Origin of the sequence: Halioglobus maricola (assembly GCF_009388985.1) — a bacterium.
Taxonomy (GTDB): Bacteria; Pseudomonadota; Gammaproteobacteria; order Pseudomonadales; family Halieaceae; genus Halioglobus; species Halioglobus maricola.
Map to the genome: position 1 here is coordinate 3,068,941 of NZ_CP036422.1, position 57,671 is coordinate 3,126,611.

The following is a 57,671-nucleotide window of genomic DNA, read 5'->3' on the forward strand; positions in this document are numbered from 1 at the left end:
GGCAGAAATCGAGGCGCGCCTACTGCCTGCACTTGGCCTGATAGAAGAATTAAACGAAGAGATCCCCAATGAAGACTAACCTGTTGTTCACCATAGCCGCCGCACTGGGCGCCGCCGCCATCTTGTGGATGGGTGTAGATTTTGTAGGCGCAAACGGCCTGGCTCTGATGGTCACCGCAGTCATTGCTTTCGTCTACGCAATGGGATTGATGGAACTGGTGCGATTCCGCAGCGATACCGGTGCTCTTCTCTCAGCGCTCAAGGCGCCACCGGTGGAGAGCGAACTCGCGCCATGGCTCGACACACTGCCCGCCACGCTGCGCAATGCCGTGGGCCTGAGGATCGAAGGTGAACGTGTGGGCCTGCCAGCGCCAGTATTCAGCCCCTATCTCGTGGGTCTGTTGGTCATGCTGGGTCTACTGGGAACCTTTGTCGGGATGGTCGACACGCTGCAGGGCGCCGTCATCGCGCTCGAAGGCAGCACCGAGCTGGCGGCGATTCGCCAGGGGCTTGCAGCTCCCATTGAGGGCCTCAGCCTCGCTTTCGGCACATCCGTGGCCGGTGTGGCCGCTTCCGCCATGCTCGGCCTCAACGCCACTCTCAGCCGCCGTGAACGCATGCTGGTGACCCGTCAGCTAGACACGCTGATTGCCGGTGACCTTCGCCACCATTCACTGACCTGGCACCGCCAGCAGACATACAATGCCATGCAGCAGCAGGCGGACACCCTGCCTCGCGTCGCGGAGCGTCTGGAGGCCATGGCCGGAGAAATTGAGCGCATGGGTGGGTCATTGGGCACACAGCTCCAGGGCAACCAGCAGCAGTTTCTGGATGGCGCTCAACAACAGTACAAGGAGCTGGCGGCTGAAGTAGGCAAGAGCCTGCGTGACAGCCTCGCCGACAGCGGGCGCCTGGCGGGCGAGAGTATCGCACCCGTGGTCGAGGAAACACTTTCACGCCTCGCCGAGCACTCGGAAACACTGCACAGCACACTGCAGAGCGCAAATGAAACGCATCTGCAAAGCGTTCAAGCCGAGCTGGAGCGCAGCTCCGGCGCCATGATTAGCCATCTGGGTGAAACCGGAAAGACCATGGCGGCAGAAGCCAGCAACACGTCCAGTATGCTGGTGACGAAGATCGCCGATCTGCTGGCGGGCACTGAGGCCCTGGTGCAACAGCGCGCTGCCAATGAGGCCCAATGGCTGGAACAGCAAAGCGCCAGCATGACCGAACTCACTGACACCCTGCGCAGCGAACTTAGCAGCTCCCGCGAAGAGGACCGCGCCCGCAGCGCCGCCAGCCTTGAGCAACTCACTGCACTGCAGACCGAAGCCAGCGAGCGTCTAGCGCAATTGCAGCAACAAACGGCGCAGCAGCTGGAACAGTTACACGCCTCCTCCGGCGAGGCACTGCGCCAGCTCGACAACAGCAGCAGCGACAACGCCGCCCGTCTACTGGCAAGCCTGGAAGAATCACTCGGCACAATCGGCACAGCAGCAGCGGACCAACTGACCAAGTTGACAAACGAGACCGCCACCGGCTTGAACACGCTCGAAGCCACCGCGTCCGCCCAGTTAGGCAAACTCACCGATGAAGCGAGCGCGCAATTGGCGACACTCGAAAGCACCGCGGCGGCTCACCTGGCCAGCCTGGGTCAGGCTTTGGAAGAACCGATGACCCAGCTGATCGAAACCGCGTCCGAAACCCCGCGTGCCGCAGCCGAGGTCATCGGCAAATTGCGCGAAGAGGTTGCCAATAACCTCGAACGCGACAACGCCCTGCTTCAGGAACGACAGCAGATCATGGCGGAACTGGCCGAACTCACCAGAACCATGGAGAGTTCTACCACCGCTCAGCAGCAGGCCATCACCGAGCTGGTGACCTCTACGTCCGGCATGCTGGGAGAGATGGGCGAAAATTTCCAGAACAGCCTCTCCCAGGAAGCTACCCGCTTGTCTGATCTCACCGTAGATGTGGCCGGCAGCGCAGCAGAAATGGCCAGCCTGGGCGAAGCGTTTGGCCTGGCAGTCCAGCTCTACAGCGAATCGAACAACCAGTTAGTCGATAACCTCTCCAGGATCGAGGAATCGATGGAAAAGTCCACCGAGCGTTCCGACGAGCAAATGAGCTACTACGTGGCCCAGGCGCGCGAAATCATCGACCAGAGCATGTTGTCCCAGCGCGAAATTATTGAAGAGCTACGCCGCCTCGGGCAGACCGGTGACCTGTTCGCCGAAGAGACCGCGAGCTGATGGAGGAACTGCAACAGGAACTGACTGACGACACCCCGGTATGGGCGGTGTTCGGCGATTTAATGTCGGGGTTGGTGGGTGTATTCGTCTTGCTGCTCGTGTGGGTTGTTGGCTACCAGGTAGAGTTATCGCAATCGCTTAAGCAGGAAGTTGACCTGCGCGAGGCAGAACAGCAGAGGCGCATCGTGCTGGAACAGGCACTCGAAGCACCGCTGGCCAGTGGCCGCATCACCCTGCGCGACGGCCGTATCGGCATCAGTGGCAGCGTGCTTTTCTCACTCAACTCTTCCCAGCTTCAACCAGAGGGCCGGGAGCTGCTGCAGTCACTGGTTGAGCCGTTAAAGCTTTACCTGTCAGAGCAGGACGAGTTGCTAATGGTGTCGGGCTTTACTGACGACCTGCCCATTCACGGTGACAACTTGCACTTCGCTGACAACTGGGAACTGTCGGCACAGCGCTCACTGACCGTTACCCGCGAGCTTATCGCTGCCGGCATGCCCCAGGGCATGGTCTTTGCTGCGGCCTTTGGCGACCAGCATCCAGTAGCCTCCAACGCAGATGGTGAAGGCCGTGCGCGAAACCGCAGAGTAGAAATGGCACCCGTACCGAAAACCTCAGCCGAACCACAGGCAATCAATGAGTGAGTTGAGAGCGGATCTGACGGCGATCAAGAGCTCAGCTCAGGGGCGTTACGACCTGCCCCGGCTGCGCTACATAGAAAGCCTGCTGCGCCGCGCCGAATCCGCGCGCGAACCACTGGCAAAGCGCCTGAACGCTAAAGTTCTCGCCGCTTTATACGACTACCGCATGGCGATGCCCGCGACACCCGACCACAGCCCGGTACCGCCGACCACCGCCAGCCCGCTCCATGATCTCAATCGCCTGCTGGACAGCCTGCAGGGGTCAGACGACCCGGACATCGCGCCGCTGGAACAAACCTTGCGCCAGCAGGAACTCGAGCTGGTCGACGCGGCCTCGCTCCAGGCTGAGCAAACCAGCGCGACTGCGCAACCGCCGCGCCAGGAAGAATTGAGGGCTGCGCGCCGTTTTCACAGCGCGATGGTGCGCCTCAATGCCGATAAGGTGGTGACGGACGCTATCGCCGAAATCCCGGAATCTTGCGGCCCCCTGAACCCTCAGCGCCTGGCAACCCGCTCACTGGAAACCATGCGCGACCTCTCACCCCACTATCTCAGCCGCTTTGTCAGCTATATTGATACCCTGTTCTGGCTGGAAGAAGCAGACAAAAAACACCGCAAATAGGCCTCTGGAGAACCCGATGCGCTCACTGACTTTTCTTATCCTGATCATCTGCAGCTTCCAGGCGCACGCTAACGCCAGCGACGAGCTTGACGCGCTGCTGCAACAACACTGGGATTGGTTTCTCGAGCAATCGCCTGAAACCCGCACTTACCGCGGCGAGACACGTGGTAACGACCGTTGGAACAACAACAGTAGCGAGGCTATAGAACAGCGCTACAAACAACGCGCGGCATTCCTCGATACTCTCGAGGAGATCGACCGCAACTCGCTGAACGCAGAGCAACAGCTGAATTACGATATGTTCCTGCGTCTGCTGAGCTTACGACAGCAGCGCCAGGACCTTGGCCTGCACCTGATGGCAATGAATATGCGTACCGGCCCTCACACACGCTATACCATCAGCGCTTACACACGCTTCGAGACGGCCGAGGACTACCGCATGTGGCTGGCCAGGATGAGTGCTATCCCCAGCTACCTGCAACAACAGCAGGCGCTGCTGGACGAGGGCATCGCACGCAAACGGGTGCAGCCCAAAGTAGTTATCCAGCGTATTCCGCCCCAGCTGGACCAGATGCTGGAGACGGAAACAGAAGCCAACCCTTTCTTTAAGCCATTTCTGACCATGCCGGCCTCTATCGACAAAGAGGAAGCAGATAAACTTCGCGCTGAAGCAATGACCGTCATCGAGACCGTTGTGAATCCGGCCTACCAGAATTTCAGGGACTACGTTGCCAACGTCTATCTTCCTGCCTGTAATCCAGAGCCCGGCATAGGCAGCCTTCCCGACGGTAAGGATATGTATAAGTTCCTGGCAAAACAGTTCACTACCACTGACCTGAGCCCGACAGAGATTCACGAGATCGGCAAATCCGAGGTCGCCCGCATTCTTGGGGAAATGAACCAGGTCATTGATGAGGTTGGCTTCGACGGCGATATCCAGGCGTTCAACGAATTTCTGCGCACTGATCCACAGTTCTACTACGAAACACCAGAGGCTCTGTACGAGGCTTATCTCGCCGTGTCAAAGCGGCTCGACCCTGAGCTGGTCCAGCTGTTCGGCAAACTGCCCCGCATGCCTTACGGTGTCACCCCTATCCCCGAGCAGATCGCCCCAAATACCACCACCGCCTACTACCAGCAGCCGGCGAACAACGGCACTCGCGCGGGCTACTACTACGTCAACTTGCATCGACCTGAAGTGCGGCCAAAGTACGAAATGGAAGTCCTCAGCGTGCACGAGGCCGTTCCCGGCCACCACTTGCAAATCGCGCTAGCTCAAGAGCTGGAGGGTATCCCACCCTTTCGCACCGCCAGCAGGGTAACCGCCTTCACCGAGGGCTGGGGGCTCTACTCGGAACGTCTGGGCTACCAGATGGGCCTGTATCAAGACCCTTACTCGCGCTACGGCCAACTGGTCTACGACATGTGGCGCGCCGTGCGTCTGGTGGTCGATACCGGGATTCACTATTTCGGCTGGAGCCGCGAGCGGGCAATTGCTTATTTCAAGGCACACGCTGCGAAATCCGAGGCCGACATCGTCAACGAAATCGATCGCTATATTGGCTGGCCCGGCCAGGCCCTCGCCTACAAAATCGGCCAGTTGAAAATTCTGGAGCTACGCGCTGAAGCGGAAAAAGCACTGGGCGCTGACTTTGACATCCGCAGTTTCCACGACGAACTGTTAGGTGCTGGCGCCATCCCGCTGGACGCGCTGGAGCGGCGCATGGACCGGTGGCTGGCACGGCAGCTCGCCGCCGCACCATCCGCTGGCTAGGCCTGGCAACGAGCGCCCGAACCCCCTTTCGCCACCACTCCCCGCGCAAAACACTCAGCCCATCGCAAATAACAGGGCGTGGGCAGGGAACTTGGTACTATCGCGCCCATAGCAATGACCCCGGTGAAACAGCGTATTTTCACGTAGAATGAGGTCAGATAAAGAGCAAGGGATAGGGATATAGAGATGGCAGGAAAGCTCGTAAAGATTATTGCACCTATTGCGGTTATCGCCGTAAGCGCAGGCGCGTTCGCCCTGCTGCAGGCCTCACGGCCAGAACCTGAGAAAAACGAGGAGGGCCCACGCCCTACTACCGTCTACACAGCGCCTGTCATTCAGGAAAACACCGCCCTGGAAGTAATAACACAGGGTGAAGTGCGTTCACGTACCGCCATCGACCTGATGTCACAGGTGGGCGGGCGTATCGTGGCCGTATCAGATGAGTTCGTAGAAGGTGGCCGTATCGAGCCCGGCGTCACTCTGGTCCAGATCGATGACACCGACTATCAACTGGCCCTGAGCCAGGCCCAGGCTCGCCTGGCCGAAGCCGAACTCGGCGTGCAGCAGGCCCTGGCAGACCAGGACGTCGCCCGCAAACAACTGCGCAATCAAAAAGATGTTTCCGATCTGGCGCTCAAGAAACCCCAGGTAGCCCAGGCCAATGCTGTGCGCGCCGCCGCCAGAGCGGGTCTTGAGCAGGCAAAAGTTGACCTGCAGCGCACCCGCGTTACGCTGCCCTTCCGCGGCCGTTTCGCCAGCACCAATGTTCATATCGGGCAGTTCATTGCGCCCGGCACGGTGATCGGCAAGGTGTTCGGCACTGACAGTGTCGATGTGCGCCTACCGCTCAACAATGCCCAACTCGCTTCGCTGGGGCTGCCCATCGGCTATGTTGCGGACGAGGGCGCTGGCCTGCCTGTGCGATTTACCGCCCAGGTTGCCGGCCAGCACCACACATGGCATGGCACTCTGGTGCGCCTGGACGCAGCGGTAGATCCCAACACGCGCATGCTCTACGCCCTGGCAGAGATTGAAGAGCCATATGCAAGCGGTGTCTCCGACAAGGGTATGCCGATGGCGGTAGGTCTTTACGTCGAGGCGCATATTGGTGGCCGTGACATGGTGGACGCCACGATTATCCCTGCGAACGCCCTGCGAGCGGGCGACAAGGTGTTTCTGGTTAACGAAGACGGCGTTCTTGAAATTCGGGACGTCGACGTCGCCCATGCCAGTCGCGAACGCGTTGTTGTCAGCGCAGGCCTGAACTCGGGCGAACGCGTGATCGTTTCTGCCATTCGCAACCCCATTCAAGGGATGGCACTCGCCACCAGTGAGGAGGGTTAAGCCATGAGACGCGTCGTAAACTGGTGGGTCAACAACCCCGTCGCTGCCAACCTGCTGATGGTTGGCATTCTACTCTCCGGCTATCTGGGCATGCAGGGGATGGAAAAAGAAGCTTTTCCCCAGTTCAAGATAAATCAGGCACACATCGCTGTAGCCTGGCCTGGCGCGAACCCGCAGGAAATGGAAGAGCAGGTCATCGCCCGGATTGAGCAGGCGCTCGATGACGTCGACCGGGTCTATCACTACTACTCCAGCGCAACCGAGGGTTCAGGAGAAATTCGCGTTTCTACGTATCCCAACGTGGACATCAATGAGTTTATCAACGAGGTGAAGAACGCGGTCGATTCAGTCACCTCTTTACCAAGAGACATGGAACCCCCGCGCGTCCAGCGACTGCAGACACGCGACGAGATGCTCCGCGTCGTTGTCTTCGGCGATGCCACAGAGAGAGAACTGACCCGCCTCGCCGAAGACCTGAAAGACGACATGGCCTCACTGCCCTTCGTATCGACCATCAACCTGTTCGGCACGCGCAACGAAGAGGTGACGATTGAACTCTCCGAATCGGCAATGCGGCGCTACGGGCTGACCTTCGCCCAGGTGGCAGATGCTATTCGCGCGAACTCCATCAACCTCTCCTCTGGCCGTGTTCGAACCGAAACAGGCGATGTACAGCTCCGTGCTCGCAACCTCGCCGACAACCAGTACGATTTTGAGCGCATTGTTATCCGCCAGACGTCTGAGGGCGCGGTGATTCGTGTCGGCGACGTCGCAAAGGTGATTGATGGCTACGAGGACAACGAAATCCTCGCAACCATGAACGGCCAGCCGGCGGTGCTGTTGCAAGCGCAAAGCACCGACAATATGCAGGTTGCCAAAGCGTCTGCTGCGGTCAACGCATGGATGGAAGAAGTTCGCCCGGGCCTGCCACGCGGCATCGAACTCGAGATGTGGTTCGACACCGCGGACATTTACAATTCACGCATGGACCTGATCGGTGAATCGGCCTTTCTCGGTTTGGTTCTGGTATTCATCGTCCTGATTCTCTCGCTGCGCCCCAAGGTAGCACTGTGGGTGACGGCCGGTATTGCAGTCGCGTTTCTAGGTACCTTTTCGCTATTGCCGATGAACGATGTCTCACTGAACATCATGTCGACCTTCGCATTCCTGTTAGTGCTGGGCATCGTGGTGGACGATGCGATCGTCGTGGGTGAAAGCATTCACCATGAAGCACACATTTCCGGCGGGGGCGCAAAATCGGCTGTCGACGGCGCGATGGCTGTGTCCAGACCGGTGATATTTGCCGTATTGACAACAATTATCGCCTTCGCCCCCTGGTTGTTCGTATCCGGTGAAACTGCACAGATCACCCGCCAGATTTCCATCGTCATAACCGTGGCCCTGGTCATTTCCCTGATCGAGGCGTTCTTTATTCTGCCCACTCACCTGAGCCATCTTGAACCGCGCAAGGAACTACGCGGCCTGGCCAAGACCCAGCAGAAAATTGAACACAGTATTATCGATTTCGCTCACAACAAGTTCCGCCCACTGCTGGCGTCGGCGGTCAAGCATCGCTACCTCACTGCAAGTATCTTTGTCGGTGCGTTTGTTATTGCTATTGGTATCTTCTCTAGCGGCTGGGTGCGTTTCTACTTCATGCCTCAGGTCGAATCCGAGACTATTAATATCAATGTGACTCTTCCTACCGGCACCCCTTACTCCAGAGCATTGGAAATCCTCGACCACCTGCAAGCGGCGGAGAGAGAGCTCATCGAGGAAGTGAACAGCGCCGCTGAAGAATCTGGCGAAGGGTCTGGCAAGCTGATCGAGGGCTGGTATACACGTTCACGTCGCGACAGCGTGATCGCAATCGTGAAACTGGCACCCCCGGAAGTTCGAGACATGTCGGCCAAGGAAGCCGCTGAACGATTCCGGGAACTGGTCGGGGAAATTCCCGACGCCGATGAAATCGACGTGAACTACAGCCTCAATGGCGGTGGCGGAGACGTCACCTACCTGCTCAAACACCGGGACGCAGAACAGCTGAGCAACGCCAGCCGTGACTTGCAGGCTCACCTGCGAACTTACGATGGCACATTCTTCGTCCGCGACAGTCAGCGCGGTGAGTCCGATGAAATTCTGCTAAACCTGCGCCCCGGTGCGGAAAAAATGGGGATAACACTCGCAGATGTCTCGCTCCAGGTGCGTCAGGCCTACTATGGCGAAGAAGTACAGCGACTGCCGCGGACCAATGGCGACGTAAAGGTCATGGTCAAGTACCCACAGGAGCAGCGCAGAAATCTCTCCAGCCTGAACAACTTCCGGATTCGCACAGCGGATGGTCGCGAAGTCGCCTTGCTGTCGGTGGTAGAGGTTGGTCTGGCCAGAGGCGCACAGCGTATTCAGCGACGCGATGGTGAACGCTACATCCGCGTGCGCGCTGACATGGATCACGACCTTATGGGCGACATCACCAAGGAAGTGAACGACGATTTCCTGCCAGTGCTCGAGGCGCGCTATCCTGGCCTGGAGCTTCTAAAGGGAGGCCAGCAGGAAGAAGAAGAAGTTTTCTTCAATGAGATCATAGCGCTCTACGCCGTCGCGTTTTTCGTTATGTATGCACTGATCGCTGTGGCGTTCCATTCCTACTGGCTGCCACTGCTGGTGATGACGGCAATCCCCTTTGGATTCATGGGCGCCGTCTTCGGCCACCTGCTGTTCGGCACGCCAATGGCACTGTTTTCATGGTTCGGTATAGGTGCGGCAGCGGGCGTTGTCGTCAACGACAACCTCGTTCTGGTTGACTATATAGGCAGGTTGCGCGCCCAGGGGCGCAGCGTCGTTGACGCCATTATCGAAGCCGGCGTAGGCCGCTTCCGTCCCATCTTGCTGACCACAGTCACCACCTTTGTCGGCCTTATGCCGATTATGGCGGAACGCTCTACCGACGCGCAGTTTCTCAAGCCGGCGGTACTATCGCTGGCATTTGGTGTTCTATTCGCCCTGTTCGTCACCTTGCTGATGGTGCCCGCACTCTACGCCATCGGTGAAGACGCCGCTCGCGGCTGGGCCTGGCTGAAGGCCAAGGTATTTGGACAGCGCACAAGCTCGGTTAAACAGAGTTAGCGATTGCTGGCGGAGGCCAGCCTTGTGAAAAACCAGCGCGGCGGCCGCCGCGCTGGCGTCGTAACGATCAGTTCAGATCTTGCAGATATTTGTCGGTCAGCTTGTCGATAGACCAGGAATCAGGGCGCTGGCTGGGCGGGTACTTGGCGAAAGTCTCAAGATACCGTGTGGTCACCGCACCAGACATATACATCCATGCACCCTTGTCGATAACCCAGTCCCAATAGGTATTGGAATTGTGGTCCGCGCGCTCAAACGGATCCCGGCGCAGGTTGAATATCTTGGGAACTCGCAAGGTTACCGAAGGCTCGGCCCAAAGTGCCATCGTCTGGGCGCGGTTCTCAGCGTAAACAATTTTCCAATCGCCAATGCGCACACATACCGGCATCCCACCATCGTTGTGGTAGATAAATTCGGTGCGTGGACCCGCGTCAACTTCACCTTTCATATAAGGCACGAAATTGTAGCCATCCAGATGCAATTTTGAGTTCTTTTTACCGACCCGCTTACCTTTCAACAGGTCTTGCTTCAGGTCTGCATCGCCCGCCGCCGCTACCAGCGTGGGCATCCAGTCCAGATGGGACATCACCGCGTTTGAGACCTGACCAGGCTTCACCTCTGCAGGCCAGCGCATCACCGCCGGCACACGGTAAGCACCTTCCCAGTTGGAGTTTTTCTCACTGCGGAACGGAGTGATACCGGCATCGGGCCAGGTGTTGTAGTGCACGCCATTATCGGTGGAATAGAATACGATCGTGTTCTCAGCGATCTTCAATTCATCCAGCTGGTCGAGCATTTCGCCCACCAGTTCGTCGTGGGCAACCATGACGTCGTTATAAAAATCCTGTCCGGATTTACCCAGATGCTTGTCCGCAGGATGGGTGCGGAAGTGCATCCCGGTGGTATTTACCCAGACAAAGAATGGCTTGCCGGATTGCACCGACTGGTCGACGAATTTCTTTGCCGCAGCAACAATTTCCTCGTCCACATTTTCCATTCGCTTGCGCGTCAGCGGGCCTGTGTCCTCGATACGACCATCAGCGTAGGAGCGAATAACCCCCCGCGGCCCAAACATCTGCTTGAACCAGGGCGCCTGGGGATAATCGACATCCTCTGGTTCTTCCTCGGCGTTCAGGTGATAAAGATTACCGAAGAATTCGTCGAAGCCGTGGTTGGTCGGGAGATGTTCGTCCTTGTCGCCAAGGTGATTCTTGCCAAACTGACCAGTGACATAGCCGTGATCCTTGAGCACCTCGGCGATCGTCAAATCTCTATCCTTAAGGCCGATCTCTGAGCCAGGCATGCCTACTTTGGACAGGCCTGTGCGCAAAGGCGACTGCCCGGTAATAAAGCTGGAACGGCCCGCCGTGCAACTCTGGTCACCGTAGTAGTCGGTAAATCGAATACCCTCGTCAGCAATCCGGTCGATGTTGGGCGTGCGATAGCCCATGATGCCGTCGCTGTAAGCGCTGATATTGGTGATGCCAATGTCATCGCCCCAGAACACCAGAATATTGGGTTTTTCGGCGGCGAAGACAGGAGTCGCAGCAGCCGCGCAGAGGGTCAAGGTACTAATGATTCTCTTCAACATGATGTTTCCTCGATTAGAATTATTTTTCTGCCGTTCCGCTGGCTAACGCAGCAAGCTGCTCAGCGGTAGCCTCGGTCTGGTGCTTCTCCTTCCATTCCGGATAGGGCATGCCATAAACCCTTTCGCGGGCGGCGTCGTAGTCAACCGCGGTGCCCTGCTCTTCTGCGGCAGCGACATACCACTTGGACAAACAGTTGCGACAAAAGCCGGCGAGGTTCATCAACTCAATATTCTGCACATCCTTACGGCTGTCCAGATGTTCCAGCAGTCGGCGAAAAACGGCCGCTTCAATTTTATCGGTATCGGACATTGCGGTTACCTCTCTACTCTATGCGTCTATTGTTGTTGGTCTGCGCCGGGCGAGGCGTTCAAAATGTCCCACAGGGCTGCGCCCTGCCCTGGAAAACGCCACTCCACATCATTGAATTCGTCCAGTGACAACCAGAAGCCGCGCCGCGCTTCCAGCAGGGCCGGATCAATCGTTCCCGAGCCTGTATGGATTTCGCAGTGATACAAGTGGAAGCCCGTATCGAAAACCGCGATCAGTTCGCCCGGCATCAAGTGCAGCCCGGTTTCTTCGTAGGTCTCGCGAAAAGCAGCGCACTGCGCGGCCTCACCTGGCAATGCTTTGCCGCCAGGAGGCGAAATCTTGCCACCCAGATTTTCTATGACCAGAACCTTTCCGTGCACGACGGCAAGGCATCCGGCTGACGGTGCATAGTCGGCCTTACCTTCAAAAGGGCATGACTGCTCTTGCGCGCCACAAGCCGCCAGCAACAGCGGGAGCAACAGGCACAGCGCGCGGATCACCGGTACTCCAGTGCCACGCTGCCGTGTCCGAGTTGGTCACGCAGCGATTGCAGCAGTTCGTCGGTGGGTGATACCCGCCAGCTCTCCCCGCAGACAAACCGCGCCTTGTTCCGGCCCTGCAGATACATCATGGAAACAGGACAGCTGCCACCTCGAGCGCCCTCTAGTGTCTGCTGTAGCTGGCTGATGAATTCCTCGTCCAGCAGTTCCCCACGCAATTCGATACTGAGTGCAGAGGCATAGCTCTGCCGCGCCTGAGTCAGGTCACGCACGCCGCTGACGCGCATCGCAAGCCCGCCGGAGTAATCGTCATGAGCAACCTTGCCCTCCACGATCACGATCTTGTCTTTGCCCAGCAGTTCCCGCGCCTCATTGAAGGCCTCAGCGTATACGGTCACCTCAAGCCGAGCACTGCGGTCATCCAGCGTCAGAATGGCCATGGTGTCGCCGCGCTTGGTTTTCATGGTGCGCATGGCGACAATCAGACCCGCCAACACCTGGTTACCCTGTTTGTCTGCACGCAGATCGGCAATACGGGTAGGAGCGAATTTTCGCACTTCCTGTTCGTACTCATCGATGGGATGGCCGGTGATATACAGGCCCAGCGTATCTTTCTCGCCGCCGAGACGCTCTTTATCCGGCCAGGGACGCACATGCCGAAATGGCGCGTATACATCATCGTGACCGGTTTCCTGACTGGGCACGACCTCGCCAAACAGATCATCAATACCTGAATCCCGATTGCTGGCACTCTGCTCGGCAGCCTTGAGTGCGTCCTCCATGGACGCCATCATTACCCAACGGGATTCACCCAAAGAGTCCAGCGCACCAGAGCGAATCAATGCTTCAATCGCCTTGCGATTTACCTTGCGTGGGTCAGTGCGGGCGCAAAAGTCGAACAGATCCTTGAATGGGCCGTCCTCCTCCCGCGTTTTAAGAATGATCTCGATCGGGCCTTCACCCAGGCCCTTGATCGCACCCAGGCCATAGATAATGTCGTTTTGCTCGTTCACCGTGAACATATACTGACCCTCGTTCACATCGGGCAGCCGCAATGACAATTTCATCCGCCGGCACTCTTCGACAAAGATCACGATCTTGTCGGTATTGTCGAGTTCCGAGCTCATTACCGCCGCCATAAAGGGCGCGGGGTAGTGGGTCTTGAGCCAGCAGGTCTGGTAGGACACCAGCGCGTAGGCAGCAGAGTGGGATTTGTTAAAACCGTAGCCCGCGAACTTTTCCACCAGGTCAAAGATCTTCATGGCGAGGGTAGCGTCGACACCTCTGCCTTTCGCGCCGTCTTCAAAGATCGCGCGCTGTTTGGCCATTTCCTCGGGCTTCTTTTTACCCATGGCTCGGCGCAGCATGTCTGCACCGCCAAGCGTATACCCAGCCAACTCCTGGGCGATCTGCATCACCTGTTCCTGATACAAGATGATGCCGTAGGTGGGCTGCAGAATCGGTTGCAGCCATTCATGCTGATACTGGGAATCCGGGAAGGAGAGTTCCTCTCGCCCATGCTTCCGGTTGATGAAGTTGTCTACCATGCCGGACTGCAGCGGGCCGGGACGGAACAGCGCCACCAGGGCCACAATATCCTCAAAACAGTCTGGCTGCAGACGTTTGATCAGGTCCTTCATACCACGGGATTCGAGCTGGAACACGGCCGTGGTCTCGGCCGACATCAGCAATTTGAAACTGGGTTGGTCATCCAGCGGAATCTGCATGATGTCGAGGGGTTCCTCGTCATTGCGCGCCCGGACCGGGTTGATCATCTTGACCGCCCAGTCGATGATCGTGAGCGTGCGCAGACCAAGAAAGTCGAACTTCACCAGACCGGCGTCTTCAACATCGCCTTTATCGTACTGGGTGACCAGCCCGGAACCGGTCTCATCGCAGTAGAGCGGTGAAAAGTCAGTTAGTTTGGAGGGTGCGATTACCACGCCACCAGCGTGCTTACCCACACCTCGGGTCACCCCTTCCAGTTGCTCCGCCATGTCCCAGATTTCCTGGGCCTGCTCGTCATCGGCGAGGAATTGCCGCAGGGGCTCCTCCTGCTCCAGCGCTTTCTCCAGAGTCATACCCACTTCAAAAGGAATCATCTTGGACAGCTTGTCGGCGAGGCCGTAGGACTTGCCCTGTACCCGCGCGACATCACGCACCACAGCTTTCGCAGCCATGGTGCCGAAGGTGATGATCTGTGACACCGCCTCGCGGCCGTAGTGATCAGCCACGTAATCGATCACCTGATCGCGCTTCTCCATACAGAAATCAACATCGAAATCCGGCATGGAAACCCGCTCAGGGTTCAGAAATCGCTCGAACAGCAGGTCGTATTCAATCGGGTCGAGATCCGTGATCTCCAGTGCATAAGCCACGAGTGAGCCCGCGCCAGAACCCCGCCCCGGTCCCACCGGAATATCGTGTTCCTTGGCCCAGCGGATAAAGTCCATGACGATCAGGAAATAACCGGGAAAACCCATCTGGACGATCACATTGAGCTCGAAGTCAAGACGATCACGGTAGAGCTTCTGGGTCTCGGCAAAGTCCGGCGCTGCGGTATCGAACAGTACTTCCAGCCGCGCATTCAGGCCGTCATGAGAGAGCTCGCGGAAGAACTCATCCATGGTCATCCCCTCGGGGACGGGGTAATCCGGCAGGTAAGGCTTACCCAACTCCAGGACAACGTTACAGCGCCTGGCAATTGCCACGGTGTTGGCCAGCGCCTCGGGAATATCTGCGAACAGTTCCGCCATTTCCTCAGGCGACCGCAGGTACTGCTGATCCGTATAGGCCCGCACCCGGCGGGGGTCGTCCAACGCCCGGCCCTCGCCGATACAGACCCGAGCCTCATGGGCCTCAAACTCGGAGGCCTCGAGGAAGCGCACATCGTTCGTCGCCACCACCGGGCACTGCAATTCGCCAGCCAGTGCAACAGCGGCATGCAGATGACTCTCGTCACCCTCGCGACCTGTGCGGTGCAGCTCCAGATAGAAACGCCCCGGGTACAGATTCATCCAGTACTCAGCGCGCTCCCGCGCCAGCTCGGGCTTCTCGGCCAGCAGCGCCTTGCCCACTTCCCCCGCAGCACCCGCTGACAGGGCTATCAGGCCTTCGGCACATTCTTCCAGCCAAGCTTTGCTCACATAGGGCTCACCGAGGTACTGGCCGTCGGTGTAGGCCTTCGAAATCAACAGGGTCAGGTTTTTGTAGCCTGCTTCATTCATCGCCAGCAGGCACAGCGGATAAGATTTCTCCGGATCGTCACTCTCCATCACCCGGAGGTCGCTGCCAAAGATAGGCTGTATCCCCGCCCCGAAGGCGGCCTTGTAGGCCTTTACCAGGCCATAAAAATTGGTGAAGTCAGTGACGGCTACCGCTGGCATCCCCAGCTCTTCTACCCGCTTCATCAGGGGCTTCAGGCGCACCAGGCCATCGACGATGGAGTACTCTGAGTGGAGGCGTAAATGTACAAATGAAGTCATTCACGCAGTGTACATTCGTTGCGAATTCTCGGCAGTAGTTTTCTGTTGTGTGAGCGGTCTTCGGAGCGAGCTGCGCCAACCCGGGCTGCAGAATTAAAGAAGGTCCCGTACAGGGCCGAATGAGCGCCGGTGAACGGGAGTGACGCCCAGTTCGCGAAGTGCCTCGAGATGAACGGCCGTTGGATAGCCCTTGTGTTTGGCAAAGCCATAGCCTGGATATTGTTCTTCAAGGGCCTTGAGTTCATTGTCACGCTGTACTTTGGCCAGGATAGAGGCCGCTGCGATGGCGGGAACCCGGTCATCGCCCTTCACGACAGGCTCAGACGCATAATTCCACACCGGCAAACGGTTCCCATCAACCAACACATAGCCCGGCTGAAGCTGGAGGGCCTCCACCGCGCGTTTCATGGCAAGCATGGAGGCGTGCAGGATATTGAGTTCGTCGATTTCTGCGACCGAGGCCCGCGCGACAGCCCAGGCTATGGACTGCTCCTTGATCAGGACAGCGAGCCTTTCACGGCGGGCCTCCGAGAGTTTTTTGGAATCCCTCAAGCCCTCGATCGGCCGTGCCGGGTCGAGGATTACCGCGGCGGCGACGACATCGCCCGCCAGTGGCCCACGACCCACTTCGTCCACCCCAGCAATATCAATGCCCTCGTAACTCACCTGGAAGAGATCATCCACGGGCGAGCTCCAGCAGGGCTTCAGCGGCTCTATGCGCATAGTCGCGGCGCAATTCACTGTGTATCTCGTCGAAGGCACTGATTTGTTCGCGGGCAGCTTCAGCCCCTTCCAACAGGGGCTGGGCTTCGGCTGCCATAGCCTCAGCGGTCGCCGCATCCTGCAGCAGTTCAGGCACAAGGGCCCGGCCCGACAATACATTGGGTAGCGCGGCAAATGGTGTAGTCGCCAGGCGCAGTACCAGCCACCAGGAGAGAGCCGCCATGCGGTAAGCGACCACCATCGGGCGCTTCACCAGAGCCGCCTCCAACGTGGCGGTACCTGAGGCCAGCAAGATAGCATCGGATGCTGCCATCACTTCACGGGATCTCCCGTTAATCAGGGTCACCGGGAGGTCTGGCTGCTCCGCCAACAGTTTTTGTAACTCGAGCTCGCGGGCGGGATTGGCCGCCGGCAGCAGAAACTCGAGCCTGGGATTTCGCTCCCACAACAGTCGCGCAGCCTGCAAAAACACCGGTGCCAACATGCGCACTTCGCCGCCGCGGCTGCCCGGCAGCAAGGCCAGTATCTGACCTTCAGACGCCAGCCCCAGGGAACTGCGTGCAGCTCGTGTATCGGCGCGATTCGGCAACTCATCCGCTAGCGGATGACCGACATAGCGCACCGGCACACCGTGCTCTTCATAAATTCTGGTCTCAAAGGGAAAGAGACACAACATCAGGTCTACCGAACGCTTGATTTTGTGAATGCGGCGCCTACGCCAGGCCCATACCGAGGGGCTAACCAGGTGCCCTACTGGAATGCCCTGCTCTTTCAGCTTGCGCTCCAGGGTCAGGTTGAAGTCGGGAGCGTCGATACCCAGAAACAGGTCAGGTGGATTGTCTCGAAAGTGCTCGAACACCGAGCGGCGGATACGCAGCAGCTCTGGGAGCCGCTTCAGAGGCTCGACAAATCCAATCACCGAGAGCCGGTCCATGGGGAACATGCTGCGCAAGCCCTGAGCTTCCATCAACGGCCCGCCGATGCCCTCAACAATCAACTCGTCACATTGCTCGCGCAACGCAGCCAGTACCCGTGATCCTAGAATATCACCGGAGGCCTCGCCGGCCAGAATACCGATACGCAATGTGCCCGAAGGCATGGAATGCTACCTGACGATGCCGCGCTCGGACGAGCGCACTGAATCGATAAGCACCTGTAATTCAGGTGTCTCGCCCAGCATTGACTCAAGTCGCTGCAGGGCAAGATCCAGGGTCAGGCCCTGGCGGTAAAGGATCTTGAATGCCCGCCGCAACTGCCGGATGGCATCTGCAGAAAACCCCCGGCGCCGCAGGCCTTCAATATTGATGGTCTTGGCCTCGGCAGGTGAGCCGCTCACCGTGACATAGGCCGGCACGTCCTTGCCGATGGCTGTGCCCATACCGCTGAAGCTGTGGGCGCCGATTTTGCAGAACTGATGTACCAGCGTGTAGCCACTGAGAATCGCCCAATCGCCGATATGAACATGTCCGGCCAGCGCGGTGTTGTTCACCAGGATAGTGTTGTTACCCAGCACCGAGTCGTGGCCGATGTGAACGTAGGCCATTATCAGGTTGTCGTTGCCGATAGTGGTCTCAGAACGGTCCTGGACAGTACCGCGGTGGATAGTCACGTTCTCGCGAATGATATTGTTGTCGCCAATGACCAGGCGGGTGGGCTCATTGCGATACTTGAGGTCCGGTGTGGCCTCGCCGATGCTAGAGAACTGGTAGATATGATTGTTGGCACCGATCACCGTGGGACCGCGCACAATCACATGGGGCTCGACAATCGTACCGGGACCTATCTCGACATCGGCGCCAATCATGGACCAGGGACCTACCACAACGTCGTCCGCCAGTTTCGCGGTAGGGTCGACGATGGCCAGCTCGTGAATCATCGATCGGCGCAGAGAATGGTGGCAGATGCGGCCAGTTGGCCGTCGACGTCAGCTTTTACGTCGAACTTCCAGATGCCGCGGCGCTCACCCACGATCGATGCGCGCAACATGACCTGGTCGCCAGGTACGCAAGGGCGTTTGAAACGCAGGTTGTCCGCGCCGACAAAATAGTAGATCGAACCGTCCGCCGGCGTCTTATCCATGGTTTTAAAGCCGAGAATACCCGCCGCCTGGGCCATTGCTTCAACAAGCAATACACCGGGGAACACAGGTTTATCTGGAAAGTGGCCATCGAAAAAAGGCTCATTCACCGTCAAATTCTTGTACGCGACGATAGACTCGCCCAGATTCAACTCCACCACACGGTCCACCAGCAAGAAAGGGTAGCGGTGCGGCAGGTATTTACGTATTTCTACGACATCCATCATGAAATGTTGTTCCTTTGGAGCTATTGCCCTTGCTCGCTTTCAAGAGCGGCAAGCCGCTGGTGTATGCGTTCCAGCTGGCTGAAGCGGACGGCGGCTCTGCGCCAGCCCCGCGAGGGCATCATGGGCGTACCGGAGGAATATGAGCCTGGCGTAGTAATGGACTTGGTCACCATGGTCATGCCCGATACATGGACTCCGTCACAAATCTCCAGATGACCCGCCACCCCGACCATTCCGGCCAGTGTACAGTTAGCGCCTATGATCGAACTTCCGGCCATTCCGGTGCAACCTGCTATCGCGGTATTTTTTCCGATGCGGCAGTTGTGGGCAATATGCACCTGATTGTCCAGAATAACGCCATCTTCAAGCACAGTGTGCTCCAGCGCTCCGCGGTCAATCGTGACACCGGCACCGATTTCAACATCGTCGCCTACCCTCACTCCGCCCAGTTGGTGGATTTTCTGCCAGCCATCGGCCTTTGGCGCAAAACCAAAACCATCAGAACCGATCACCGACTGGCCGTGAATCTTGCAGCGCTCACCGAGATGCACATCGTGGTAAATCACCACACCCGGCATCAGGTGGCTATTCGCCCCTATCACGCTGTGCTCCCCGACATAGACATTAGCCGCCAGTTGACAGCCATCACCTATGATAACGCCTGATTCCACCACGACATTGGGGCCAATGCAGCTCCCCTCACCAATTATCGCGTCGGCGGCGACCAGGGCGCTGGGATGAATACCGCCAGGAACGCGTGGCGTCTGGTCAAAAATGGCCGTCATCCTGGCGAACGCGAGATAAGGGTCGTCTGTTACCAGGGTGTCTACCGGGCAATCGGCCGCGATATCCGCGCGCAAAATAACCGCAGCAGCGCGGGCTTCGCCGAGTAACGACTGGAAACGGGGATTGGAGAGAAAGGTCACTTGCTCGGGCCCGGCATTCGCCAGCGTCCCAAGACCAGACACGGGGCGTTGCGGATCACCTGATAACACCAGGTCAAATCGTTCCGCCAACTCCCCGAGAGTGACCATAGGCCGCGCCTTAGTTGGACTGATTGAGTTTGTCAGTGACCTTGGCGGTAATGCTGTAACCGGGGTCGGCGTGAATCACGGAGGCGCGCGGCATCAGCAGCCCGATGCCTTCTGTTGAGATCAGATCGCGCAGTACTTCCTGCACTTTAGGCGACAGCTCTTGCAGCAGTGCCTGACCGGCGGCCTGCTCGGCCTGCTGTAATTTACCGCTGACGTGCTCCAGATCAGACTGCTTGCTGGCCAATTTCTGGCGTGCGGCCACCTGCTGTTCCTGGCTCATCACTGCGGCGTCTTTTTGGAACGACTTGACCAGCTCATCGAACTCGCTCTTGAGTTTATCGAACTCAGCCTTGTCGGCTTTGTAGTCGTCGCTATTACGCACATCATTGATGCGCTGCTGGGCCACATCGGTCTGCAGTATGGCTTCCTGCAGATTTACAACGGCAATCTTGCCCTGGGCCATGGCGGCGCCAGACAGGGTAAATGCCATTGCGGCCAGGGTTACTTTCAAAAACTTAGACACGGTTATCTCCAATGGTCAGGTAAAAATCAGAAGCCGCGGCCGAGTGTGAACTGGAAGGCTTCTTCCTCGTCCTCGTCGCCCGCATTAATAGGTTTGGCCAGGCTGAATGTCATGGGGCCGAAGCCCGTAATCCAGGTTACGCCCACGCCTACGGAGTAGCGCAGCTCATCGACATCGACATCGAAGCAGTTGATCTGGCTGACACTACAGTTGGTGTTGAATACGTTGCCAACGTCTACAAAGAAAGCAGAACGAAGCTGGCTGCGATCCTTAATAAATGGCAGCGGGAACAGCAGTTCGGCGCTACCCTCTATCAGGACATTACCGCCGAAGGGGTCCGGATCATCGTTGACAGTTTCAACGAGTAGCTTCTCATCCACTGCACCATAGCCGAAGTCACCCAGCGCGGTTGCCTCACCGGTTTCCTCATCCACTTCGGTGACGGCCTGGCGGCCATTGTAAAGTCTGGCGGGCGTGGAACGCGGACCCAGTGTGTTGCTTTCGAAGCCACGCACGCTGCCGAAGCCGCCTGCAAAGAAGTGCTCATAGAAAGGCAACTCGGTCGCATCGCCATAGCCATCGCCATAGCCGAGCTCACCGCGGAAGCGCATGACCCATTGACCCTTGATCGGGAAATAGATCTCACCGCGATAGTTGAGCTTGTAGAACTCAAGGTCAGAACCTGGCACCGCCACTTCGAGTGAGAGCGAGTTCGAAGCGCCACGGGTAGCCATGCGGCCTCGGTTCAAGGTGGACTGGGTCCAGCTCGAGGTGATCGTCCAGTTCAGGAACTCGTCTCCGTTTTCATCGAGGAAGCCCGGGTCCGCCGGCCTGGTCAGGTAAGACGGCGGCAGGGTAGCAATCGGGAACAACTGTTCGGGCCCGGAGAACGTGCCATCGGGTTGCTGAGTGCTGTCAAACCAGTAGTCGACCCCCTCTTCCAGGCGCGGGCTAGCCTTGATCTCCTGTACGGCAAAACGGCCCGCGGTAATTTCTGTATCCGACACACCAAAACTGAAGCCCAGGCGCTGGGTTTCCTTGATCGGGTACCCGAAGTTCAGTGCCGCGCCCATGGTATCGGTGGTGTAGCTCGCCACATTAACCTCAGAGAGGTCAGTGGACCGGAAGAAGACATTAAAGCCGCGGCTGACGCCGTCTTCCGTGTAGTAAGGATTGGTGTAACTGAAGTTGTACATATCCTGATAGCGCGAGGAATTCAGGTTAATACCGACGCGTTTACCGGTACCCATGAAGTTATCCTGTTGCAGGTTCAGGCCAAGAATCAATCCAGCGTCCTGGGCGTAGCCGAAGCTGGCGCCAATGCTGCCGGAGGATTGTTCCTCAACAGCGTACTCAACGTCAATGAGATCGTCGTGGCCGGGAACCTGGGGAGTCTCCACGCTGGCCCTGCTGAAATAGCCCAGCCGTTCGAGACGGATACGCGATTGTTCGATCTTGGCGGAAGACGCCGGTGCGCTTTCCATCTGACGCATCTCGCGACGGAGCACGTCGTCGGCCGTCTTCAGATTGCCTTTAAAGCTGATCCGACGCACATAAGTACGTTTACCCGGGTCGACGAAGAACTTCATATTAACCGTGGTTTCGCCGTCTTCCACCTCGGGAATACCGGTCACCTTGGCGAAGTTATAGCCTTCGTTACCCAAGCGGCGAGTCATGTATTCCTCGGTGCTGGTAACCAACTGCTGGGAGAATGTCTGCCCTTCAGCAACCAGCAGGAAGCGACGCAGGTCTTCCTCGGGTAGAACCAGGTCACCGGAGAGGTCGACGCTGCCCACCGTAAACTTATCGCCCTCGGTCACATTGGCGGTGATATACACCTCTTCCTTGCTTGGAGAGACAGATACCTGGGTGGAGTCTATGCGGAACTGGAGGTAACCGCGGTCCATGTAGTAGGACGTCAGGGATTCTAGGTCGCCGGTGAGCTTCTCCTTGGAATATTTGTCGTCATTAGTAAAGAATGAGAGCCAGCCGGTGGTCTTCAGCTCAAAGACATCACCAAGATCATCGTCGGTATAGACTTCGTTGCCCACCACATTGATGTGCTTGATGGCTGCGACAGTGCCTTCGTTGACATCGATGTTGATGGTTACGCGGTTGCGTGGCTCAGGCACCACCTCGGTTTCAATACCGGCGTCATAACGCCCTTGCTGGACATACTGGCGCTGTAGCTCAAGCTGCATACCTTCCAGGGTAGAACGCTGGAAAACCTGCCCAACTGAAAGGCCCGCGCCTTTGAGGCCTTCAAGCAGGGCCTCGGTTTCAATTGCCTTGTTGCCGTCGATGTTGATCTCGCTGATGCTCGGGCGCTCAGCCACCACCACTACCAGGACATTGCCATCGCGGCCGATGCGAATGTCATCAAAGTTGCCAGTGGTGAACAGGCTACGGGCCGAGGCGCGAATAGAACGCTCGTCCACCATATCGCCAACAGCCACCGGGAGGGAGGCGAATACGCTGCCCGCAGAAATACGCTGCAGACCCTCCACCCGGATATCGGAGATGATGAATGTCTCGGCGTAAGCCGGTGGCACCAACAAAAGCAGGACCACGGCCAGGAGTTTGCTAAATCGCTTAATCAAAATTCACTCAATTGACGGATTCAGCCTGTAGCTGACTTCTTGTTAATGTTCGCTACAGGCGCGAAAAATCGTTGTATAAGGCCAGACCCATCATCCCGAGGACGAGGAACAGGCCCAGTTGGTATCCCAGAGCCTGTATTTTCTCAGGTACAGGCCTTCCCGCCAATAGCTCGACGGTGTAAAACAACAGGTGGCCACCATCCAGTACCGGCACCGGTAGCAGGTTCAAAACCCCCAGGCTCACACTCAGCAGCGCAAGGAAGCCAATATAGGACTCCAGGCCCGACTTGGCGGAAGCGCTGGCCACTTTAGCAATGGTGATGGGGCCGCTCAAGTTTTTCGGCGATATGAGCCCCATGATCATTTTTTTGATCGAATTCAGCGTGAATCCCATCAATTCCCAGGTCTGAACGACAGCGGCGCCGGCGGACTCAATGGGCCCCCGCTGAAAGCTGCGCACCAGCTCTGGGGGCATCTCGGGCAGGGCCACGCTCACCCCAACCCTACCGAAGGGCTCAGCGGCTCCCTCGACGACCCGCTCCGGAGTAATGACCGCCTGCTGAACCTGACCGTCGCGCTCAATATCCAGAGTAATCGCCTCACCTGGCCGAGCGCGCACATATTCGACCCAGTCCATCCACTTTTCCATAGGCACAGCATCGGCTCTCAGCACCCGATCGCCCTGCTGCAGGCCTGCTACTGCTGCCGGGCTGCCATCGCTCACCGTGTCCACTACAGGGGGAACTTCCGGCGTATACATGGCAATACCCAGCCCCCCAAACAGGTCTGGCTCTTCCTGTTCGGACAGCCAGCGATCGATAACCGCTTCAGATTCGTAAATCATGTCTGAACCGGGGTAACTCACGGCGAACTCGATAGTGCCGGAGTCGCCAATGCGATCCAGAAGCGCAAAGCTCAGGGCCCGCCAGGTAGGCGTGTCAGCGCCATCGACGGCCACTATTTCTTGCCCCGCCTCCAGGCCAGCCACCTCGGCGATCGACCCGACCTCAACCTCGCCGATCACAGGGGCGTAGCCTTTCTCACCGGCCATAAACAGGAACCAGTAAGCCACGACGGCGAGAATCAGGTTGGCCAGGGGCCCGGCGGCCACCACTGCGATTCGCTGGAGCACGGGCTTGCGATTGAAGGTCTTGTCCAGATCCTCCTCGGGGACATCACCTTCGCGCTCGTCCAGCATTTTGACGTAACCGCCCAGCGGGATTGCCGCGACCGAATACTCGGTGCCCTGGCTGTCGCGCCAGCTGCCCAGGGATTTACCGAAACCGATCGAAAAGCGAATCACGTGGACACCGCACTTTCGGGCTACCCAGAAGTGACCATATTCGTGCACCGCCACCAGTACCGCGAGGGTGAACAGGGTAATCAGAATTGTGTACAGCATATCCATCAGTGGGAAAGAGCCCCTATCGCTTCACGGGCGGCCTCACGGGCCTCCCCATCAGCAGTTTCGACAACACTGAGATCGGTGGGTTCAACTACCTTCACCTGGCCCAGTGCGGTCTCGATAACACGGGGAATGTCGGTAAAACGAATACCCCCTCCAAGAAACGAATCTACAGCCACTTCATTGGCGGCGTTACATACCGCCATGGCCGTGCCGCCGGTCGCTACGGACTCGCGAGCCAGGCGCAGGCAGGGAAAGCGTCCCTCATCCGGCGCCTCGAAATCCAGCCTGGCAGTCGCTATCAGGTCCAGCGGAGCCACGCCTGCGGCCACCCGCTCGGGCCATCCGAGGCCGAAAGCAATCGGTGTGCGCATATCCGGGTTGCCCAATTGCGCCAACACGGAACCATCCACGTATTGCACCATCGAGTGAATAATACTCTGGGGGTGCACTACCACATCCACCTGCTTCGGGCCCACATCGAAAATCCAGCACGCCTCGATAAATTCCAGCCCCTTATTCATAAGGCTCGCGGAATCTACCGAAATTTTTCGCCCCATCGACCAATTGGGATGGGCGCAGGCCTGGTCTGGAGTTGCGTCGCTCATATCAGCGCGGCTCCAGTTGCGAAACGGCCCCCCCGAGGCAGTCAGCAGTATTTTACTGACGCCTTTTAACTTGGGGCGGGCCTGGCCGTCAGCGGGCATACATTGAAATATGGCATTGTGCTCGCTGTCGATAGGCATCAGGCGTGCACCGGATTCGCGCACGGCCTGCATCAGCAGATGCCCGCCCATAACCAGCGATTCCTTGTTGGCCAACAACAGAGTCTTACCTGCACGTGCCGCAGCCAGGGTTGAGGGTAATCCCGCCGCACCGACAATCGCGGCCATCACACTGTCTACCTCTGGCGCAGTCACAATCCGCTCGAGACCCTGCTCCCCCGACAATACTTCCGTATCCGCCACCTGCGCCATACGCGCACGCAATTGCTCCGCGGCATCTTCATCCGCCATGACAGCATAACGAGGCTTGAATTGTTCACACTGGGCCAGCAGGGCGTCGACCGAGCGGTTTGCCGCCAACGCGAAGACGCTGAAGTCGCCGGGATGCCGGGCGATCACATCGAGGGTACTCACACCAATAGATCCAGTAGACCCGAGCACGGAGACCTGACGTATGCCTGAACTCACAACTACCAGGCCGCCAAAACCAGACCGAGGGTGAATACCGGTGCCGCACCACACAGGCTATCCAGCCGGTCGAGAAAGCCGCCGTGACCTGGCAGCAAGCTGCCGCTGTCTTTGGTGCCACTCTCGCGCTTGACCATGCTGACTGTAAGGTCGCCGACAACGGAGGCAACGCTGGTGGCCAGAACGACGGCAAGCACCGCAAGCAATGAAATGTGCGCCCCCTGGGCCGGCATGAAAAACCAGAGCCCCACGCCTACAAGAGCGGCGCAGATTTCACCCCCCCAGAAACCCTCCCAGGTCTTGGCAGGGCTCACAGCTGGAGCCATTTTGTGCTTGCCCAGCGACTTGCCCGAAAAATACGCGCCAACATCAGCGGCTACGACCACTACAACCATGGCTATTAACAAGAGGCCGCCCCGGGGGAAGCTCAACAAATAGATCGCTGCTGCCCAGGCTGGCGCCAACACCAGCAAGCCGATGAGGGAACGCATGACGCGATTACTCCACAGCGCTGCGCTACCGGGATAACCCTTGACCCACAACAGTGCGAACGACCACCACAATGTGCCGAGGCCCAGCACCGGCTGTATCTGTTCCCTGCTGGGCGCGCCGCCAAGACCACAGAGGGTATACAAGCCTGCCAGCACAGCTGCGAGCACGATAACAAAGGCCAGCCTCGCGCCGACATGCTCCCACCCTGCCAGCCGGGACCACTCCCAGCCACCGGCGAGGACAATAAGCCCCAGCAGGGCCGCCAGCGCCTGATACGGCAGGAAAAAAATGGCCGCCAGGAACAGGGCCGCCATTATGACGGCGGTGATTATGCGCTGCTTAAGCATCGATCTCTGCTCCCGCTACCAGACCGTCAGGGTCACGCAGGCCAAAGCGCCGCTCACGGCGGCTGTAATCCGCGAGCGCACGGGCGAACTCGAGCTCGCCAAAATCGGGCCATAAAGTGTTGGTGAAGTAGAGCTCGCTATAGGCGAAATGCCAGAGCATAAAATTGCTAATGCGCGCGTCCCCGCCAGTACGAATACACAGGTCCGGACGAGGTAGATCGGCAATAGAGATGTTGCGGTCAATCATATCTGCGTCAATAGTCTCAGGGTCCAGCTCACCGCGCTGTGCCTGCCGCGCGAGTTTGCGTGCGACCTCCGCGATGTCCCACTGGCCGCCGTAGTCCACGGCGATGACAACAGTCGCCCCGGAATTGCGCGCTGTCAGGTGTTCTGATTGCTGCATCAGCCGTTGCAGACGAGCGCTGAATCGCGAACGCTCACCAATAAACCGCAGGCGGATACCATCCTTGTGGAGTTCCCGCACCTCACTGCGCAGATAACGTGACAGCAGCGCAAGGAGTGCACGCACTTCCGGCAGGGGGCGTCCCCAGTTTTCACTGCTGAAGGCAAAGAGGGTAAGAACTTCGACGCCGTGATTGCGACAGGCTCGCAGAATATTGCGCACAGCCTCCACACCCGCACGGTGGCCCGCAGGGCCAGAAACACCGTTGCGTTTGGCCCACCGATTGTTGCCGTCCATGATAATGGCGACATGATGGGGCACTACTGTCTCGCGATTTTCTGAGTCGCCCCGCGACTGGGAATCGGACATGGCTTCAGGCCAGGGGATGGACCCCTAGATCTCCATCAGGTCGGCTTCTTTCTCAGCCAACATTTTCTCGACTTTAGCGACAAAACCATCTGTCAGTTTCTGGACCTCATCCTGGCCCCTGCGCTCGTCGTCTTCTGAAATCTCTTTCTCTTTGACCAGATCCTTGAGCATGCCGTTGGCATCGCGTCGGGCATTGCGAATCGATACGCGCGCAGACTCCGCTTCGTGGCGCGCCTGGCGAATATAGCCTTTACGCGTTTCCTCGGTCAGCATCGGCATAGGGATACGAATCACCTCTCCGGCGGTCGCCGGGTTGAGGCCGAGATCAGATTTCATGATCGCTTTCTCAATGGCAGGAATCATGGTCTTGTCCCACGCCGTCAGGGACAGCGTGCGCGCGTCTTCTACGTTGACGTTCGCCACCTGGTTCAGGGGCGTCTCGGAGCCGTAGTATTCAACCCGCAGGCCGTCGAGCAAGCTCGGATGTGCGCGCCCGGTACGAATTTTATTGAAGTTATGATTCAGCGCATCAAGGCTCTTCGCCATGCGCTCGTCAGCTTCTGATTTTATGTCGTCGATCACGTTACTGTTTCCTCCTGTGGCACCAACTACTCGATCAGGGTGCCGTCATCGCCACCGCGGACGATATTGAGCAGTGCGCCCTTTTTCTCCATTTCAAATACCCGCACCGGCATATTGTGATCCCGGCAGAGGCAAATGGCTGTGAGGTCCATAACCTCCAGCTTTTTATCCAGTACTTCATCGTAGGTGAGGCGTTCATACCTGATCGCGTCCGCTACCTTCATCGGGTCGGCGGAGTACACGCCGTCGACCTTGGTGGCCTTGAGCACAAGCTCCGCATCCACCTCAATTCCCCTGAGACAGGCGGAGGAATCAGTCGTGAAAAACGGATTGCCGGTACCGGCCGCAAAAACCACCACATCGCCATTGTTCAATGCACGGATTGCCTTGCGACGATCGTAATGGTCCACAACACCGCTCATGGGAATCGCTGACATTACCTGGGTGGAAATATTGGAGCGCTCAAGTGCATCGCGCAGTGCCAGTGCATTCATGACAGTCGCAAGCATACCCATGTGGTCGCCCGTGACCCGATCGAGCCCGGCTTCCTGGAGTGAGGCCCCGCGGAACAAATTGCCGCCGCCAACAACCAGCCCGACCTGAACGCCGATACCGACCAACTGGCCAATTTCCAATGCCATCTGGTCGAGCACTTTTGGGTCGATGCCAAAAGCTTCACTACCGGTCAGCGCCTCGCCGCTCAACTTGAGCAGGATGCGTTTGTACTTCTTTTCACCACTCATCTGGGGCATAACTGGCCTCTCCTGAACTGGGGCGCTATCTTACAGGAACAAGCCCCTCCACCCCAGCGGGAATTTAGCCAAATTGATAACGATAATGGCGCCGTAAAGGCGCCATTTGAGATGCTAATGAGTACCGGGAGCGCGAGCGAAGTCACCCCCGCGGCACAGCTAGCTCAGACGAACGCCAACAGCGCCCAGATGACAGCCGTAAGCGCCAGGCTACAGTGAATCACACCCTTAACACTGGTCATCGGACCGGTCTTGCCGAACAAGGCATTGGCCTCAAGTGCCAGAATCAGTGCGATGCAGGCATAGAAGCCCACGGCGCTCACATCGGCAATGTACAGGTGCTTCGAGCCCAGCATTGCGAACAGCATTGGACCAGAGAGCAGCGTATTGGTGCGCGATGCCAGGCCGGCCTTCGCCGCGGCTACCGGGCCTTCACCCTCTTTCAAGCCGATAACGATTTGCTGGTTTGGCCAGATAATCAGCCAGACGTTGAGGAACATGAGAGTCCCGGCCAGAGCGCCAACCCAGATCACCGGCATACCAAGAATATTGGTGGACGCGCCAACCTGGTGCAGCAGAGTCAGGCCCGTGAGGAACGTAAACATGGCGCCCCAACGGAACCACCAAAGAGCGCGCGGAGCGAGCTTCTTCACGGCATCAGCTTTTGCGTCTGCCTCGGCTTCCTTGAAATACTCGGTCTGAACAAAATTGAAATAATACAGCATGCCAATCCAGACGATACCGAACAGCACGTGCGCAAAGCGGAAAATGAATTCAAGAATCATGCGACAACCCCCTTTTATATTGTTGTATTCGCGGGTTGATTATACACTTCCATGACCGGCGCGAAAGCTGCCTTTCCATAGCCCGCACACACCGTGAGGGCTTTCCTGTAATACATCCACCACCACACCAAGGAACCTGCACATGGCCTTTGAACTGCCTGCTCTTCCCTATGCCCAGGACGCACTCGAACCTCACATCTCCGCTGAGACCCTGGAATTCCATTATGGCAAACACCACCAGACCTACGTCGACAAGCTAAACGGCCTGACGGAAGCCAACGGCCTCGAAGGAAAATCACTCGAAGACGTGGTCAAAACATCAGAGGGTGGCGTCTTCAATAATGCCGCACAAATCTGGAATCACAGTTTCTACTGGAACTGCCTGAGCCCCAACGGCGGTGGCGCAGCCACGGGCGCAATCGCAGAAGCCATTGACGCTGCGTTTGGCTCCTTCGATGCGTTCAAGGAAGCCTTCACTACCAGCGCAATAAACAACTTCGGGTCATCGTGGACCTGGCTGGTAAAGAACGCCGACGGCTCCGTTGCCATAGTCAATACTTCCAATGCCGCTACGCCGCTGACCGATTCAGGCGTCACCCCCCTGCTCACCGTCGACCTGTGGGAACACGCCTATTACATCGACTACCGCAACGCTCGACCGAAGTATATGGAAGCGTTCTGGGCGCTGGTGAACTGGGAATTCGCCAACGCCAATTTCGCCTGATAGAACGGTGATACAAAAAAAGGCCCTGCACTTCCCGGTGCAGGGCCTTTTTTAACACCGGCAAACCCTAGCTCATTAATTCAGCCAGGCTCTCGGCATCCAGTTTTTCGGCTTCAGCGAGTGCCGCATACAAAGGTGCGCGGACGCGATCCTTACTGCCCTTGTGAGCGTTCATATTGATACCTGAGAGCTGTTCTGCAACCGCGATTGCGCGATTCATCAGCTGATCCACATCCACCGCCTCATCGACATAGCCAGCGTCCACTGCGCCATCGGCATCGTACAGAACACCGCAATTTACGGCGCGATCGAAATGGGAAGGGGTCAATTTTGCGCGGGCAATTTCCACACCGAAATACGGCAGAGTCATACCAATGGCCACCTCATTGAGGCCGATCTTGTAAGGGCCTGCAGTTCCGATTCGGTAGTCTGCCGACATCAGCATAATGGCGCCCATAGCCAGCGCATGGCCAGTAACCGCCAATACCACAGGCGTGGGGAACCTCAACATACGGCGCGCGAGATCGCCGCCGCCTGCTACCAGTTTGACCATGGCGTCGCCGCCCTGCCCCATCACGGACAGATCGAAACCAGCAGAAAATTTTCCCGGACGCCCGGCGATGACAACAACTTTGCCGGCGATCTCAGCTTTATCCAGCGCAGCGCCCAATTGCGCCAGCATGTCGAATGACACGGCGTTGGCCTTGCCGTCGTCCATCTGGATCAGGCTGTATTTCTCTTGTTCTGTATAAGTGACGATCTCGGACACGCGGGACTCCTGAATATTCATTACTGCGGACGACAACGGTAGTCGAAAGCCCGTCAAAAAAAAAGGGCCCGGTATGCGAATACCGGGCCCTTTCGGTTCAGTCTGGAGGACTGGGCTTACATCATGCCGCCCATGCCGCCCATGCCGCCCATGTCAGGCATTGCTGGTGCAGCCGCGCCGCCTTCAGCAGGTGCATCGGCAACCATGACTTCTGTGGTGATCATCAGACCAGCAACAGAACCAGCGGCTTGCAGTGCGGTACGAGTCACTTTAGCTGGATCCAGGATACCCATCTCGATCATATCGCCGTACTCACCGGTCGCGGCGTTGTAACCGAAGTTACCTTCACCCTGACGGATCTTGTCCAGCACAACAGAGGCCTCATCACCGGCGTTGCCGACGATCTGGCGCAGAGGACCTTCCATGGCGCGCAGGGCTGCTGCGATACCGTGGTTCTGGTCTTCGTTGTCGCCTTTCAGTTCAGCGATAGCAGCGATTGCGCGAACCAGGGCAACACCACCACCGGCAACAACACCTTCTTCAACCGCAGCGCGAGTAGCATGCAGAGCATCTTCAACGCGAGCTTTCTTCTCTTTCATCTCGATTTCGGTGGCAGCGCCAACCTTGATCACTGCAACACCGCCAGCCAGCTTGGCCACGCGCTCCTGCAGCTTCTCGCGATCGTAATCGGAAGAAGTATTTTCGATCTGAGTGCGAACCTCATTAACGCGCGCAGTGATTGCGCCGTGGTCGCCAGCGCCATCGATGATGGTGCTGTTGTCCTTATCCATGGTCACGCGCTTGGCGCTGCCCAGGTGCTCAAGAGTGGCAGATTCAAGATCCATACCCACTTCTTCGGAGATCACAGTACCGCCGGTCAGAATGGCGATATCCTGCAGCATGGCCTTGCGACGATCGCCGAAGCCAGGTGCTTTACAGGCTGCTACTTTCACGATGCCACGCATGTTGTTCACTACCAGGGTAGCCAGCGCTTCGCCTTCAACATCTTCAGCGATGATAACCAGCGGCTTGGAGGCCTTGGCTACCTGCTCCAGCAGAGGCAGCAGTTCGCGAATGTTGGAGATTTTCTTGTCGACCAGCAGGATGAAGGGCGCTTCAGCTTCAACGCTCATGCTGTCCTGATTGTTGATGAAGTAAGGGGACAGGTAGCCGCGGTCAAACTGCATACCTTCAACCACGTCCAGCTCATTTTCGAGACCGGAACCTTCTTCAACAGTAATAACGCCTTCCTTGCCAACTTTTTCCATGGCTTCGGCGATAATGTCGCCAACCTGGACGTCGGAGTTGGCAGAGATGGTGCCAACCTGGGCAATAGCTTTGGTGTCTGCACAAGGGATAGAGGCAGTAGATACCTGCTCAACCGCTGCGGCAACCGCCTTGTCGATACCGCGTTTCAGGTCCATGGGATTCATGCCAGCGGCAACAGATTTCAGGCCTTCGTTAACGATGGACTGGGCCAATACGGTAGCAGTGGTAGTACCGTCACCTGCGGCGTCGGAAGCCTGGGAAGCAACTTCCTTGACCATCTGCGCGCCCATGTTTTCGAACTTGTCAGCCAGTTCGATTTCTTTTGCTACGGACACACCGTCCTTGGTTACGGTGGGTGCACCGAATGCCTTGTCCAGAATTACGTTGCGGCCCTTGGGCCCCAGAGTTGCTTTAACTGCGTCGGCGAGGACATTCACGCCGTTCAGCATACGAGAGCGAGCGTCGTCGCCAAAAAATACGTCTTTAGACATTGTTCGAAATCCTTAAATTCTCAATCGGGTTCAGTGGAGTGAAATACCTTGCTTAGCTGTTACTCAACAACCGCGAAGATTTCGCTCTCACCCATGATGACTAATTCTTCACCATCGATTTCGATAGTGTTGCTGCCGGCGTACTGACCGAATACCACGGTGTCACCGACCTTAACGGCCAGAGGGCGAACTTCGCCGCTGTCCAGAGCCTTGCCTTCACCTACCGCGACAATTTCGCCCTGATTGGGCTTTTCCTTCGCGGAACCGGGCAGCAAAATTCCGCCTGCGGTAGTTTCTTCCTCTGCGTTGCGACGAATGACCACACGGTCATACAGGGGGCGAATACTCATCTGTCTAAATCTCCTAGTGACAATATTATGAGGGCCCTCAACGGGGCGCTGCTAGTTTCATGGGGTCGCCCCAAGGCTTTTCAAGGGGCGATTAGCACTCTTTTTAAGAGAGTGCTAATTTTAGTGTGAGCTGTGGATGCGTCAAGTGCCGGATCGGGTTTGAACGAAAACCCAGAAAATCAGATATAGTTCAATAAAATCAGAAGCTTAGGGGGTTCTCTCGTCATCGACCCGGGTGTACTGTCCCTCGATAGCCGAATCGGCAGATTGGTCGTACTGGGGGCGATACGGCTCCGGCTCAGGTGCGCCAAACAGCCGCGCCAGGCGTCTGCGCAGAGGGCCTATCAGCACACACAGGGCGACGAAGTCAGTGATCATACCAGGGAAAGCCAGCAGCACGCCGGCCAAGCCAACGGCCATGTCATCAACCAGCAATTGGCGCCCCAGCACGCCACCCTGCTGCGCATTGCGCATCTGATTGAACATCTCTACGCCCTGCCGGCGCAGTACCGCCAGCCCGAGCACAAAAGTGGCCAGGACATAGAAAATTGCCGTCAGCGCACTGGTCTCAACGCCCAGTTGAATCAGGGTAAATAACTCCAGCCATGGCAGGAGTAGAAAAAATAGTCGCATCATAATCTCTCGTTGTCTGGGAAATTATGGGGGCAATGGGCCCATTTACAAGGCCAGTCGACGGGGCATCTAGAAGGCGTAGTTCACTCCTACCGACCACTTCCGGTCTACCTTATCGATGGCCTCTTCAGCGGGCAGGTTGTCGTAATTGTATTCCAACTGCACCACCGAGCTGAGCTGTCCGCTAATGGGATATTTGAAGCCGGTGGTGGTATTGAGTTCGTAATCAGTGCCCTGCTCAAAGGACTGCAATATCGCATGACGATGGAACAGCTCCATACCATCGCCGTCTATGCGCCATGCGAAGTCGAGGTTCCACAGAAACGCCGGTCGGCTGCGCGATTCGCCGGTTGTAAAATCTTCATTGACGTAGTTGAGCGTGCCCTTGCCAAGCAGATCAAAATAGGCCGTCTCCAGGAACTGGTAACCCATTCCCACACCCATTGAATATCGCTCATCCAAATCACGAAATTCGTCCGTCTCATAGAATGCGTTCCCCGTGGCGAACCACTGGTCGGTAAAAAATTGGTCATACTGGTAACTGCCGAGCCAGGATTCACGGGTTTTTTCGCCGTCGGCACTCTCGTCCTGATAGCGAAGGGCCAGCGTATGCCGTGTGTCGAGCAAGCGTATCTCGCTGCGGGCATTCAAATCGTACTTGGCAATATCGCTATTGCCGGAAGAGTCCTCCAGCGCCAGAATGACGGAGCCCTTTTGCTGCAGAACCGGCGGGGCGTCTATCAGGCTTTCACCCGCAGCTACCACCAGTTTCCAGTCTGCCAGTGGCCGCACGCCCTCATCGCAGTGCAGGTGCTGCTTCTCGCGCTGAATAAACATCCAGCAGTTGTGCAACTCCGTGCCGGTGAGTCTTAAATCGAAATGATCTCCGCTCTCGATATAGTCGACATGACGCAGTTCGATATTGAGATCACCCAGCATCGCCGAAGTCCAGAGCACCTTGCCCTCTTCTATTCCGACCATGGTGCCGGTGATAGACTCACCGTCAGTAAAATAAATGCGATCAGCGAGTGCGTACTGGGGCAGGAGAATGAATGCAAACAACAGCAGGATTGGGTGCGCCGGCCGAATAGCGGCGCCGAGCCAGGTTATTGTGTGGAGCATGGACAGTCTTTTTTCTCGTTGTATGGGTGACAAGCTTGAACACTGATATCAACGAACGTATCTGGCAGGTTGTCTCACTCATCCCCGAGGGGAAGGTGTCGACCTATGGCGATATAGCCCACAAGGCTGGACTGCCGGGCGCTGCACGCAGAGTCGGCCGGGCGCTTCAGGGGTTACCCGAAGACACCCGTATTCCATGGCACCGCGTGATCAATGCCCAGGGCCGCATTTCCCTGCCAGAAGGTTCCGCATCGCAGTATACCCAAAGGGACAGGCTGGAGGCAGAGGGCATCAGCTTTCGGCCCAACAAATCTATTGATCTTCGTCGTTATCGCTGGGACTGAGTTCTTCCAGGCGAGCTCTCAACTCGACCCCCTCCTCTTGCAGGCGCTTCACCTCGCGCCCCAGATGGCGCCGATCTGCTTTTTCGCGTTCGAGTAGTTGCAGCAAGCCATTCGCAATGTCGGCAACGTAAGCTGGGGGAAGTTTGTCTGGGTCAGGTAGATGCGATTTACCCGCACTTGCCTCGACAGGTGCAAACCTGGCTGCCTCGCTGAGAAAACGGTTCACGAAAGTAATTTCACGATTGATCGCGGCCGCCTCGTCGGCGCTGAACTTCACATCCAGCACCAGGGTCTCGTCCGCAGTCTCGCGCATCAATCGATAGAGCACTTCCAGATTCGAAGCCATACCTCGGTCGGCGTTGTATTTTCCGTCGCGGTACTGTGGATACTGCCCATTGAACTGGATCAGGAAGGCCGTGCCGTTATGGCCAATCGAGGTATTGCTGGCCGCTTCCACTTCCCCCGTGAGGGTGAGGCTTTCCAGACCAATGCTATGAAGAAAATCCTCGACAAGGTCGCCGCCCTGAAAGTGCTGCGGGTCGAAGGGGCGGACCACCAGGTTCCCCTCACCCACCGCTTTACTCCAGCGCCTCACAGCACCGAACCGGGTGCGCCGCTTGCATTCCTGCAGCAGATCTTCGCCACTGCGGGGTTCATCCAGCTGCTTGACCGCCTGTTCCCACCGACTTTTGATTGAGGTAAGCGGGTGGCGGACGTAGATCACAGCCATACAACGATCAAAGCTGGGCCGCGCAAACTCCAGCAGCGCTTCCACGTCCTCGGCAAAAAACTGCTCGAGGCCCTCTGCCGAAATAATGGCCGTTCCTTCCGTAAACGAATCGAAGAATGCACGCCACTGCAGGCGCAGACGCTCGCGCTCAGCCTCCCATTCCTCGTCGGTTTCAGCGCCAAACTGGCGATAGTAATACCCCGCCTTGCTGTCGCCACGGAATAGCGCCGCCAGTTCATAGGAGTGGTTATAGGGCCGCCAATCAGGGTAGTAGACCGCGTCCGACTTCAGCGCCTCACAGGCTTTCCCGAGGCTATCCTGTATCGTGGTTGTGCCGGTCTTGGCCATACCGGCATGAATGACCAGGCGCTTCACGCCCCCGCCGCCTCGTTCCTGTGCCAGGGAGCAACCCAGAACAGGAGCAACATACCGGGCAGAGCCAGCACCGCACACAGGAAGAAAAACTCCACCCAGCCGATCTGTTCCACGATCCAACCGGTGCTGGCATTGGCAAACGTTCGCGGCAGCGCCGCCAGCGCTGTAAACAGGGCAAATTGCGTGGCGGCATACATTCTCGACGTTTCGCGCGCTATGAATGCGGTAAAGGCAGCGGTGCCCAGCCCAACGCCGAGATACTCAAAGCCGATCACCAGGGCCAGCAGCCAGAGTTTCGCACCGCTGGCTGCGAGCACGGCAAAGCCCAGAATACTGACCACCTGCACCACGCCAAACAACCACAGGGCACGATTAATGCCCAGGCGAATCATCAAACCACCGCCTAGTAGGCCGCCAAAAATAGCCGGCCACAGAGCCGCATTTTTCGCCACCAGACCAATCTCGGTCATACTGAAACCCAGATCGAGATAAAATGGCGTGGCTAGCGCGGTGGCCATATTGTCACCGAGCTTATACAGGAACATAAAGCTGAGAATGAGCACCAGCGCCGACCAGCCTTTACGCTGCAAGTACTCCTTGAACGGCGCCACTACCGAGCCATAGATCCCCATGGGCGGGGGTCGCTCGGTATTCGGCTCCGACACAGCCAGCGTCATGCCAATGCCGATAACCATGAACGCAGCTGTAATCCAGAACACCGAGTCCCAGGGCAGAATATCCGCCAGAATCAGAGACAGGGAACCGGGAACAAGTCCCGCCAGTCGGTAGGCCTGAACATGGATTGAATTGCCAAGCCCGAGCTCTTCATCGGGGAGGATTTCACGCCGATAAGCATCGATCACCACATCCTGGCTGGCGCCAAACAGCGCTACCAGTACTGCCGCCCAGGCGATCGTGGCCGTTTGTGAGCCGGGCTGGAACCAACCCAGCACGCCAATCGAAAACAGCAGGCCTAACTGGAACAGCAAGAGCCAACCGCGCCGACGCCCCAGCAAAGGCAGCTCCCAGCGATCGAGGAAAGGGGCCCAAAGGAACTTCCAGTTATAGGGCATGAGGACCAGCGCGAAAAAGCCGATCTCTGTCAGCGAGACTCCGCCCTCACGCAGCCACGCTGGGATAAGCTGAATCAGGACGTAGAGCGGCAAGCCGGATGAAAAACCGGTGAAGATACAGATTGCCATGCGGCGATTGAATACCGTTGCGCGCCAGCCGCCTACTGCTTCGCTCAAACCCTCTCCTTCTCACGCCATGCGGGCGATGAATCAGTCAACATCAAAACCCATGTGTCGCACAAAGTCGACATCGGCGGGATCAAACCGGGACAGGTCTTCACTGCGGAAGCGCCCAGCCGTTGCAGGCGCTCGGACAGAGTCCGCAATCTCCGACAGTTCCTTCTTGCTGATCTGAATGGCGGCGAACTCGCGCAGCGCTTCGAGCTCTCCCTCGGGATCAGCACACAGGCGGTCAAAGCTCAAAAAGTGCAGGCGATGGCCCATCCGCTTGCGGAAGCCCTGCATCCGTTTGTGGCTGGCCACCCAGTAGCGCAGGGCGGCTTCAGGGCCTGGCTCAAACGGCTGATCCAACATGAGTTCGCCCCAGAAGTACTTCAACTGGTTTTGATTGTCACTGAACGCCATATCCAAACCGTTGCGCACGACATACACGTATTTCATCTCGGGAAAGCAGCGATCCAGGTGCGGCAACAGGATATGGGAGTTGGGCTCCTTCCAACCCCAGTGCTCGTGCCTGCGGTCGTGGGTCGGGCTGCGCAACAGGGTATCGCGAGCGCGCTGCAGATGCTCGAAAGGCACCACCGGACCTCTGTCCAGCGCACTGGCCTCATCCAGCAGCGACCTGAGCTCATCCGAGAGCTCGACGCCATGGCGCATACCGTTGGCAAACAACCAGCAGAGCTTTTCCACCTCGTCATCGGACTTCAGCAATAGAGAGCGTCGCAGGAACAACAGCGTGAACCAGAGATTATCCAGCGACTCATTGAGTTCTCCACCGAAGTGCACACCCATTTTTCGCAACAGGGTTACCACCAGGCGCGTACCGCTGCCCCCGAGGCCGCCAATCACGATAGGCGAAGCGTCCTCGCGTGCAATGCGATACACCGGGACCGCCTGTGCAGCAGATAGAACACTGTGGGAGAGGAACCTGGCCGAGTGCCTAATCTGGTAGGCCAGGTCGTCCTTGTGCGCCGTGATCTTACTCGCCAGGTGACGCATCAGCTTGGCGTCCTGCCCCTTGATATAAGCGGTAATTTCCTCCGCATCTTCGCGAGACAGATCGATTCCGGGCCAGGATTCATCACCGCTGGGCTCGTCCTCATAAAACAGGCGCCCGTCAGGTCGGCCAAAGTACTCTTTGGCGATCACTTCATTGGCGTGCCGACTGGCATCAAGCACCTCCCTGCGCTGGGCCGGGGAGAGCAACGACTGGCTGGAAAAATAGCTGGTGGATGACTGGTCCTTCTCTGCTGAGAACTGCATCAGCAACTGATTGAAGCGGTCATTTTTCTTTGGTTCGGTGACCAGAGTATTCACCATCCGCTTGTATTCGCCAGCGGCGAGCGAAAGGCGCGGATTGGAATTACCTTTCTTGAGGCTGAAAGATTCCTCCTCGATCTCCTGGCGAAACACGTGATACATAAAATCACGGCGAATATCGCCCTTGTGGAACTGCTCGCGCTCATAGGGGCGCACGATGAGCCTGCCGGGTTCCAGGGAGTCGGCCCAGGGCGCGAGCACCTTGAGGTAATCAAAGCGCTCCGACTGCTTGCGATAAATGAGATCGATACGGCGCTTCTGTGGCCCCGCCTTGATCTGCTGGTTGTAGCTAGCCATGATGATATTGTCCTGCCGCCGCAGGTACACCACGACGTGCACATCAAACCATGCTGAAACCTGAGCACAGAAGCGTCGGGCCTTGGATTCCTCGGCCCAGGCCATGAGCTCGGAAGACAGTAGAACACTCCCTTCAGTGCAGTCGGCAAGCTTCGGCGCCCAGTCCTCTACTTTCTGGAAATCCCACTCGTCTTCGAGAAAACGTGGAATATGTGGCGACAGTAGATGGTGCGCGTTGGACATAGTGCCGAGGCGCGGGTAACAGATATCGAGGCTGGAAAGCGCCTTGCGATTATCCCAGAAGAAATTCTGCAATGCCGTGGTACCGGTCTTACCCATGCCGATATGCACGTACAACTTCTTCTTCATCATTCCTCTCTATTCCCAGTCACATTCGCCGGGTTCAGTATTCAGGCGGTGTCCCGCGGGCCCGGTTCCTGCAGCGCAAGGCGATAAGCCTCATCGTGCTTGCGAGCAAGCACCGCTGGATCAAATTTACTGGCGGCTGCCGCTACAGCAGCCCGCAGTTCAGCATAGTATGTCGGCTCGCTCGACAGGCGCGCCATCTCCGCTGCCAGGGCCGCTATATCGATGTCATCACCCTGCAGGGGTACAACGCTTCCGGCCGGGCCGGCCTGGCTCGACAGCATTCGGGAAATTTCTCCCAGATCCGAGGCCAGAAACGGAACACCTGTTTGCAGGCACTCAATAATCACCAGCGGAAAGCTCTCGCCGCGAAAGCGAGAGGGTAGAAATCCGACATCTGCCAGCGCGAAATAGCCACGCACATTGCGCTGGAAGCCCTGCAAGTGAACATGGCCCGGAAGCTCAACGTTGAGCAGACGGTCATATTCGGGGCCGTCCCCCACCAACAGCAAGTGAATATCGGCATCACTCTGGCTTCGGGCGATCTCAACGGCATCGATTGCCTCCTGCCAGCCTTTTTCAGCCATCGCCCTGCTCACCAGAGTGAACACAAATGCATCGTCTGGCACGCCAATGTTTTGACGAGTGATGACCTCGAAAGTTTCATGCTCCAGGGCGTTGTCGATACAGCTGGTGCGGGCGTACTGCAACAAGCCGTGCCTGTCGATCGCCTCCAGGTTTTTCTCCGCCACGTAGATCAGGCGCGCACTGCGCTTGACCAGGCGCGGAAGTATCGGCCGCAGGTCGTATTCATTGATCGTTTCGTACATACCATGAAGTGTCACCACGGTTTTGCAAGCAACATCCTCGGGCAAAATATCGAGGATGGTGCTATCCATCCAGGCGTGATGTGAATGCACAAGGTCGATCTCGAAATCATCGATGATTCGTTCGAGCTGCCCGAAGTCGGATACGATCGGTATGTCCTTGCGCAATTTCTGATAGACGCCTTCAATACGAGGCTCACGCGCGCAGTCGAGGTAAGTGACGTTGTAACCGTGCTGCTTCATTATATTGGCGAGGCTTACCGGAAATGTTTCGCCGCCACCTGAACAGAAGGCATAGGAAGCCATCAGCAGGTTAGGCGCGCGCTCCTTAGCTTCCGCTTCTATGCGCGCAAGGCTGTAGCAACTCTCCAGCGCCTCGTGGGTATATTCTCCACGAGTTTCACGCCAGTGAATTTCCAGGTTGTCCCGCAGATTTGAGAAGACTTCTGCCGGCACAGAAAAATAGCGCTGCACCGTTTTCGCAACGAGTTCGTGTTCACGATAGAACTCGTCCTCTGAATGCGACTTTACGGATGTATTCTGACCGTGCTGGCGGTAGTAATTACAGGCCTCCGGCGAGTAAGCCAACATGCCGCCACGCAGCAAGTGCAGATAAAGCACCCAGTCGCCACATGTGCGCATTTTGCGCCACTGCGGATCCTTCAATATCTCGAGTTGCCGCGGCGTGCGGAACAGGGCCGAGCTTACATTAGGCACGATGTTTTTGACCGCGAATGCCTGCCGCACCATGGCCGGCCCGGTCTCGACTATAGGCGCATTCCAGCGCTGCGGATCGATATCGTGGAGGTATTCATTGATCGACCAGATCTGTTTCTCACCCTCACCATCCATGAACACAGTGCGCGCATAGGCAAGCGTAATGGCCTCGTTTTCGAAATACGGCACCAGGGTCTCGAGGAAATTTTCCGTGCACCAGTCATCGCTTTCCGCGATCCAGACGATATCCCCAGCGGCAAGATTCAGGCCGCGTTCCCACTGGTGAAAGACACCCCCTGAATTCTCCTCGTTAATCACCAACGTCGACTTCGATGGGTAGCGCTCGTGGAATTCACGCAGGACCTCGGCACTGTCGTCACTGGAGGCATCGTCCAGCAAGATCACTTCATAGTTCTCGTAAGTCTGAGAGAAGATCGATTCCAGGCGGAGCCGCAGGTATGGCGCATGGTTGTAATTGGGAACGATCACCGAAACTAGCGGGTCAAAATCCTCGGCCTCTTCTTCTTGCTGATAACGCATCGGTGTCAGCAACCCTGCACTTGCAGGCGTGTGCATATCCCTGGCTTCAACATTCAGCAGCCTATTAGTGAGGCGGAAGAAGGGTCGCACCAGCCGACGGATTGTCCAGGCCACCGCGGGTTGACGCAAACTCATGCGGTGATAGAGCAAAATCGCTTTTAGCCGAAGCTGTACCCACTGACCCGAAGACCAGGCTCTCAGGCGCTGGAGGCGAAAGCTAAGGCTTCGCAGTGGGCGTGTCAGACGCCATGAGCTTGACTGCTCCATCTCATGGATACGTTCGTCGAGAAAATCACGCTGCTCACCCAGCGAGATAATTTCATTCCCCAATTCATCTTCGAGACGAGTCCATTCTGCTCGGCCTTCTTCCAGAGTTGTTTCAAGCTCACCAATAGTCTCCCAATGTTCCTCGGCCACCTGGCTGACTCGGGCAATCTCAGTGCCTTGTTCGGCCAATTGTGTTTGCAACTGGCCGGTACCGGCTTGTAACGATTTAACCTCGGCTTCCAGCGGTTCCACCACTGCCTGATGCTCTTGCTGCATTCTCCGGGCGTTCTCTGCCAGCTCACTTGCTTGCGCCTGCAGGTCAGTGATGACATCTTCACCGCGCCTGCGCTCAAGGCGATCATCACGACAACTATCACTCAGGCGGGACAGCGCCGGGCTCACTGCGTCCATCATGGCACAGCGCGTTTCGGTCGCATTCGCGATGGCGAGACAAGCCTCAAGTACGGCGTCGATATGCCGCCCCCCATCTAGAACGGGCGCCAACGCTGCGTCGAACGCCAACACTTGGGGTATTTTCCGCTGCAGCAGCTCACGTGAATCTATGTCCGCACTACTGCGATAAAGCTCACTATCAACAAAGCTCTCGCAAAAAGCCCGAGCCCTGGCCGGCTCAGCTTGCAGCCCGGTAAAGTCCATTAGTTGCTCGAGAAGGTTCTCTGCAGCTGTCATTAGCCCCGCGTAAGAGACGTAATACACAGATTCTCGCTGGGTAGCCGACAAGGCCTGAGCCGTCAGCGAGAGCCACAGGGCTGCGCCCTCAGGCAGCTCCCGACCAAACTCATAAAAATCTTCATTCGCCAGGGCACGACTGCGCTGGGACAGCGCGACTTCAACCGGGTCGCGTAGGGTGTGGACGTAATAAACATCAGCAGACTCGTATCCGGCAGCAACAAATACGGGTTTCCAGAAATCGAGCAGCTGGCACACCCGGGGATCCTTGAGAACCGCCACGGATGCCTTGCCGTAAATGCCCTGTAACAGATTGGAACCCGCCTCAGACCACCCTGCCAGATCTGCGGAGGCAATAGCTGCAGCGCCATCAAACAGGGGATTGTCCCAACTACCGCCCAGGTGGCTCAACAACCGGTCGTTGAAATCAACGATATCCGGGTGCTCAAAAAAGCCTTTGCTGTTCTCAGCATTAGCATAGTGTTCACCCAGGCAGGCGTCTGCTCCCAGGGCTTCAATAGCGGCTGCGCACAGGGATGTACCAGAACGATGCGCGCCGAGTACCACAATCAGCTTTTTGGGCTTGGACATAAATTCAGAAACTAAGGCAGCGGAGAAAGGTTCGGCTTATGTATGCGTATATAGGCGCATTATACGTGAAATACCTAGATTTTCTTTAACAAAGTGGCAGCAAGGAGGCCCAAATTTCCGGTTGTTGTTTGCGCATAGAACCCGCCATGACGAAGAGCCTTTAGTCGCCGCAACAATCCACCGCTGCGCAGTTCCTCAAACCTCGCCAGTACATCCCGATTTTCAGGGGTAAAAAACTCAGCAGCGGAGTTGAGGGCAATTAAATTTCGCGCGTTCCACTCCCTGTTTCGCCCAGACAGAAAACCCAGGTAGCGCTGACTTCGGTTGCGCAGCCCCGTGTTGGCTCCGATGGAGTTTCCCGCATGCTGGCGATATGACAGAGAGGGCTGGGGGTCGTAAATAACGCTGCCGCCTGCACCGCTGACCAGCATATAGGTCCACCAGTCATGACTGACCACATCCACCTCGCCCGCTCGCTGCAGCAACTCGCGTGCCGCACGGTTGAATACCATGGTGTTGCCGCCAGCAATATTCTGAATCACGGCATTGGCAAAAGAAGGGGCACGGGCGAAGAGCGGGCTTTTACCCTCGTTTACGCCGTGTGCGGAAACAGTACGTGTGCGGCTGCAGTACAGCGCTGGTAGCGCCGGATCGACGACTTGCAAGCGACCAATTGCCCGATCCAGCTTGTCTTCATCCCAAAAGTCATCCTGATCAGCGTAGGCAAAGTAGTCCGCACTGATATCCCCTGCGGTTACCAGAGACATGAAGTTGGCGGCATGCCCTTTCGATGGACCTCGACGGACCTCTACCGGGAGCATCGATTCTGCAGCGAAAGCTGCGAGTACATCCGGGGTATTGTCGCAGGAGCCATCGTCCGACACAAAAATAGCGCCAGCTACGGAATCAGAAACAACTATTGAATTTAACTGCTCAGCAAGATACCGCCCTCCATTATAGGTACAAAGAAGGACGGCAAGTCGAGACTTGACCAAGCTCACTACTGAGGGTTATAGGGAGCCAAAACACGGGAAACGACTTCGTCATCGATCACAACATTGTCGTCAAAATTGTACTTGGTCACGTAGTCTTTCATCGAGAGTTTGATATATTCATTCTGCAGGTCTGTCACGATTTGACCAGCCACCTCTTCGAAAGGCTTATAGCTTTTCTCCTTGATGCCATCGAGCCTGATGATGTGTAATCCAAACTGAGACTGCACAATCTCGGAGTAATCACCAACGCTTTCAAGAGTGAACAGCCCCTCTGTGTAGGGCGGAGTCACAGAAGTATCACCAAACTTAACCCAACGATCGAACTTTCCATTTCGCTCTACGGCCCCTGGCTCATCGGAGTGCAGCGTCACCATTTCATTGAAGTCTGCGCCAGCGCGCAATTGATCAAGCACTTCCTGCGCCTCTGCCATAATCTTAGCCCGACTCTCGGCATCCAGACCCGGCTTCCTTTCAAAGAGAATATGTGACGACAGCCTTGTCTCTGGAACGAGCGCATACTTGTCTCGCTTAACCGCATATTGCTCTCTTGCCAAATCGGAGAAATCTGGAATCTCGAGGTTTTTCCGGTAATTCCTTAATACGAAGTCTCGCTTGAAACCCTCCAGCGCATGCAAGTACTCGTAATATAGTGCGGAGTCCTCGTCGGCGACTACATCGGCCTCAGCCGCGATACGCTTATTGGCCATCATCAGGTTGAGCAATTCAAGGCGATCGCCTTCATCTTCGGTAGCTACAGTGCGCATCTGCGGGGTCCAGGTCGACACCAGGTAAGCTAGCTCCTGTTCCGTGATAACCGTATCACCGTCTTGCAGCGCTATCGGGTTATCTTGCTGGGCGTAGGCGGTAAAACCAGAGGTCGCTAGGACCAGAAGGGAGAGAAATAGAGTTTTCAGTGAATTCATCGCTTAACCAATACTTTTGTTAAATAGTGAAAACAAAAAAAAGCCGACACCCTGAGGTGTCGGCTTTCTATGCAAACAACCTACAGCTTAGCTGGAGGATTGTACGCGGCTGTGCTCTACGATACGACCGTAGTTTGCAGCAGGCAGAGAAGCGAAAGCACGCTGCCAAGCTACGAAACCAACGACTGCAGCAGAACCTTCAGCTGCGGCACAAGAGTAGCCAACAGCAGGAGCTGCGGACAGATCCCAGTCACATACCATCAGGTAGTCATCAGCTGGAGTAGTCTCAAGGTTCGCCCAACCAAACTTAGAACCTTCAGGAGTAGTCAGACCAGTGATCGCTACAGGAGCGTTCAGGACTGGAGCTTCGCCCCACTGGATAACGTTAACTTCGTGCGGCAGTTCCAGAGTAGGTGTGAGGACTGGAGGCTGAGGAGATACAACCAGCTCGCCGTCTTCAACTACGATGCCTTGCTCTTCACGATCGTAAACAGTGATAGAAGCAGTCATTGGAATGTCACGGAAGTCACAAGGAGCTTCAGACGCCAGACCAGCAGGTACAGTACGCAGACAGTCAGCAGCGCCGATCAGGCTCTGCAGGTAAGTCGGCAGAACCAGCATGGCGTACTGGCCGGGGTATGTGATAACCCAGTCAGTGTCGACAGTGAAGTCGCCAGCAGAGTTAGCGGACCAATCGTTGATCAGTGCTTCAGCGCCCAGAATGCCACGCAGCTCGTTGTACTTGCCACGGCTAGCGGGGTCAGTCGGAACACCACCGTTCAGGTCTGGATAGTCAAAACCGGTAAGGTCGGCAGAGAAAATACCCTTTTCCTGGTTGGTCATTGCGGGGCCATCGAGGAAGCCAGCAACGTGTACAGCGTTGTCGCCGAATTCTACACCGGTCTCGTCAGACTTGATGAAGTAAGAAACCTTCAGTGAGTCAGGAGAAGCTACATACGTTGTAGTCTCGCCGTCAGAGTCAATGGTCTCAGCGAAGTTCACGTTACCGTAAGATTCACCTTCCATGTCGAAGAAGTTATCACGAACCAGGTCGCAATCTTCGGGCATGCCGTCTGCATCGTGCAGAGCGTTTACAGCCAGTGCCATAGCCTCATCTTCGGGAGAACCCATGGAGATGATTTCGATGTAACCAGTGTCAGCGTCGGCGCGGTAGATGCCAGGCATGGTGAACTTGTTGCCAGTCATCGCCGGAGCAGTACAGCTGTTGTCGTTAGACGTCCAGGTGATGTCGTCGCCAGCTGCAGACAGGAAGCCTGTGTACATATCGTAAGGTGACAGAACAACGTTAAAGTCCAGCGCGTCCATGGAATCAGTTGCGCGACGGAAGCGGAACTTGATGACCTGGGTCTGGGCTGAAGTGTTGATGATGTTTACGCCGGTGGCATACCCTTCCAATACTGTGTAGTAAGGAACGATAGCCAGGTCGCCAAGCTCAGTCGAACTTGCGTAGGACTGTGCATTCGCAACACCCGCGTAGCCAGCGGTTGCAGTTGCAACTGCAGCGGCGAGGCCAAGAGGCTTGAAATTTGCGTTCATAGGAGACTCCTAATATTTAGTCTTGTTTACAACCTAAAAGTAAAGTTGCTAGCGCTATTATTGCTAGCTGCAGCCAGCTGTCAACTTACATATACAGCTAATAGTTGGCACTAAACCACCACTCACTGTCGACAAGGATCCACCTCTCGTGCAGTTCGCGTGGCATCGCACCAATCGCCTTAGCCGCTGCAGAGGTTTGTTTGGTGGGTTTGGACATGACCCGAACCACCACACTCGCTACAGCTGCAGACGGATCATAATTGGTGACTTCCAAACCTGTCAACTCCCAGTTAGCCGTATATGAAAACTTTTTTACATACAGGTGCTTAGGGAACACTTCTCGATAAGCGGGCGAAGTGAATTCCCAGGCCTTTTCCCAGTCGTGCGCAATGCGTGCGCGCCACCGTTCTTCCACCCGTATTTCGAGGGCCTCGCGCTGACTATCAGTCAGCTCAGCAGACTCCTGAACGGGCTTATCACAGGCAACTAAAAGCAGGGGAAAGAGAAGTAAAAGGGGGCGCAATAACTTAGCTAACATACTGTTTTTCTTGATCATTTGGTTTCGAAGGGGCGCGATTATACGCGATGGCAACTAAAATTGATATGCGCTCCGAGGCTTCACCTCGCAACGCTAAATTCAGACCTGTTTTCCGCACAGCCCAAGGTCGGGCACGCGTTCAAGCCGAACAATAACGAGAGCGCAGTATGTTGACAGTGAACCAAGGGTGGCTCGTCATCGCTGCCCGAGGCCGGCCGTTTGTGAAAAGTACCATTTTGGTGCAGCTGGCGCTCAAGTGGCCCGCGAGGGTCACTGGAGCACGGGCTCCTGGACGTCAATTAGCTCAAGATTGCGCAGCCGGGAACGCATTTCCTTACTCACTTCGCGCAGCTCGCTCTCGTTATACATCACTCGGGGGGTAATAATCACAAGTAACTCAGTCCGATCCGTCGTCTCAGTATCGGTTCCGAACAAACTGCCCATCACCGGGATATTGTGCAGCCAGGGCACCCCCTGTGAGGCTTCAGTAGCATTTTCCCGGATCAGGCCACCCAACACCACTGGCTGTCCAGAACGGACCGCCACGCGGCTCTGGATATTGCGTTCAAGAAAACGACGCTGCCCAGAGGCGTCGTCTATCGGGCCCACATCTGTCACAGACTGCATCACATCCATGGTCACCAGGCCGCCCGCGTTGACCGAGGGCTTAACCTCCAGCTTCACACCCGTATCCCGATAGGAAATTGACTGAGTCACCCGATCGCTATCGCTGGCGAGAGACTCTGTTTGCGAATCGACCACAGGTACCTGCTGACCGACGTGGATATACGCCTCGTGATTATCGAGGACCATCACTGAGGGCGTGGAGATGATATTGAGCAGGCTTTCCTGTGCCAGTGCATTCAGAACCGCGCTCACCTGGGCAGCAGAGTTGGTAATGGTGTATGAGAAACCAGGGACGATCGACGCTGGACTACTGACGCCCTCAAGCGATGACAGGAAGCCGGTGCCGTCGTAATCGCTGCCCAAACTGTTATTAAAGGTCCACTCTAGGCCGTAACTGAGTTCATCAGTGAGGCTGACCTCCATAATACTGGCCTCTATGATCACCTGGGTCGCGACAATATCGAGCTGCTCCAGCGCCGACTCGATAATCCGGTACTGCATCGCGGTAGCGTATATCATCAGCGCATTGTTTTCATCGTCGGCCACCACACGCACGTCGGACACAGCTTCCATATCACCCACGACGCCGCCACCAACGCTCACCGAGGTGCTACTACTGCCGCCACCTCGGGAACCGGAGTTACCGGTGGAGAAACTACTATTGGAAAGGCTGCCACTGCGCGTGCTGCTGCCGAGGCTCTCTGAAGTCAGGCCGGGCGCTACACCACCTGCATCCCTGCTTGAGCCATTGTTGCGATCATTGCGGTTGCGGCTCTGGCCCGAATAAATTTCGTTGATCAGGTCCGCGAGACGGCTCGCCGTGGTGTTCTGCACCGGGTAGACATACAAGCGCTGGTCATATTCCGAGTAGTGGGCCTCGTCCAGGCGCTCCACCCATTTCTGCATGGTCGCCAGATAATGGGCTCGTGGGGTGACCAGTAAAATACTATTGAGGCGCTCGACCGGAATCACTCGCACAAGGTCCTTCAGATTGGCACCTTCTCCGCCTGCATTCATCATCGCATCCAGCGCGGTGGTGACTTCATCGACACTGGAGTTCTCGAGCGGAAACAGGGCCACGGACATTCCCTGCAACTGGTCCACGTCAAAGGTGGCGACCATATCCAACCAACCATCGAGCTGAGTCCGGGTTCCCGCCAACATCAGAAGATTACGGCTGCTGTCAACGCGCACAAATGCGGATTCCTCCGCCACCGGGCGCAAAACCTCCGCCATATTCTTGGCGCTGATGTACTGCAAGGGCACGATGATTGTGGAATAACCAGCAGCAGAGTCGCCCGCGTTCGACAGTGTTGGATTGAGGCGAGTACCTCGGCCAACGTTAGTCACCAGATAGCGGCCGTCACTGCCACGAACCATAATCGTGTCATTCGCCTTCAGCAGTGACTCAAGCACGGTCAGCAGCTGATCGCGCGGGATCGGCGTACGAGTGCGCAGGGTCACCTGCCCCTGGATCTGGTGATCCACGGCGTAGTCCAGCTTCAGAATGTCGCCCATAATCGCATGAGTGACCTCGGCTAGCGGGGCCTGTTCAAAATTCAGGCTGACGTCTTCGCCAAGAAAACTTACGGGCTCGCGTTTGGCCGGCAGGGCGACTGTTCTGTCGGTCCCCTTGTAGACTATCGCCTCGCGTGCTTTTGCCTCTTCATCCTGTTCAGCAACGACAGTGTCCGCCAACTCCGAAGCAGAGGTGGCCAACTGAGGCTCTGGGGTCGGCGCAGTAGCCTCGTCCTCCGGAGTATCCTCCAGAGTCGCGCAACCAGCCAGTGCAAGCAGCACCAGTGTCGACATCGAATTTCTAAGCGTTTTCATCCCATTAGACCTTTTAATTCTTGTCTGTTTCACTTTTTGTCGCCGCCTCTGTTACGGTCCCCACCGCCCAGGCCCAAGCCCGAACCACCTGAGCTACCCGCTGCCGGAACCACTGGTGCCGCACGATGTCGAGCACTCGCAGGCAAAGGCTCTGCAGGTACCGGTTCTGGTTCGGCGCGCTCGGGGGCTGTTGAGGCTGCAGCGCTGCCATCCGACCGCTTGGCTGACTTCGACAGCTTACCCCGGTTCAATTGCAGCACCGCCTCATTGGCGCCGTCCACGAACCGGACTTCCGTAGGCTGCACCGAATCAAGCGTCCAGCCATTAAGGCTATCACCTACCAGCAGGCGCCGCTTTCGATCCTTACTGAGTACGATCACGCCTGCATCCTCTCCAGCGCCAAATACACCCTTAAGCGTGACACCCTTTAGCGGTTTTGCCGCGGTAGGTTCATTGACCGCGGTGAGAGGTTCCTCAGCAGCGGGTTCAAGAGGTCTGCGGGAAGGCCAGAATAATGGCCGCGACTGAATCTCCACTCGCTGCTCCTGAGCCAATTCTCCAGGGCCACCGGCTACGGTGACACCGAGCGAATCCAGCGATGGAGGAATCGGCGCGGACAACGATGGGGACACAACCCGGAAGGCACCGAAAGCAACGAGCAACAGCAATAATATGACTGCCGCCAGCAAAACTAACTCGGCCCGGCGCTCACTTCGCAGAGGCTCTTCGGCGCTCGAATACCTACTCCCTAGAGAGGTCATAACAGAGACCTCAAGGCTACGAGCTCAATCGTCGCTGTCACCTGCTGCGTTGGCTCAGCCCCCTTGCTTCGGCGCTGCCGGGTGGGCCAGACATCAAAAGTCGCAACTGTGACTCGCGGAGAAAAGTCATTGAGAGATGCCAGCGCCCGATCAAGTGCGGGCAATTCACCCGCTACCGTCAACTTCAGACTGACGCGATCGAACTTTTCCTCTTCCCGGACTGGCAGCAATTGGCTATTGCTAACCGCAAGACCAGCGCTGCCCATCAACTGGCGAACTTCCTTCTGCAGTGAGGTGCCCGCGGAGGCTGCGTCGATACTTGGCGGATAGACCAGATCGGCTACCTGACGGCGAACGGTCCCTGCAGAAGCGCCCAACTCTTTCTCGAACGCCTGAATGCCCTGCATACGCGCGATACGGGGCTGCAAGCGCTCGATGTCTTCCTGGTAAGACGCACGTAGCCCCCATGCGTCCACGACCAGGCTAAGATAAACCAGCAGCGGCACTAACAACGTGAGGCCACAAATTGTCGCACTGCGCCTATGCATTTTGGCCCAGGCGATCATCAACCCGGCTCTCCCATGGTGATTTTCAAATGGAACTGTTCCTTGTCCTGCCCTGGCACACGTCGAATCGGACTGGCAGCCGATACCCGACCATAATCAGCCTGCTCAGTTAGTACTTGCATCAGGCTCGAGGCGTCAGTCGCACGGCCACGCAAATCGATTTCAGTACCGGACATGGAGAAACGCTCAATAAAGGCATCGTCACTCAATAGACTGGTTAGACGAGCCAACTCCAGATGGGGGCTCGGATGATCCTGCTGCAGCGTGTTGATCTCAGCGATCGCCTCGTTGGCCTGGCTCAACTCTGCCCGCATCCGCGAGGCCTCAGCCGTCTCCATTTGGGTTCTTTGAGCTATCTCTTCAACGTTGCCAAGTTCCACTTTTTTCAAGCCGGCAGAGGCTGCAATCGCGACCAACACTACCAGCGCCGCACCGCCCAACATTGAAGCAACGCGCACCAATCGTCTTTTGTATCTTTCTCTGCGCTGACCTTCACCGAACCCCTCTACGACGACCTTGGCACCTTCGCTATCGACCCAAAGCTCCTGGGCTAGAGGATCATGACTGCCATATTCTTGCGCCACGTAGGTCATCGCAGCACTGCGCGATACGATAACCAGCACGACCTTGAGTTGTTGTTCGCCGCGTTCTATTACGCGCCAACCATAGCCCGTATCGTCAGCAGAGAAAGGGCTGTTGGCGTTAACCTCTAGCGCCACCACCGCGGGCAGATCGCTTTCCACGGCCAGCGGCAGTCGCAGCAGGCGGCTCAGAACCAGGTCTTCTGGCAGTAAAACAGCCGCGCAATCAGCGCCGGTCCCAGTGCACAATTCACCCGCCTGGTAGCACGCCACGCCGTCCATTGACTGCAGCCTCACAGGTTCGTCCAGGCGCGCGCGCACTGGCGAATCATATGCCCAGAGAAAATCGCGCCAGGCAGCGGTGAAGTGCCGCCCCAGATCGCGCATATCGTAGCCGAACAACTCCCAGTTCTGCTGCGATTCAAACATTGCTTCGTCCCATTTATTCTGATTCCCGCATCCCTTGCGCTACCACGCGCGGGGCTTCGGTACGCACCACCCGCCACGGCAGGCTCGAATTTGCACCTGACACCACGCTCACCCAACGTCGCCGCAGCCAGGTCCTGCCACCGTATTCAACAAGCGCATCTGCCCTGAACGCCGTCGGTCCGCGGTTCCTACCAGAACTCTGACCCCTTTTCAGGCCACTAGTTCGCGACTGAGCGTCCCGTCGTTGCCGCACCGTATTGGCGCGCTCCGGATTCACTTGCTCCAATAGCCCCATCACTGCTTCTGGGGAAGCATTCCAATCGATGCCACCAGATGCCCATGGTCCAACCACAACATAGTCCCGAATAGAGTCCAGCAGACTGCGTGTCATACCATCCACCCGGAGCACGTCTTCCGGCGCATAGAAGCGATTTATGCTGCTCCCACGGCCCATGCGTGCGCCCGTTTTCGGCTGGCGCCACTGTACCACATTGTCTGCTACGATTTGCGCCTGCCCTACATCCACAGCGCCTCCCAGGACAAAAAGTCCCATTAGAATTTCTTTGGGGGCCGTATTCAAATCGACGAGGCCATTCGCGGGCATCAGCTGCACGCGCACCCCGATGCTGCCCAACATGTGAGCGCTCTGTGAAGCAGCCGACTGCGACGCTGCGCTGGAACCCTCGTTCAATCGCTCGAGCATGGCCAGAGCAATGGCACCGTCGCCAGCAGCAATGGTTTTCGCTCTGGCGAGATGCAATTGGGTCATACCCGCATCGACCCGCGCATGAGAAACAATTCCTGCAACCAAAAGCGACATACCCGCGATAAACCAAACCACCAACGCCAGCGCCACCCCACTCTGATGTCGTCTCATCGCTGCACCTGCATAATCAGCACAGGCCAGAAACGCCCGGATGACTTGATTTGCATCCGGGTCAGCGCGGGCGCTATATTTTCTTGTTCCCAGCGGTCCACCCAGTCGTCAGTGAACTCGGGGCGGAACTCGACATAAAATTCCTCTACTTCGGCAAGTAACACCCTGTAGGGGCCATCGTTCCAAAGGTCTGGCGAGTCACCCGACTCCGTGGGCTCTGCCCAGCGCAATACCAGCGCATCACCTTCCTTGGCAAGCCGGACGATGTGCGACCCACCATAGGCCTCGCCGAACAGGATGGTCGACTTCCACTCAACTCCGCCGTCGCGAAGACGAAAATACGTAGTATCCTTCCCGCCAGTACCGAGCGTGAGCCCGCCGGACGACTCCCCCACCACGGCGGCTTCCATCAAGTCACGCAAGAACCCACTGAGAGTGCGAATTTCATCGACGCGCTCCGTCTTCCGCTCCAACGCCACCTGGGTATTACCGAGCGTGCGCAAACCCGTCACCAGCGCCAACATCACCAGCGACAAAATACTGATAGCAACCATCACTTCGACAAGAGTAAAACCGCTGGAGGCGCGCTTGCGAGGCTTCATCGATAGGCCTCGACCACAGAATCGAGCACTATTTGCCGGGTTTTACTACCATCGTCCCAGCTCACGACAACCCGCAAATCATGCAACTCGGCGCGCACCCGGCTGCTGCGATTCTGCTCGCGTGCATTGCTGCTGACCTCCCAGCGATAACCGCTTTCAGTTTCACCCGCATCTCCAACGCCCTTAGCCGGCACCTGGGCATTCTGCGCAAGCAAAGATCGCGCAAGCTCCACACCGTAGGCGTAGCGTTCCGCTGTACGCACATTGCGTGTTGCCCCGGTGGCTGCCTGATAGAGCGCTCCGAGCGAGAGTGAGAGAATCGCAATAGCTACCAGCATTTCCAGCAGCGAGAAGCCGCGGGATTTACGGTACATCGAAAGGCTCCTGGCTGAGACCACCCATCAGCCAGTCAACGGAGATCACGACACCGCGCCCGGTGGGGGATTCCAGCACCACGTCTCCACCGCTGGAGCTGCCCTCAGGGTAGAACCGAATAATGCCGAGCCCGTCGCGGTTAACCTCTGCCGCGGTGGTCACCGCGAGGTTGAAGTCATCAGGCAATTGCTGCTGATCGTCTCCCAGCGCGATGACGTTGCGCTCAAGGTCAAAAGAAACATCCAGGGTACGGCCGGTGTCGAGAGAGCGCTGGCGCGCAGTGCCCAGAGTGGTAATCACCTCGCGAACCGCCTGGCGATACTGAATTGATTCGTAAAAATTTAGAGCGCCGGGCACCGTCACTGCCATCAACAGGCCGACGATGGCGATTGCTACCAACAGCTCCACCATAGTGAAGCCTGCGCTCCTACCACCGCCTCGCTGGCAGCTCATTGCCCCGACCAGGTGCCAGGCATTTACTGTTTCCAGTTACCCACGTCGCGATCCTCACCCTCACCTCCGGGTGTGCCATTGGCGCCGTAGGTGAAGATGTCCACTTCTGACTTCTCGCCGGGGTATTTGTAGCTGTAGGCCCGATTCCACGGATCCATGGGGACATCGGACTTGAGGTAGGGGCCGTTCCAACCGGTGATGTTGCCGGGCTTGTTCACAAGCGCTCCCAGGCCTTCCTGGGTTGATGGGTAACGACCCACGTCCAGCTTATACATCTCCAAAGCCTGCTCCAGATCCTTGATCTGAATGCCCGCTGTCTTGGTTTTGGCTCCGCCCAGCTGATTGAGAACATTGGGGCCAACAAGCGCCATCAAGAGGCCGAGAATAGCCAGCACTACCAGCAGTTCCATCAGGGTGAAGCCGCGTTGACGGCGCTGCCCGAAGCGAGCTCTGTTGTTCAGTTCCATCTCTTTTTCCTCTAAATAGCCAGATTATTCACTGACATGATACCCATCAGGATGGCGATAATAATAATTGCGATGACAAAACCCATGGTCAAGATAAGTAGCGGCTCCAGTAAGGCGAGACCGCGTTTGACGCCGGACTGCACATGGTCATCAAAAACCTTGGCCAGCTCCAGCAGCATTTTATCCAGGCTGCCGGACTCCTCGCCCACGCGAACCATCTGGATAACCATGGGGGTAAATTTTCCGGACTCTTCCAGCGCGATCGACATGCGCTGACCGCCTTTCACTGCCGGCGGCAACACCTGCAACGAATCCCGCATCACCCGGTTGTCCACGGTGTCGATCGCAATCGATATCGCCTTCAGCAGCGACACGCCGTTGCCCACGAGGGTTCCGACGGTGCGAGCAAATTTCGACATCTCGAATTCGAATATGATCCCACCCGCGAGTGGTAATTTTAACAATCGCTCGTCAAACGCCACTTTGCCTGCATCAGATGCCATCCAGTTCCGCAGAGCGATACCGCCAGCAACGGTCACCAACGCAAGCAACCAGCCCCAGGACTTGATAAAGTCCGCACCCGCCAGCACCCACTGGGTGAGCAATGGCAGGGCATCACCCATATCCTCGAATAATGCCTCAAACTGGGGGACCACAAAACCGAGCATCAAAACTACGGACAATACGGCCACCACCAGCAATATGGTTGGGTAAATAAGCGCGGAAACTACGCTGTCGCGATTAGCCTTTGCGTTCTCCAGGTACTCCACCAGCCGGTCGAGCACGCTCGAGAGTTGACCACTGGCCTCGCCTGCCCGAACCATGCTGATATAAAAAGAGCCGAACACGTGTTCATGAGGCTCAAGGGCCGCGCTGAGAGGCTTGCCGCCTTTGACGTTCTTGAGCAGGTCTTGCAGCAGCATTTCCACTTGCGGGAGGGACGCCATGTCGATCAATACCTTCAGGGCGCGATCCAGTGGCAGGCCAGCGCGCAGCAGCACTGCAAGCTCGGTCGTCATTGACAACACTTCCTGCCGTCCCGGCGGCTTCGCCACCACTTTCTTGCCACCCGAGGCAAGTTTGTCACCCGGCTCCAGCTTCAACAGGGTGAGACCCTGGGCCCGCAGTTGCCGCGAGGCCAGCTCCATACCGTCTGCCTCTACGCTGCCATTGTGTGGCTTACCGTCACGGCCTACCGCTTTGTAGCTGAATGTGGCCACCGTTTAGACCGTGGCCTGCGTTTCGACGTCTGCTGCCACATCCACCAGTTCTTCCAGTGCACCGTCGTCGCTCTGATCCTGGGTGACCCGCAACACCTCTTCCATAGAGGTGAGGCCCGCAGCAACTTTACGCAGGCCATCCTCGTACAGGGTATACATTCCCTGGCGACGCGCCGCGGCGTGCAATGTCGTGGCATCCGCACCGGTCATGATGACCCTGTGCATTTCGTCATCAAGCGGGAACAGTTCATGGATCGATGTTCGGCCCGAGTAGCCAGTGTGCATGCAGTGTTCACAGCCCGTCGCCTGATAAATCGAACGCTGGCCCGGCTCGAGGAAAGGTGTAATGCCTGACGCGGCCGCAGCCTCCGAACTCAGCGGAGCTTCTTCTTTGCAGTGCCGGCACAGCCTGCGCACCAGACGCTGAGCCAATACACCATTGACGGAGGAAGTAATGAGGTAACGCTCCACGCCCATGTCTTCCAGCCGGGTAATCGCGCCAGCAGCAGTATTGGTGTGTAGCGTCGATAACACCAGGTGCCCGGTGAGCGCCGACTGAACACCGATCTGGGCGGTTTCGGTATCGCGCATCTCACCGATCATGATGATGTCCGGGTCCTGGCGCAGAATCGCGCGCAACGCACGGGCAAAGGTGAGCTCTATCTGGGCCTGCACCTGAATCTGGTTGACGCCCTGCAACTGATATTCAACCGGGTCTTCCACCGTAATAATTTTAAGTTGCTCGGAATCCAGGGACGCCAGCGAGGCGTAGAGAGTGGTTGTCTTACCCGAACCGGTAGGCCCGGTCACCAACAGCACACCGTGTGGGCGCGCCAGCAAGTTCTGGTATTTTTCGAGCGTATCCTGGGAAAACCCCATGTCCGGCAGGCTGAGTTGAATACTCTCCCGGTCTAACACGCGCATCACAATGCTTTCGCCGTGCACGGTAGGAATGGTCGACACACGTAAATCGAGCTCGTGGCCTTTGACCCGGGTCATGATGCGCCCATCCTGGGGCAGGCGCTGCTCGGCTATATTCATCTGCGACAACAGCTTGATCCGTGAGGCGATCGCGGCGGAGAGATTTGCTGCCGGGGGGTCCGGATGATCCTGCAAAACGCCGTCAACCCGATAGCGCAGGTGGAGGCCATCTTCGAAGGGCTCGATGTGAATATCTGATGCTGAATTGTCTACCGCGCGATGAATGATCTGATTGACCAGACGAATCACTGGCGCTTCGCTCGCCAGATCCCTCAGGTGTTCGATAAATTCGTCGTCGCTCTGACCGCCAAACTGATCAAAACCTTCTTCTTCGTCGTCTTCACCCTGCTGAATATAGAGCTGTAGCGCGCGGTTAACGTCAGATTCAAGTCCCAGAGATATCTCTACCGGGCAATCCAGCGCCATCTGCAGGGCCTTGGCAAGAAATGGATCCTGCGGCACCGCTGCAGCAAAACGGATGCCGGCATCACTTTTCGCGAAGGGTACCACCAGGTGGCTGAACATGAAATCCTGCGCAAGGGCTTCCAGTATGACAGGTTCCTCCGGGTAGTCGGCGGCAGCCAGCAGTGGAATATCGAGTTGCGCAGAGAGGACCGTTGCGAAATCGAATTCAGACACCAAGCCCAGCTTGATCAGGACTTGTCCGAACATATCGCCCATTTCGCCCTGGGCAAGCAGCGCGCGCTCCACATCTCGCTCGGAGAGCTTCCCCTGCTCGACCAGCATTTCGCCGATTTTTTTCATTATGCTCCAGTTCAAGCAGCTGTTTAAAAATTCATCAGCGCGACCTGGAAGGGCCACTCCGAATGGAATGGCCGACATTGTAGCAGTAGATGCAATGACAAGGGAGAGACAAGCGGAGCAGGATCACTCCGCCGCAGGATACAGATCAGGCGACCTCGAAGAGACCCGCTGCGCCCATGCCACCGCCGATACACATGGTAACAACCACGTATTTCGCGCCGCGACGCTTACCCTCGATCAAAGCGTGCCCCACCATCCGCGCACCGCTCATCCCGAAAGGATGGCCGAT

52 protein-coding genes (2 of these 52 only partly in view) are annotated in these 57,671 nt (G+C 57.1%); 9 read left to right on the forward strand and 43 right to left on the reverse strand.

Annotated elements, in window-relative coordinates; translation table 11 throughout:
- From EY643_RS13965 to EY643_RS13995, 7 genes are all read left to right on the forward strand, one after another.
- A protein-coding gene (locus EY643_RS13965) for a DUF3348 family protein (RefSeq protein WP_153239808.1) crosses the window boundary here: on the forward strand, nucleotides 1-79 show its 3' portion. It extends 668 nt beyond the left edge of the window; 79 of the gene's 747 nt are visible here — the last part of the coding sequence; its start codon lies off the left edge, out of view; its stop codon occupies nucleotides 77-79.
- The gene (locus tag EY643_RS13970) at nucleotides 69-2,252 is read left to right on the forward strand and encodes a coiled-coil domain-containing protein (protein WP_153239809.1); all 2,184 of its coding nucleotides are present in this window, start codon (nucleotides 69-71) and stop codon (nucleotides 2,250-2,252) included. Before EY643_RS13965 ends, EY643_RS13970 begins: the two co-directional genes overlap by 11 nt.
- Nucleotides 2,252-2,896, forward strand: a complete 645-nt coding sequence (locus EY643_RS13975) for an OmpA family protein (RefSeq protein ID WP_153239810.1) — start codon at nucleotides 2,252-2,254, stop codon at nucleotides 2,894-2,896. Before EY643_RS13970 ends, EY643_RS13975 begins: the two co-directional genes overlap by 1 nt.
- Nucleotides 2,889-3,515, forward strand: coding sequence for a DUF2894 domain-containing protein (locus tag EY643_RS13980; RefSeq protein WP_153239811.1), 627 nt, complete (start codon nucleotides 2,889-2,891; stop codon nucleotides 3,513-3,515). Before EY643_RS13975 ends, EY643_RS13980 begins: the two co-directional genes overlap by 8 nt.
- 16 nt (nucleotides 3,516-3,531) lie before the next feature.
- On the forward strand, nucleotides 3,532-5,289 hold the full coding sequence (locus tag EY643_RS13985; RefSeq protein WP_153239812.1) for a DUF885 domain-containing protein: 1,758 nt from the start codon (nucleotides 3,532-3,534) through the stop codon (nucleotides 5,287-5,289).
- Between the two features lie 186 nt (nucleotides 5,290-5,475).
- Entirely contained in the window at nucleotides 5,476-6,633 is a 1,158-nt protein-coding gene (locus EY643_RS13990; RefSeq protein ID WP_153239813.1) for an efflux RND transporter periplasmic adaptor subunit, read from the forward strand.
- A 3-nt stretch (nucleotides 6,634-6,636) separates the two neighbouring features.
- On the forward strand, nucleotides 6,637-9,759 hold the full coding sequence (locus EY643_RS13995) for an efflux RND transporter permease subunit (RefSeq protein WP_153239814.1): 3,123 nt from the start codon (nucleotides 6,637-6,639) through the stop codon (nucleotides 9,757-9,759).
- A 67-nt stretch (nucleotides 9,760-9,826) separates the two neighbouring features.
- Here the strand turns inward: EY643_RS13995 and EY643_RS14000 are convergent, their stop codons facing one another.
- The 18 genes from EY643_RS14000 to EY643_RS14085 all read right to left on the reverse strand — a co-directional run bounded on the left by EY643_RS14000 (nucleotide 9,827) and on the right by EY643_RS14085 (nucleotide 29,157).
- Nucleotides 9,827-11,350 (reverse strand): arylsulfatase, encoded by a 1,524-nt coding sequence (locus tag EY643_RS14000; protein ID WP_153239815.1) that lies wholly within the window; start codon nucleotides 11,348-11,350, stop codon nucleotides 9,827-9,829.
- Nucleotides 11,351-11,369: 19 nt separating this feature from the next.
- Complete coding sequence (locus tag EY643_RS14005) at nucleotides 11,370-11,660, reverse strand: DUF1244 domain-containing protein (protein WP_153239816.1); 291 nt, start codon at nucleotides 11,658-11,660, stop codon at nucleotides 11,370-11,372.
- Between the two features lie 26 nt (nucleotides 11,661-11,686).
- Entirely contained in the window at nucleotides 11,687-12,160 is a 474-nt protein-coding gene (locus tag EY643_RS14010; protein WP_153239817.1) for an NUDIX hydrolase, read from the reverse strand.
- The gene (gene dnaE, locus EY643_RS14015; RefSeq protein WP_153239818.1) at nucleotides 12,157-15,645 is read right to left on the reverse strand and encodes a DNA polymerase III subunit alpha; all 3,489 of its coding nucleotides are present in this window, start codon (nucleotides 15,643-15,645) and stop codon (nucleotides 12,157-12,159) included. The genes EY643_RS14010 and dnaE overlap by 4 nt, the downstream gene beginning before the upstream one ends.
- Before the next feature lie 93 nt (nucleotides 15,646-15,738).
- Nucleotides 15,739-16,296 carry a ribonuclease HII gene (rnhB, locus tag EY643_RS14020; RefSeq protein ID WP_240732907.1) on the reverse strand — a complete coding sequence of 186 codons (558 nt, stop codon included), beginning with the start codon at nucleotides 16,294-16,296 and terminating at the stop codon, nucleotides 15,739-15,741.
- 25 nt (nucleotides 16,297-16,321) lie between these two features.
- Nucleotides 16,322-17,467: a lipid-A-disaccharide synthase gene (lpxB, locus tag EY643_RS14025; RefSeq protein ID WP_153239820.1), complete on the reverse strand. Its 1,146-nt coding sequence runs from the start codon at nucleotides 17,465-17,467 to the stop codon at nucleotides 16,322-16,324.
- 6 nt (nucleotides 17,468-17,473) lie between these two features.
- A complete protein-coding gene (gene lpxA, locus EY643_RS14030; protein ID WP_153239821.1) occupies nucleotides 17,474-18,244 on the reverse strand; it encodes an acyl-ACP--UDP-N-acetylglucosamine O-acyltransferase in 771 nt (256 codons plus the stop codon).
- A complete protein-coding gene (fabZ, locus tag EY643_RS14035; protein ID WP_153239822.1) occupies nucleotides 18,241-18,672 on the reverse strand; it encodes a 3-hydroxyacyl-ACP dehydratase FabZ in 432 nt (143 codons plus the stop codon). Before fabZ ends, lpxA begins: the two co-directional genes overlap by 4 nt.
- Nucleotides 18,673-18,692: 20 nt before the next feature.
- Entirely contained in the window at nucleotides 18,693-19,706 is a 1,014-nt protein-coding gene (gene lpxD / locus EY643_RS14040; protein ID WP_153239823.1) for a UDP-3-O-(3-hydroxymyristoyl)glucosamine N-acyltransferase, read from the reverse strand.
- Nucleotides 19,707-19,716: 10 nt separating this feature from the next.
- Nucleotides 19,717-20,229 carry an OmpH/Skp family outer membrane protein gene (locus tag EY643_RS14045; RefSeq protein ID WP_240732711.1) on the reverse strand — a complete coding sequence of 171 codons (513 nt, stop codon included), beginning with the start codon at nucleotides 20,227-20,229 and terminating at the stop codon, nucleotides 19,717-19,719.
- A 26-nt stretch (nucleotides 20,230-20,255) separates the two neighbouring features.
- Nucleotides 20,256-22,826 (reverse strand): outer membrane protein assembly factor BamA, encoded by a 2,571-nt coding sequence (bamA, locus tag EY643_RS14050; protein ID WP_420841655.1) that lies wholly within the window; start codon nucleotides 22,824-22,826, stop codon nucleotides 20,256-20,258.
- A gap of 55 nt (nucleotides 22,827-22,881) precedes the next feature.
- Complete coding sequence (gene rseP, locus EY643_RS14055) at nucleotides 22,882-24,237, reverse strand: RIP metalloprotease RseP (RefSeq protein WP_153239825.1); 1,356 nt, start codon at nucleotides 24,235-24,237, stop codon at nucleotides 22,882-22,884.
- Complete coding sequence (gene ispC, locus EY643_RS14060) at nucleotides 24,237-25,427, reverse strand: 1-deoxy-D-xylulose-5-phosphate reductoisomerase (RefSeq protein ID WP_153239826.1); 1,191 nt, start codon at nucleotides 25,425-25,427, stop codon at nucleotides 24,237-24,239. The genes rseP and ispC overlap by 1 nt, the downstream gene beginning before the upstream one ends.
- A 2-nt stretch (nucleotides 25,428-25,429) precedes the next feature.
- A complete protein-coding gene (locus EY643_RS14065; protein ID WP_153239827.1) occupies nucleotides 25,430-26,266 on the reverse strand; it encodes a phosphatidate cytidylyltransferase in 837 nt (278 codons plus the stop codon).
- Entirely contained in the window at nucleotides 26,259-26,966 is a 708-nt protein-coding gene (uppS, locus tag EY643_RS14070) for a polyprenyl diphosphate synthase (RefSeq protein ID WP_240732908.1), read from the reverse strand. The genes EY643_RS14065 and uppS overlap by 8 nt, the downstream gene beginning before the upstream one ends.
- Before the next feature lie 96 nt (nucleotides 26,967-27,062).
- Nucleotides 27,063-27,620: a ribosome recycling factor gene (gene frr / locus EY643_RS14075; protein WP_153239829.1), complete on the reverse strand. Its 558-nt coding sequence runs from the start codon at nucleotides 27,618-27,620 to the stop codon at nucleotides 27,063-27,065.
- A gap of 26 nt (nucleotides 27,621-27,646) precedes the next feature.
- Nucleotides 27,647-28,372: a UMP kinase gene (gene pyrH, locus EY643_RS14080; RefSeq protein ID WP_153239830.1), complete on the reverse strand. Its 726-nt coding sequence runs from the start codon at nucleotides 28,370-28,372 to the stop codon at nucleotides 27,647-27,649.
- A gap of 164 nt (nucleotides 28,373-28,536) precedes the next feature.
- Nucleotides 28,537-29,157 carry a urate hydroxylase PuuD gene (locus EY643_RS14085; protein WP_153239831.1) on the reverse strand — a complete coding sequence of 207 codons (621 nt, stop codon included), beginning with the start codon at nucleotides 29,155-29,157 and terminating at the stop codon, nucleotides 28,537-28,539.
- Nucleotides 29,158-29,299: 142 nt separating this feature from the next.
- Here EY643_RS14085 and EY643_RS14090 point away from each other — a divergent pair, with 142 nt between their 5' ends.
- Nucleotides 29,300-29,881: a Fe-Mn family superoxide dismutase gene (locus tag EY643_RS14090; protein WP_153239832.1), complete on the forward strand. Its 582-nt coding sequence runs from the start codon at nucleotides 29,300-29,302 to the stop codon at nucleotides 29,879-29,881.
- Between the two features lie 67 nt (nucleotides 29,882-29,948).
- Here EY643_RS14090 and EY643_RS14095 read toward each other — a convergent pair whose 3' ends face one another.
- The 5 genes from EY643_RS14095 to EY643_RS14115 form a co-directional block, all read right to left on the reverse strand.
- On the reverse strand, nucleotides 29,949-30,650 hold the full coding sequence (locus EY643_RS14095; RefSeq protein ID WP_153239833.1) for a crotonase/enoyl-CoA hydratase family protein: 702 nt from the start codon (nucleotides 30,648-30,650) through the stop codon (nucleotides 29,949-29,951).
- Between the two features lie 116 nt (nucleotides 30,651-30,766).
- Nucleotides 30,767-32,410 (reverse strand): chaperonin GroEL, encoded by a 1,644-nt coding sequence (groL, locus tag EY643_RS14100; RefSeq protein ID WP_153239834.1) that lies wholly within the window; start codon nucleotides 32,408-32,410, stop codon nucleotides 30,767-30,769.
- Nucleotides 32,411-32,469: 59 nt separating this feature from the next.
- Complete coding sequence (locus EY643_RS14105) at nucleotides 32,470-32,760, reverse strand: co-chaperone GroES (RefSeq protein WP_153239835.1); 291 nt, start codon at nucleotides 32,758-32,760, stop codon at nucleotides 32,470-32,472.
- A 207-nt stretch (nucleotides 32,761-32,967) separates the two neighbouring features.
- Nucleotides 32,968-33,393 carry an FxsA family protein gene (locus tag EY643_RS14110; RefSeq protein WP_153241054.1) on the reverse strand — a complete coding sequence of 142 codons (426 nt, stop codon included), beginning with the start codon at nucleotides 33,391-33,393 and terminating at the stop codon, nucleotides 32,968-32,970.
- Nucleotides 33,394-33,462: 69 nt separating this feature from the next.
- A complete protein-coding gene (locus EY643_RS14115; protein ID WP_153239836.1) occupies nucleotides 33,463-34,515 on the reverse strand; it encodes a DUF481 domain-containing protein in 1,053 nt (350 codons plus the stop codon).
- Nucleotides 34,516-34,541: 26 nt separating this feature from the next.
- On the opposite strand from EY643_RS14115, the gene EY643_RS14120 reads away from it, so the two are divergent.
- Nucleotides 34,542-34,859, forward strand: coding sequence for an MGMT family protein (locus EY643_RS14120; RefSeq protein ID WP_338035546.1), 318 nt, complete (start codon nucleotides 34,542-34,544; stop codon nucleotides 34,857-34,859).
- On the opposite strand, the gene EY643_RS14125 is transcribed toward EY643_RS14120, so the two are convergent.
- From EY643_RS14125 to EY643_RS14220, 20 genes are all read right to left on the reverse strand, one after another.
- Nucleotides 34,828-35,964, reverse strand: coding sequence for a hypothetical protein (locus tag EY643_RS14125; protein ID WP_153239838.1), 1,137 nt, complete (start codon nucleotides 35,962-35,964; stop codon nucleotides 34,828-34,830). The two genes, EY643_RS14120 and EY643_RS14125, sit on opposite strands and share 32 nt — an antisense overlap.
- Nucleotides 35,961-37,214 carry an AmpG family muropeptide MFS transporter gene (locus tag EY643_RS14130; RefSeq protein WP_420841622.1) on the reverse strand — a complete coding sequence of 418 codons (1,254 nt, stop codon included), beginning with the start codon at nucleotides 37,212-37,214 and terminating at the stop codon, nucleotides 35,961-35,963. The genes EY643_RS14125 and EY643_RS14130 overlap by 4 nt, the downstream gene beginning before the upstream one ends.
- Nucleotides 37,215-37,247: 33 nt before the next feature.
- Nucleotides 37,248-39,203 (reverse strand): sulfotransferase, encoded by a 1,956-nt coding sequence (locus EY643_RS14135; RefSeq protein WP_205743074.1) that lies wholly within the window; start codon nucleotides 39,201-39,203, stop codon nucleotides 37,248-37,250.
- Between the two features lie 41 nt (nucleotides 39,204-39,244).
- Entirely contained in the window at nucleotides 39,245-42,832 is a 3,588-nt protein-coding gene (locus EY643_RS14140) for a glycosyltransferase (RefSeq protein ID WP_153239840.1), read from the reverse strand.
- A 74-nt stretch (nucleotides 42,833-42,906) separates the two neighbouring features.
- On the reverse strand, nucleotides 42,907-43,833 hold the full coding sequence (locus EY643_RS14145; protein WP_153239841.1) for a glycosyltransferase: 927 nt from the start codon (nucleotides 43,831-43,833) through the stop codon (nucleotides 42,907-42,909).
- Nucleotides 43,833-44,750, reverse strand: a complete 918-nt coding sequence (locus EY643_RS14150) for a peptidylprolyl isomerase (protein WP_153239842.1) — start codon at nucleotides 44,748-44,750, stop codon at nucleotides 43,833-43,835. Before EY643_RS14150 ends, EY643_RS14145 begins: the two co-directional genes overlap by 1 nt.
- An 87-nt stretch (nucleotides 44,751-44,837) precedes the next feature.
- On the reverse strand, nucleotides 44,838-46,307 hold the full coding sequence (locus EY643_RS14155; protein ID WP_153239843.1) for a hypothetical protein: 1,470 nt from the start codon (nucleotides 46,305-46,307) through the stop codon (nucleotides 44,838-44,840).
- A gap of 97 nt (nucleotides 46,308-46,404) precedes the next feature.
- Complete coding sequence (locus tag EY643_RS14160; RefSeq protein ID WP_240732712.1) at nucleotides 46,405-46,863, reverse strand: hypothetical protein; 459 nt, start codon at nucleotides 46,861-46,863, stop codon at nucleotides 46,405-46,407.
- A gap of 252 nt (nucleotides 46,864-47,115) precedes the next feature.
- Entirely contained in the window at nucleotides 47,116-49,305 is a 2,190-nt protein-coding gene (gene gspD / locus EY643_RS14165) for a type II secretion system secretin GspD (RefSeq protein WP_153239844.1), read from the reverse strand.
- A gap of 29 nt (nucleotides 49,306-49,334) precedes the next feature.
- The gene (locus EY643_RS14170) at nucleotides 49,335-49,973 is read right to left on the reverse strand and encodes a hypothetical protein (protein WP_153239845.1); all 639 of its coding nucleotides are present in this window, start codon (nucleotides 49,971-49,973) and stop codon (nucleotides 49,335-49,337) included.
- An 89-nt stretch (nucleotides 49,974-50,062) separates the two neighbouring features.
- Complete coding sequence (gspM, locus tag EY643_RS14175; protein ID WP_153239846.1) at nucleotides 50,063-50,632, reverse strand: type II secretion system protein GspM; 570 nt, start codon at nucleotides 50,630-50,632, stop codon at nucleotides 50,063-50,065.
- The gene (locus EY643_RS14180) at nucleotides 50,632-51,642 is read right to left on the reverse strand and encodes a PilN domain-containing protein (protein ID WP_153239847.1); all 1,011 of its coding nucleotides are present in this window, start codon (nucleotides 51,640-51,642) and stop codon (nucleotides 50,632-50,634) included. Before EY643_RS14180 ends, gspM begins: the two co-directional genes overlap by 1 nt.
- 13 nt (nucleotides 51,643-51,655) lie before the next feature.
- Nucleotides 51,656-52,519, reverse strand: a complete 864-nt coding sequence (locus EY643_RS14185) for a type II secretion system protein GspK (RefSeq protein WP_153239848.1) — start codon at nucleotides 52,517-52,519, stop codon at nucleotides 51,656-51,658.
- On the reverse strand, nucleotides 52,516-53,121 hold the full coding sequence (locus EY643_RS14190) for a prepilin-type N-terminal cleavage/methylation domain-containing protein (protein ID WP_153239849.1): 606 nt from the start codon (nucleotides 53,119-53,121) through the stop codon (nucleotides 52,516-52,518). Before EY643_RS14190 ends, EY643_RS14185 begins: the two co-directional genes overlap by 4 nt.
- Nucleotides 53,118-53,495 carry a type IV pilus modification PilV family protein gene (locus EY643_RS14195; RefSeq protein ID WP_153239850.1) on the reverse strand — a complete coding sequence of 126 codons (378 nt, stop codon included), beginning with the start codon at nucleotides 53,493-53,495 and terminating at the stop codon, nucleotides 53,118-53,120. Before EY643_RS14195 ends, EY643_RS14190 begins: the two co-directional genes overlap by 4 nt.
- Nucleotides 53,485-53,907, reverse strand: coding sequence for a type II secretion system protein (locus EY643_RS14200; protein WP_205743076.1), 423 nt, complete (start codon nucleotides 53,905-53,907; stop codon nucleotides 53,485-53,487). Before EY643_RS14200 ends, EY643_RS14195 begins: the two co-directional genes overlap by 11 nt.
- 65 nt (nucleotides 53,908-53,972) lie before the next feature.
- On the reverse strand, nucleotides 53,973-54,416 hold the full coding sequence (gspG, locus tag EY643_RS14205) for a type II secretion system major pseudopilin GspG (RefSeq protein ID WP_153239852.1): 444 nt from the start codon (nucleotides 54,414-54,416) through the stop codon (nucleotides 53,973-53,975).
- Between the two features lie 11 nt (nucleotides 54,417-54,427).
- On the reverse strand, nucleotides 54,428-55,636 hold the full coding sequence (locus EY643_RS14210; protein ID WP_153239853.1) for a type II secretion system F family protein: 1,209 nt from the start codon (nucleotides 55,634-55,636) through the stop codon (nucleotides 54,428-54,430).
- A gap of 3 nt (nucleotides 55,637-55,639) precedes the next feature.
- A complete protein-coding gene (gene gspE, locus EY643_RS14215) occupies nucleotides 55,640-57,382 on the reverse strand; it encodes a type II secretion system ATPase GspE (RefSeq protein ID WP_153239854.1) in 1,743 nt (580 codons plus the stop codon).
- 145 nt (nucleotides 57,383-57,527) lie between these two features.
- Nucleotides 57,528-57,671, reverse strand: the final stretch of a protein-coding gene (locus EY643_RS14220; protein WP_153239855.1) for an acetyl-CoA C-acyltransferase. Its footprint extends 1,059 nt past the window's final position; the window shows 144 of its 1,203 coding nt (coding positions 1,060-1,203); its start codon lies off the right edge, out of view; the stop codon is at nucleotides 57,528-57,530.

Excerpts from the sequence above, each read along its gene's own strand:
- EY643_RS13970 (WP_153239809.1), top strand. The coding sequence starts at position 69 with ATGAAGACTAACCTGTTGTTCACCATAGCCGCCGCACTGGGCGCCGCC.
- EY643_RS13975 (WP_153239810.1), top strand. The coding sequence starts at position 2,252 with ATGGAGGAACTGCAACAGGAACTGACTGACGACACCCCGGTATGGGCG.
- EY643_RS13980 (WP_153239811.1), top strand. The coding sequence starts at position 2,889 with ATGAGTGAGTTGAGAGCGGATCTGACGGCGATCAAGAGCTCAGCTCAG.
- EY643_RS13985 (WP_153239812.1), top strand. The coding sequence starts at position 3,532 with ATGCGCTCACTGACTTTTCTTATCCTGATCATCTGCAGCTTCCAGGCG.
- EY643_RS13990 (WP_153239813.1), top strand. The coding sequence starts at position 5,476 with ATGGCAGGAAAGCTCGTAAAGATTATTGCACCTATTGCGGTTATCGCC.
- EY643_RS13995 (WP_153239814.1), top strand. The coding sequence starts at position 6,637 with ATGAGACGCGTCGTAAACTGGTGGGTCAACAACCCCGTCGCTGCCAAC.
- EY643_RS14000 (WP_153239815.1), bottom strand. The coding sequence starts at position 11,350 with ATGTTGAAGAGAATCATTAGTACCTTGACCCTCTGCGCGGCTGCTGCG.
- EY643_RS14005 (WP_153239816.1), bottom strand. The coding sequence starts at position 11,660 with ATGTCCGATACCGATAAAATTGAAGCGGCCGTTTTTCGCCGACTGCTG.
- dnaE (WP_153239818.1), bottom strand. The coding sequence starts at position 15,645 with ATGACTTCATTTGTACATTTACGCCTCCACTCAGAGTACTCCATCGTC.
- lpxB (WP_153239820.1), bottom strand. The coding sequence starts at position 17,467 with ATGCCTTCGGGCACATTGCGTATCGGTATTCTGGCCGGCGAGGCCTCC.
- lpxA (WP_153239821.1), bottom strand. The coding sequence starts at position 18,244 with ATGATTCACGAGCTGGCCATCGTCGACCCTACCGCGAAACTGGCGGAC.
- fabZ (WP_153239822.1), bottom strand. The coding sequence starts at position 18,672 with ATGATGGATGTCGTAGAAATACGTAAATACCTGCCGCACCGCTACCCT.
- lpxD (WP_153239823.1), bottom strand. The coding sequence starts at position 19,706 with ATGGTCACTCTCGGGGAGTTGGCGGAACGATTTGACCTGGTGTTATCA.
- rseP (WP_153239825.1), bottom strand. The coding sequence starts at position 24,237 with ATGGATATGCTGTACACAATTCTGATTACCCTGTTCACCCTCGCGGTA.
- EY643_RS14065 (WP_153239827.1), bottom strand. The coding sequence starts at position 26,266 with ATGCTTAAGCAGCGCATAATCACCGCCGTCATAATGGCGGCCCTGTTC.
- uppS (WP_240732908.1), bottom strand. The coding sequence starts at position 26,966 with ATGGACGGCAACAATCGGTGGGCCAAACGCAACGGTGTTTCTGGCCCT.
- pyrH (WP_153239830.1), bottom strand. The coding sequence starts at position 28,372 with ATGCCCCAGATGAGTGGTGAAAAGAAGTACAAACGCATCCTGCTCAAG.
- EY643_RS14085 (WP_153239831.1), bottom strand. The coding sequence starts at position 29,157 with ATGATTCTTGAATTCATTTTCCGCTTTGCGCACGTGCTGTTCGGTATC.
- EY643_RS14090 (WP_153239832.1), top strand. The coding sequence starts at position 29,300 with ATGGCCTTTGAACTGCCTGCTCTTCCCTATGCCCAGGACGCACTCGAA.
- groL (WP_153239834.1), bottom strand. The coding sequence starts at position 32,410 with ATGTCTAAAGACGTATTTTTTGGCGACGACGCTCGCTCTCGTATGCTG.
- EY643_RS14105 (WP_153239835.1), bottom strand. The coding sequence starts at position 32,760 with ATGAGTATTCGCCCCCTGTATGACCGTGTGGTCATTCGTCGCAACGCA.
- EY643_RS14110 (WP_153241054.1), bottom strand. The coding sequence starts at position 33,393 with ATGCGACTATTTTTTCTACTCCTGCCATGGCTGGAGTTATTTACCCTG.
- EY643_RS14115 (WP_153239836.1), bottom strand. The coding sequence starts at position 34,515 with ATGCTCCACACAATAACCTGGCTCGGCGCCGCTATTCGGCCGGCGCAC.
- EY643_RS14135 (WP_205743074.1), bottom strand. The coding sequence starts at position 39,203 with ATGAAGAAGAAGTTGTACGTGCATATCGGCATGGGTAAGACCGGTACC.
- EY643_RS14140 (WP_153239840.1), bottom strand. The coding sequence starts at position 42,832 with ATGTCCAAGCCCAAAAAGCTGATTGTGGTACTCGGCGCGCATCGTTCT.
- EY643_RS14150 (WP_153239842.1), bottom strand. The coding sequence starts at position 44,750 with ATGAATTCACTGAAAACTCTATTTCTCTCCCTTCTGGTCCTAGCGACC.
- EY643_RS14155 (WP_153239843.1), bottom strand. The coding sequence starts at position 46,307 with ATGAACGCAAATTTCAAGCCTCTTGGCCTCGCCGCTGCAGTTGCAACT.
- EY643_RS14160 (WP_240732712.1), bottom strand. The coding sequence starts at position 46,863 with ATGATCAAGAAAAACAGTATGTTAGCTAAGTTATTGCGCCCCCTTTTA.
- gspD (WP_153239844.1), bottom strand. The coding sequence starts at position 49,305 with ATGAAAACGCTTAGAAATTCGATGTCGACACTGGTGCTGCTTGCACTG.
- gspM (WP_153239846.1), bottom strand. The coding sequence starts at position 50,632 with ATGATCGCCTGGGCCAAAATGCATAGGCGCAGTGCGACAATTTGTGGC.
- EY643_RS14180 (WP_153239847.1), bottom strand. The coding sequence starts at position 51,642 with ATGTTTGAATCGCAGCAGAACTGGGAGTTGTTCGGCTACGATATGCGC.
- EY643_RS14185 (WP_153239848.1), bottom strand. The coding sequence starts at position 52,519 with ATGAGACGACATCAGAGTGGGGTGGCGCTGGCGTTGGTGGTTTGGTTT.
- EY643_RS14190 (WP_153239849.1), bottom strand. The coding sequence starts at position 53,121 with ATGAAGCCTCGCAAGCGCGCCTCCAGCGGTTTTACTCTTGTCGAAGTG.
- EY643_RS14195 (WP_153239850.1), bottom strand. The coding sequence starts at position 53,495 with ATGTACCGTAAATCCCGCGGCTTCTCGCTGCTGGAAATGCTGGTAGCT.
- EY643_RS14200 (WP_205743076.1), bottom strand. The coding sequence starts at position 53,907 with ATGGTGGAGCTGTTGGTAGCAATCGCCATCGTCGGCCTGTTGATGGCA.
- gspG (WP_153239852.1), bottom strand. The coding sequence starts at position 54,416 with ATGGAACTGAACAACAGAGCTCGCTTCGGGCAGCGCCGTCAACGCGGC.
- gspE (WP_153239854.1), bottom strand. The coding sequence starts at position 57,382 with ATGAAAAAAATCGGCGAAATGCTGGTCGAGCAGGGGAAGCTCTCCGAG.